This window comes from Variovorax sp. FG153 (assembly GCF_057809595.1).
The window spans coordinates 54,530-109,253 of sequence record NZ_JBMDKG010000014.1 but is presented as its reverse complement, the minus strand read 5'-3'; the positions used below and the strand labels follow the sequence as shown (position 1 = coordinate 109,253).

At 71.6% G+C, this 54,724-nt stretch carries 54 protein-coding genes and 1 tRNA gene (2 of these 55 cut by a window edge); 29 read left to right on the top strand and 26 right to left on the bottom strand.

Annotated features, from left to right (window positions below; genetic code table 11):
* From fdxH to ACODT0_RS17295, 9 genes are all read left to right on the top strand, one after another.
* Positions 1-811, top strand: partial view of a formate dehydrogenase subunit beta gene (gene fdxH / locus ACODT0_RS17335; RefSeq protein ID WP_489041805.1) — the 3' portion only. Its footprint begins 155 nt before the window's first position; 811 of the gene's 966 nt are visible here — the last part of the coding sequence; the start codon falls outside the window, past its left edge; it ends in the stop codon at positions 809-811.
* A complete protein-coding gene (locus tag ACODT0_RS17330) occupies positions 808-1,431 on the top strand; it encodes a formate dehydrogenase subunit gamma (RefSeq protein WP_261214860.1) in 624 nt (207 codons plus the stop codon). Before fdxH ends, ACODT0_RS17330 begins: the two co-directional genes overlap by 4 nt.
* Before the next feature lie 49 nt (positions 1,432-1,480).
* The gene (gene fdhE, locus ACODT0_RS17325) at positions 1,481-2,497 is read left to right on the top strand and encodes a formate dehydrogenase accessory protein FdhE (RefSeq protein WP_057592952.1); all 1,017 of its coding nucleotides are present in this window, start codon (positions 1,481-1,483) and stop codon (positions 2,495-2,497) included.
* Complete coding sequence (gene selA, locus ACODT0_RS17320) at positions 2,497-3,945, top strand: L-seryl-tRNA(Sec) selenium transferase (RefSeq protein WP_489041804.1); 1,449 nt, start codon at positions 2,497-2,499, stop codon at positions 3,943-3,945. The genes fdhE and selA overlap by 1 nt, the downstream gene beginning before the upstream one ends.
* A 31-nt stretch (positions 3,946-3,976) precedes the next feature.
* Complete coding sequence (locus ACODT0_RS17315; protein ID WP_057592950.1) at positions 3,977-5,092, top strand: acyl-CoA dehydrogenase family protein; 1,116 nt, start codon at positions 3,977-3,979, stop codon at positions 5,090-5,092.
* Between the two features lie 10 nt (positions 5,093-5,102).
* On the top strand, positions 5,103-5,963 hold the full coding sequence (locus ACODT0_RS17310; RefSeq protein WP_422096061.1) for a phosphate/phosphite/phosphonate ABC transporter substrate-binding protein: 861 nt from the start codon (positions 5,103-5,105) through the stop codon (positions 5,961-5,963).
* The gene (locus tag ACODT0_RS17305) at positions 5,929-7,134 is read left to right on the top strand and encodes a ferritin-like domain-containing protein (protein ID WP_489041803.1); all 1,206 of its coding nucleotides are present in this window, start codon (positions 5,929-5,931) and stop codon (positions 7,132-7,134) included. The genes ACODT0_RS17310 and ACODT0_RS17305 overlap by 35 nt, the downstream gene beginning before the upstream one ends.
* Before the next feature lie 10 nt (positions 7,135-7,144).
* A complete protein-coding gene (gene selB / locus ACODT0_RS17300) occupies positions 7,145-9,052 on the top strand; it encodes a selenocysteine-specific translation elongation factor (protein ID WP_489041802.1) in 1,908 nt (635 codons plus the stop codon).
* A gap of 14 nt (positions 9,053-9,066) precedes the next feature.
* Positions 9,067-9,159: transfer RNA gene (locus ACODT0_RS17295), tRNA-Sec, on the top strand.
* A gap of 150 nt (positions 9,160-9,309) precedes the next feature.
* On the opposite strand, the gene selD is transcribed toward ACODT0_RS17295, so the two are convergent.
* Positions 9,310-10,377, bottom strand: a complete 1,068-nt coding sequence (gene selD, locus ACODT0_RS17290; RefSeq protein WP_413762512.1) for a selenide, water dikinase SelD — start codon at positions 10,375-10,377, stop codon at positions 9,310-9,312.
* Positions 10,378-10,451: 74 nt separating this feature from the next.
* Here selD and ACODT0_RS17285 point away from each other — a divergent pair, with 74 nt between their 5' ends.
* The 5 genes from ACODT0_RS17285 to mnmH are packed head-to-tail and all read left to right on the top strand — an operon-like array spanning position 10,452 to position 14,870.
* Positions 10,452-11,309 carry a putative selenate ABC transporter substrate-binding protein gene (locus ACODT0_RS17285; protein ID WP_489041801.1) on the top strand — a complete coding sequence of 286 codons (858 nt, stop codon included), beginning with the start codon at positions 10,452-10,454 and terminating at the stop codon, positions 11,307-11,309.
* A gap of 22 nt (positions 11,310-11,331) precedes the next feature.
* Positions 11,332-12,144 (top strand): phosphonate ABC transporter ATP-binding protein, encoded by an 813-nt coding sequence (locus ACODT0_RS17280; RefSeq protein ID WP_057592944.1) that lies wholly within the window; start codon positions 11,332-11,334, stop codon positions 12,142-12,144.
* A complete protein-coding gene (locus ACODT0_RS17275) occupies positions 12,141-12,968 on the top strand; it encodes a PhnE/PtxC family ABC transporter permease (protein ID WP_489041800.1) in 828 nt (275 codons plus the stop codon). Before ACODT0_RS17280 ends, ACODT0_RS17275 begins: the two co-directional genes overlap by 4 nt.
* On the top strand, positions 12,965-13,759 hold the full coding sequence (phnE, locus tag ACODT0_RS17270) for a phosphonate ABC transporter, permease protein PhnE (RefSeq protein ID WP_261214882.1): 795 nt from the start codon (positions 12,965-12,967) through the stop codon (positions 13,757-13,759). The genes ACODT0_RS17275 and phnE overlap by 4 nt, the downstream gene beginning before the upstream one ends.
* A 40-nt stretch (positions 13,760-13,799) precedes the next feature.
* A complete protein-coding gene (gene mnmH / locus ACODT0_RS17265; RefSeq protein WP_489041799.1) occupies positions 13,800-14,870 on the top strand; it encodes a tRNA 2-selenouridine(34) synthase MnmH in 1,071 nt (356 codons plus the stop codon).
* On the opposite strand, the gene fdhD is transcribed toward mnmH, so the two are convergent.
* From fdhD to ACODT0_RS17245, 4 genes are all read right to left on the bottom strand, one after another.
* The gene (gene fdhD / locus ACODT0_RS17260) at positions 14,804-15,712 is read right to left on the bottom strand and encodes a formate dehydrogenase accessory sulfurtransferase FdhD (protein WP_489041798.1); all 909 of its coding nucleotides are present in this window, start codon (positions 15,710-15,712) and stop codon (positions 14,804-14,806) included. The two genes, mnmH and fdhD, sit on opposite strands and share 67 nt — an antisense overlap.
* Before the next feature lie 61 nt (positions 15,713-15,773).
* Entirely contained in the window at positions 15,774-16,070 is a 297-nt protein-coding gene (locus ACODT0_RS17255) for a hypothetical protein (RefSeq protein ID WP_296728852.1), read from the bottom strand.
* Positions 16,071-16,084: 14 nt separating this feature from the next.
* Positions 16,085-18,442: an FdhF/YdeP family oxidoreductase gene (locus ACODT0_RS17250; protein WP_489041833.1), complete on the bottom strand. Its 2,358-nt coding sequence runs from the start codon at positions 18,440-18,442 to the stop codon at positions 16,085-16,087.
* Positions 18,443-18,553: 111 nt separating this feature from the next.
* Positions 18,554-19,468 carry a LysR family transcriptional regulator gene (locus ACODT0_RS17245; protein WP_489041797.1) on the bottom strand — a complete coding sequence of 305 codons (915 nt, stop codon included), beginning with the start codon at positions 19,466-19,468 and terminating at the stop codon, positions 18,554-18,556.
* Positions 19,469-19,577: 109 nt separating this feature from the next.
* Between ACODT0_RS17245 and ACODT0_RS17240 the strand changes: the two genes are divergently transcribed.
* Positions 19,578-20,438, top strand: coding sequence for an NmrA family NAD(P)-binding protein (locus tag ACODT0_RS17240; protein ID WP_489041796.1), 861 nt, complete (start codon positions 19,578-19,580; stop codon positions 20,436-20,438).
* A 6-nt stretch (positions 20,439-20,444) separates the two neighbouring features.
* Here the strand turns inward: ACODT0_RS17240 and ACODT0_RS17235 are convergent, their stop codons facing one another.
* The 3 genes from ACODT0_RS17235 to modB are packed head-to-tail and all read right to left on the bottom strand — an operon-like array spanning position 20,445 to position 22,699.
* Positions 20,445-21,236 carry an ABC transporter ATP-binding protein gene (locus ACODT0_RS17235; protein ID WP_057592937.1) on the bottom strand — a complete coding sequence of 264 codons (792 nt, stop codon included), beginning with the start codon at positions 21,234-21,236 and terminating at the stop codon, positions 20,445-20,447.
* A complete protein-coding gene (gene modA / locus ACODT0_RS17230; RefSeq protein ID WP_057592936.1) occupies positions 21,233-21,997 on the bottom strand; it encodes a molybdate ABC transporter substrate-binding protein in 765 nt (254 codons plus the stop codon). The genes ACODT0_RS17235 and modA overlap by 4 nt, the downstream gene beginning before the upstream one ends.
* Positions 21,998-22,015: 18 nt before the next feature.
* Positions 22,016-22,699, bottom strand: coding sequence for a molybdate ABC transporter permease subunit (gene modB, locus ACODT0_RS17225; protein WP_057592935.1), 684 nt, complete (start codon positions 22,697-22,699; stop codon positions 22,016-22,018).
* A 192-nt stretch (positions 22,700-22,891) separates the two neighbouring features.
* On the opposite strand from modB, the gene ACODT0_RS17220 reads away from it, so the two are divergent.
* A complete protein-coding gene (locus ACODT0_RS17220; protein WP_261214899.1) occupies positions 22,892-23,188 on the top strand; it encodes a hypothetical protein in 297 nt (98 codons plus the stop codon).
* Positions 23,185-23,832, top strand: coding sequence for a nitroreductase family protein (locus ACODT0_RS17215; RefSeq protein WP_489041795.1), 648 nt, complete (start codon positions 23,185-23,187; stop codon positions 23,830-23,832). The genes ACODT0_RS17220 and ACODT0_RS17215 overlap by 4 nt, the downstream gene beginning before the upstream one ends.
* Here ACODT0_RS17215 and tsaA read toward each other — a convergent pair.
* Together tsaA and ACODT0_RS17205 are read right to left on the bottom strand one after the other, a co-directional pair.
* The gene (gene tsaA / locus ACODT0_RS17210; RefSeq protein WP_489041794.1) at positions 23,829-24,326 is read right to left on the bottom strand and encodes a tRNA (N6-threonylcarbamoyladenosine(37)-N6)-methyltransferase TrmO; all 498 of its coding nucleotides are present in this window, start codon (positions 24,324-24,326) and stop codon (positions 23,829-23,831) included. The two genes, ACODT0_RS17215 and tsaA, sit on opposite strands and share 4 nt — an antisense overlap.
* Complete coding sequence (locus tag ACODT0_RS17205) at positions 24,323-24,670, bottom strand: winged helix-turn-helix domain-containing protein (protein ID WP_479670703.1); 348 nt, start codon at positions 24,668-24,670, stop codon at positions 24,323-24,325. Before ACODT0_RS17205 ends, tsaA begins: the two co-directional genes overlap by 4 nt.
* Before the next feature lie 170 nt (positions 24,671-24,840).
* On the opposite strand from ACODT0_RS17205, the gene ACODT0_RS17200 reads away from it, so the two are divergent.
* Positions 24,841-25,416 carry a hypothetical protein gene (locus ACODT0_RS17200; protein ID WP_489041793.1) on the top strand — a complete coding sequence of 192 codons (576 nt, stop codon included), beginning with the start codon at positions 24,841-24,843 and terminating at the stop codon, positions 25,414-25,416.
* A 34-nt stretch (positions 25,417-25,450) separates the two neighbouring features.
* On the opposite strand, the gene ACODT0_RS17195 is transcribed toward ACODT0_RS17200, so the two are convergent.
* The 3 genes from ACODT0_RS17195 to apbC all read right to left on the bottom strand — a co-directional run bounded on the left by ACODT0_RS17195 (position 25,451) and on the right by apbC (position 29,540).
* The gene (locus ACODT0_RS17195; protein ID WP_489041792.1) at positions 25,451-27,142 is read right to left on the bottom strand and encodes an OFA family MFS transporter; all 1,692 of its coding nucleotides are present in this window, start codon (positions 27,140-27,142) and stop codon (positions 25,451-25,453) included.
* 148 nt (positions 27,143-27,290) lie between these two features.
* Positions 27,291-28,238, bottom strand: a complete 948-nt coding sequence (locus ACODT0_RS17190) for a LysR family transcriptional regulator (protein WP_489041791.1) — start codon at positions 28,236-28,238, stop codon at positions 27,291-27,293.
* 210 nt (positions 28,239-28,448) lie between these two features.
* On the bottom strand, positions 28,449-29,540 hold the full coding sequence (gene apbC, locus ACODT0_RS17185; protein ID WP_489041790.1) for an iron-sulfur cluster carrier protein ApbC: 1,092 nt from the start codon (positions 29,538-29,540) through the stop codon (positions 28,449-28,451).
* A gap of 76 nt (positions 29,541-29,616) precedes the next feature.
* Between apbC and ACODT0_RS17180 the strand changes: the two genes are divergently transcribed.
* On the top strand, positions 29,617-30,834 hold the full coding sequence (locus ACODT0_RS17180; protein ID WP_489041789.1) for a patatin-like phospholipase family protein: 1,218 nt from the start codon (positions 29,617-29,619) through the stop codon (positions 30,832-30,834).
* Between the two features lie 11 nt (positions 30,835-30,845).
* Here the strand turns inward: ACODT0_RS17180 and ACODT0_RS17175 are convergent, their stop codons facing one another.
* From ACODT0_RS17175 to ACODT0_RS17155, 5 genes are all read right to left on the bottom strand, one after another.
* Entirely contained in the window at positions 30,846-31,526 is a 681-nt protein-coding gene (locus tag ACODT0_RS17175; protein ID WP_261213931.1) for a YceH family protein, read from the bottom strand.
* Positions 31,527-31,557: 31 nt separating this feature from the next.
* Positions 31,558-32,286: a phosphodiester glycosidase family protein gene (locus ACODT0_RS17170; RefSeq protein WP_057597504.1), complete on the bottom strand. Its 729-nt coding sequence runs from the start codon at positions 32,284-32,286 to the stop codon at positions 31,558-31,560.
* Between the two features lie 27 nt (positions 32,287-32,313).
* On the bottom strand, positions 32,314-33,345 hold the full coding sequence (locus tag ACODT0_RS17165; RefSeq protein ID WP_413762497.1) for an isocitrate/isopropylmalate dehydrogenase family protein: 1,032 nt from the start codon (positions 33,343-33,345) through the stop codon (positions 32,314-32,316).
* Between the two features lie 112 nt (positions 33,346-33,457).
* Positions 33,458-33,823: a DUF4180 domain-containing protein gene (locus tag ACODT0_RS17160; protein WP_489041788.1), complete on the bottom strand. Its 366-nt coding sequence runs from the start codon at positions 33,821-33,823 to the stop codon at positions 33,458-33,460.
* Positions 33,820-34,458, bottom strand: coding sequence for an LbetaH domain-containing protein (locus ACODT0_RS17155; RefSeq protein ID WP_489041787.1), 639 nt, complete (start codon positions 34,456-34,458; stop codon positions 33,820-33,822). Before ACODT0_RS17155 ends, ACODT0_RS17160 begins: the two co-directional genes overlap by 4 nt.
* A 109-nt stretch (positions 34,459-34,567) precedes the next feature.
* On the opposite strand from ACODT0_RS17155, the gene metG reads away from it, so the two are divergent.
* Together metG and ACODT0_RS17145 are read left to right on the top strand one after the other, a co-directional pair.
* On the top strand, positions 34,568-36,664 hold the full coding sequence (gene metG, locus ACODT0_RS17150) for a methionine--tRNA ligase (protein ID WP_489041786.1): 2,097 nt from the start codon (positions 34,568-34,570) through the stop codon (positions 36,662-36,664).
* 29 nt (positions 36,665-36,693) lie between these two features.
* Positions 36,694-36,912, top strand: coding sequence for a hypothetical protein (locus tag ACODT0_RS17145; protein ID WP_281077628.1), 219 nt, complete (start codon positions 36,694-36,696; stop codon positions 36,910-36,912).
* Positions 36,913-36,935: 23 nt separating this feature from the next.
* On the opposite strand, the gene ACODT0_RS17140 is transcribed toward ACODT0_RS17145, so the two are convergent.
* The gene (locus tag ACODT0_RS17140; RefSeq protein ID WP_261213943.1) at positions 36,936-37,688 is read right to left on the bottom strand and encodes a response regulator transcription factor; all 753 of its coding nucleotides are present in this window, start codon (positions 37,686-37,688) and stop codon (positions 36,936-36,938) included.
* 139 nt (positions 37,689-37,827) lie between these two features.
* Between ACODT0_RS17140 and ACODT0_RS17135 the strand changes: the two genes are divergently transcribed.
* Positions 37,828-39,261 carry an amidase gene (locus ACODT0_RS17135; RefSeq protein ID WP_489041785.1) on the top strand — a complete coding sequence of 478 codons (1,434 nt, stop codon included), beginning with the start codon at positions 37,828-37,830 and terminating at the stop codon, positions 39,259-39,261.
* Positions 39,262-39,265: 4 nt separating this feature from the next.
* Here the strand turns inward: ACODT0_RS17135 and ACODT0_RS17130 are convergent, their stop codons facing one another.
* The 4 genes from ACODT0_RS17130 to ACODT0_RS17115 form a co-directional block, all read right to left on the bottom strand.
* Positions 39,266-42,808 (bottom strand): autotransporter outer membrane beta-barrel domain-containing protein, encoded by a 3,543-nt coding sequence (locus tag ACODT0_RS17130; protein ID WP_489041784.1) that lies wholly within the window; start codon positions 42,806-42,808, stop codon positions 39,266-39,268.
* 132 nt (positions 42,809-42,940) lie between these two features.
* Positions 42,941-44,770, bottom strand: coding sequence for a sensor histidine kinase (locus ACODT0_RS17125; protein ID WP_479670711.1), 1,830 nt, complete (start codon positions 44,768-44,770; stop codon positions 42,941-42,943).
* On the bottom strand, positions 44,770-45,483 hold the full coding sequence (locus ACODT0_RS17120) for a response regulator (RefSeq protein ID WP_057597655.1): 714 nt from the start codon (positions 45,481-45,483) through the stop codon (positions 44,770-44,772). The genes ACODT0_RS17125 and ACODT0_RS17120 overlap by 1 nt, the downstream gene beginning before the upstream one ends.
* Before the next feature lie 81 nt (positions 45,484-45,564).
* Positions 45,565-46,071 (bottom strand): outer membrane protein assembly factor BamE, encoded by a 507-nt coding sequence (locus tag ACODT0_RS17115; RefSeq protein ID WP_479670712.1) that lies wholly within the window; start codon positions 46,069-46,071, stop codon positions 45,565-45,567.
* Positions 46,072-46,112: 41 nt separating this feature from the next.
* Here ACODT0_RS17115 and ACODT0_RS17110 point away from each other — a divergent pair, with 41 nt between their 5' ends.
* From ACODT0_RS17110 to ACODT0_RS17080, 7 genes are all read left to right on the top strand, one after another.
* Complete coding sequence (locus tag ACODT0_RS17110; RefSeq protein ID WP_057597652.1) at positions 46,113-46,319, top strand: DUF3460 family protein; 207 nt, start codon at positions 46,113-46,115, stop codon at positions 46,317-46,319.
* A 75-nt stretch (positions 46,320-46,394) separates the two neighbouring features.
* Positions 46,395-47,237, top strand: a complete 843-nt coding sequence (locus ACODT0_RS17105) for a segregation and condensation protein A (RefSeq protein ID WP_261213953.1) — start codon at positions 46,395-46,397, stop codon at positions 47,235-47,237.
* 126 nt (positions 47,238-47,363) lie between these two features.
* Positions 47,364-48,944 (top strand): L-aspartate oxidase, encoded by a 1,581-nt coding sequence (gene nadB / locus ACODT0_RS17100; RefSeq protein WP_489041783.1) that lies wholly within the window; start codon positions 47,364-47,366, stop codon positions 48,942-48,944.
* A 69-nt stretch (positions 48,945-49,013) separates the two neighbouring features.
* Positions 49,014-49,907, top strand: a complete 894-nt coding sequence (gene panB / locus ACODT0_RS17095; RefSeq protein WP_489041782.1) for a 3-methyl-2-oxobutanoate hydroxymethyltransferase — start codon at positions 49,014-49,016, stop codon at positions 49,905-49,907.
* A 44-nt stretch (positions 49,908-49,951) separates the two neighbouring features.
* Entirely contained in the window at positions 49,952-50,803 is an 852-nt protein-coding gene (panC, locus tag ACODT0_RS17090) for a pantoate--beta-alanine ligase (protein WP_057592029.1), read from the top strand.
* Positions 50,800-51,438: a 7-carboxy-7-deazaguanine synthase gene (gene queE, locus ACODT0_RS17085; RefSeq protein WP_489041781.1), complete on the top strand. Its 639-nt coding sequence runs from the start codon at positions 50,800-50,802 to the stop codon at positions 51,436-51,438. The genes panC and queE overlap by 4 nt, the downstream gene beginning before the upstream one ends.
* 36 nt (positions 51,439-51,474) lie before the next feature.
* A complete protein-coding gene (locus ACODT0_RS17080) occupies positions 51,475-51,837 on the top strand; it encodes a 6-pyruvoyl trahydropterin synthase family protein (RefSeq protein WP_489041780.1) in 363 nt (120 codons plus the stop codon).
* Here the strand turns inward: ACODT0_RS17080 and ACODT0_RS17075 are convergent.
* From ACODT0_RS17075 to ocd, 3 genes are all read right to left on the bottom strand, one after another.
* Complete coding sequence (locus ACODT0_RS17075; protein ID WP_489041779.1) at positions 51,768-53,321, bottom strand: amino acid permease; 1,554 nt, start codon at positions 53,319-53,321, stop codon at positions 51,768-51,770. The two genes, ACODT0_RS17080 and ACODT0_RS17075, sit on opposite strands and share 70 nt — an antisense overlap.
* Positions 53,322-53,411: 90 nt before the next feature.
* Complete coding sequence (gene rocF, locus ACODT0_RS17070) at positions 53,412-54,344, bottom strand: arginase (RefSeq protein WP_489041778.1); 933 nt, start codon at positions 54,342-54,344, stop codon at positions 53,412-53,414.
* A gap of 62 nt (positions 54,345-54,406) precedes the next feature.
* Positions 54,407-54,724, bottom strand: partial view of an ornithine cyclodeaminase gene (gene ocd / locus ACODT0_RS17065; protein ID WP_489041777.1) — the 3' portion only. It continues 789 nt past the right edge of the window; the window shows 318 of its 1,107 coding nt (coding positions 790-1,107); its start codon lies beyond the right edge, outside the window; it ends in the stop codon at positions 54,407-54,409.

Here is a 54,724-nt window from a genome sequence, read left to right as displayed (position 1 = left end):
GTGGAACGACCTGCGCGACGAGGTCGGCACCACGCACGGCACCTACGACAACCCGGTCGACCTCACGCCGGCCTCCTGGACGGTGATGAAGTTCTCCGAGGTCGAGCCCGAGGCCGGCAAGCTCGAGTGGCTGATCCGCAAGGACGGCTGCATGCACTGCGACGACCCGGGCTGCCTGAAGTCGTGCCCCTCGCCGGGCGCGATCGTCAAGTACGCCAACGGCATCGTCGACTTCATCAGCGAGCATTGCGTGGGCTGCGGCAACTGCGTCACCGGCTGCCCCTTCGACGTGCCGCGCATCAGCAAGGTCGACAACAAGGCCTACAAGTGCTCGCTGTGCTCCGACCGCGTGGGCGTGGGCCTCGAACCCGCCTGCGTGAAGGCCTGCCCCACGGGCGCGCTGCACTTCGGCACCAAGGAGGACATGCACGAGTACGCGTCGGAGCGCATCGTCGACCTCAAGGAGCGCGGCTTCTCGAACGCCGGCGTCTACGACCCGGCCGGCGTGGGCGGCACGCACGTCATGTACGTGCTGCAGCATGCCGACCGGCCCGGCCTCTACGCCAACCTGCCGAAGGATCCGCAGATCAGCCCGCTGGTCTCGCTGTGGAAGGGCGTGGCCAAGCCGCTCGCCATGGTGGCGATGATCGGCGCCGTGGTCGGCAGCTTCTTCCACTACATGAAGACCGGCCCGATCGAGCCCAAGGAAGACCATCCGGACGCCGACCTCGACGGCAAGCCCGACGAGGTGGTGGTGATCGAGGAACCGCCGGCATCGGCCCGAGTAGAGACCCGAGGAGAGACGCGATGACCCGCTACTACCTTCGCCGCTACCGCGATGCCACGCGCATGAACCACTGGTTCGTGGCGATCATGTTCTTCGCGGCCGCGCTCTCGGGGCTGGCCTTCTTCCACCCGGCGCTGTTCTTCCTCACCAACCTGTTCGGCGGCGGGCCGTGGACGCGCATCCTGCATCCCTTCCTCGGCGTGCTGATGGTGCTGGGCTTCGCGTTCCTGTTCTTCACCATGTGGCGCGAGAACATCCTCGACCGCGGCGACCGCGAGTGGATCGCCAACGCGCCGAAGATGCTCAAGGGCGACAAGTCGAGCATGCCGCCGGTGGGCAAGTACAACGCGGGCCAGAAGCTGGTGTTCTGGGCCTTCGGCATCAGCCTGCTCCTGCTGCTGGTCACGGGCTTCATGTTCTGGAGCCCGTGGTTCGTCCACTTCTTCCCGATCCTCGTGCGGCGCATCGCGGTGGTGGTGCACGCGGCCTCGGCCGTGGTGCTGATCCTCTCGGTGATCACGCACATCTATGCCGCGATCTGGGTCAAGGGCACCCTGCGCGCGATGACGCGCGGCACCGTCACCGAAGGCTGGGCCAAGCTCAACCATCCGCTGTGGCATCGCAAGATGACGCGCGGCGAATGAGCATCCACCCTGCATTGCGATCCGGGCGATTCGCTGTAGAGTCGTCCGGATGAGCAGCAGCCCACCGATCCGCACCACGCGCGTCCTCGAGCCCGAGCAGATCGCCATGCAGGCGGGGCGGCAGATGCCCTTCCTGCGGCTGCCGGTGCGCGCCGCGGCCTTCTCCGACCGCCAGCTGCGGCTGCGCCAGCTCGCGGCCTCGCACCCGATGCGCGAGTACCTGATCTTCATCGCCGACCTCGCGCAGGCCCAGCACCAGGTGCTGCAGGACCACGCGCCGGTCGCGCTGCCCGAGGCCGAGGCGCTCGAGGCCGCGTCGCGCGCGCTCAAGCCGCCGCTGCCGGCCTTCGGCTGGCCGCGCGATCCGGTCTGGCGCGCCGAGCTGCGCCGCCTGCTCGGCCTGTTCCGCGCGCGGCTGTCCGAAGGCCCGGCGCGCGACACGCTCGATCGCGTGGTCGCGGCCGACGACGACTGGCTCGAGCAGCAGGCCGACCGGCTGTCGCGCCGCATCATGTTCGGCCTCGACCTCGCGGCCGCGCCGCTGATCGCGGCCGGCCTGCAGGTCTACTGGACACAGCTCGTGCTGCAGGTGGCGCAACGGCATGGCGAGAACATCTTCGGCCGCACCGACCCCGGCAACCTCTGCCCCTGCTGCGGCAGCGCGCCCACCGCGAGCATCACGCGCATCGGCGCCGACGAGGCGGGCTTCCGCTACCTGCACTGCGCGCTGTGCGGCACCGAGTGGCACTACGTGCGCATCAAGTGCACACACTGCGAGAGCACCAAGGGCATCCACTTCGAATCGCTGACGCCCGAGCCCGGCATTGCACTGCCCGCCACCGGCGCGCGCGAGGGCGCGGTCAAGGCCGAGTGCTGCGACACCTGCGGCCACTACCTCAAGCAGATCGCGATGGAAAAAGACCCTGAAGTCGAACCGGTGGCCGACGACCTCGCGAGCGTCACGCTCGACCTGCTGGTGTCGGAGAACGGTCACCAGCGCAGCGGCCACAACCTGATGCTGCTGTTCGGCGACCCTGAAATCCCCGACGACGGCGGAGGCGGCTGATGGCAGCGCCCGAAGAGTCCGTGGTCCACGGCTCGACGGCAAGGCCCCAGGATCTGCCTTCTGTCGATCGACTGCTGCGCGCTCCCGCCGCGCAAGCCCTCGTGGCCGAGCATGGCCACACGCTGGTGGCTGGCGAGGCTCGCGCCTTGCTCGATGCCTTGCGCGCACGCGCCCTGGCCGGCCAGTTGCCCGCCGCCGAGGTGCAGGCCGGCGCGCTCGACACCACGCTCGCGCGGCGCATCGCGCAACGCCTCGCGCCGCGCATGCGCAGCGTGCTCAACCTCACCGGCACCGTCATCCACACCAACCTGGGCCGCGCGCTGCTGGCCGATGCGGCGCTGCAGCGGCTGCTCGAGGTCATGACCTCGCCCAACAACCTCGAGTACGACCTCGCCACCGGCAGCCGCGGCGACCGCGATTCGCTGGTGGAGGACCTGCTGCGCACCATCACCGGCGCCGAGGCCGCGACCGTGGTCAACAACAACGCGGCCGCGGTGCTGCTGACCATCGCGGCGCTGGCGCGCGAGCGCGAGGTGATCGTCTCGCGCGGCGAGCTGGTCGAGATCGGCGGCGCCTTCCGCATGCCCGACGTAATGGCCAGCGCGGGCGCGCAGATGGTCGAGGTCGGCACCACCAACCGCACCCATCCGCAGGACTACGAGCGCGCCATCAACGCGCGCACCGCGCTCGTGATGAAGGTCCACACGAGCAATTACGCGGTGCAGGGCTTCACCGCCGCGGTCGACGAGGCCACGCTGGCCGGCATCGCCCATGCGCGCGGCGTGCCGCTGGCCACCGACCTCGGCAGCGGCTCGTTGATCGATCTCGCGCACTACGGCCTGCCGCGCGAGCCGCTGCCGCAGGAGATGCTCGCGGCCGGCTGCGACGTGGTCACCTTCTCGGGCGACAAGCTGTTGGGCGGCCCGCAGGCCGGGCTCATCGTCGGCAGCAAGGAGGCCGTGGGCCGCATCCGCAAGTTCCCGATGAAGCGCGCGCTGCGCATGAGCAAGCTGCCGCTGGCCGCGCTCGAGGCCACGCTGTCGCTCTACCTGCGGCCCGAGCGCCTCGCCAGGGACCTGCCGACGCTGCGGCTGCTCACGCGCCCGGCCGATGCGATCCGCGAGCTGGCGCAGGCGCTGCTGCCCGCCGTGCGCGAGGCCGTGGCGCCGCGCTTCACGGTCGAGGTGGTGCCGCTGCTCGGGCAGATCGGCTCGGGCTCGCTGCCCGTCGAACGCCTGCCCTCGGCCGGCCTCGCGCTGGCGCCGGCCGGGACCGCGAAGAAAGGCCTCGGCACCGCGCTCGATGCGCTCGCCACCGCGCTGCGCGGCCTGCCCTTGCCGGTGATCGGCCGCATCGCCGAGGACCGGCTGCTGCTCGACCTGCGCTGCCTCGAAGACAGCGCCCCCTTCTCGGCCCAGCTCGCTTTGCTGCGCGAGCGGCTCCAGTGATTTACCTCAACCCCGACCTCAGGAGAATGCGATGAACCCGCTCGACGCGCTCGCCGATATCGACAAGGAAGTCCTCCAGCCGCTGGCCCCCCGCACCGATGCCGAGGCACGGTTCCCGCGCGAGGCGATCGCGGCGCTAGGCAAGGCCGGCCTGCTCGGCCTGGTCTCGGCCACCGCGGTGGGCGGCCAGGGCCTGGGCCTGAAGGAGGCCGCGCAGGTGGTCGCGCAGCTCGCGCAGACCTGCCCCTCCACCGCGATGGTGGTCTGCATGCACTACTGCGCCACCGCGGTGCTCGAGCAGCAGGGCCCCGAGGCCGTGCGCAAGGCCGTCGCAGAGGGCCGGCACCTGAGCACGCTGGCCTTCTCCGAGGCCGACTCGCGCAGCCATTTCTGGGCCCCCACCGGCACCGCGCGCGCCGACGGCGACGGCGTGCTGCTCGATGCGCGCAAGAGCTGGGTCACCTCGGCCTTCGAGGCCGACAGCTATGTGTGGTCGAGCAAGCCGCTCGCGGCCGAGGGCGCGAGCACGCTGTGGCTGGTCGGCGCCAGGGCCGAGGGGCTGAGCCAGCCCGGACGCTTTGACGGCCTGGGCCTGCGCGGCAACGCCTCCACGCCGATCGCGGCGAAGGGCGTGCGCGTCGCCGCGAGCGATCGCCTCGGCGAGGACGGCAAGGGCTTCGACACCATGATGGGCGTGGTGCTGCCCTGGTTCTCGGTGCTCAGCGCCGCCTGCTCCGTGGGCCTGATGAACGGCGCCCTGGCGCGCGCCATCGGCCACGTGAGCCAGACGAAGCACGTGCACCTCGACAGCTCGCTGGCCGACCTGCCCACCATCCGCGCCTACCTCGCGCGCGCCCGCATCCAGGCCGACATGGCGCAGGCCCTGCTCGACGACACCATCGCCGCCATCGGCGCGGGCCGTGCCGACACCATGCTGCGCGTGCTCGAGGTCAAGGCCGCCGCGGCCGAGTCCGCGCTGACGGTGACCGACACCGCGATGCGCGTGTGCGGCGGCGCGGCCTTCCGCAAGGAGGCGGGCATCGAACGGCTGTTCCGCGATGCGCGCGCCTCGAGCGTGATGGCGCCGACCTCCGACGTGCTCTACGACTTCATCGGCAAGGCCATCACCGGCCTGCCGCTGTTCTGAGGAGGCGCCCGTGTCCGAACCGACGCTGATCATGGGCGCCGTGGCCTACGCGCCCAAGGTCGTCACCATCTGGGAAGGCTTCAAGGCCTTCTTCGCGCAGCACGGCCTGGCCTTCGACTACGTGCTTTATTCGAACTACGAGCGCCAGGTCGAGGCGCAGTTCGACGGCAGCATCCACCTGGCCTGGAACTCGCCGCTGGCCTGGGTGCGCGCCGATCGCATCGCGCGCGCGCGCGGCCGGCAGGTGCACGCCGTGGCCATGCGCGACACCGACTGCGACCTGCGCTCGGCCATCGTGGTGCGCGCCGACAGCCCGGTGCAGTCGCTCGACCAGCTGCGCGGCAAGACCATCGGCTTCGGCGCGGCCGATTCGCCGCAGGCCACGCTGATTCCGCTCGACCACCTGCGCGGCGCGGGCCTGGTGCAATCGCGCGACTTCCAGGCTCGCCTGTTCGACGTGCTCGGCGGCAAGCATGGCGACCACATCGGCGGCGAACGCGACGCGGCCGTGGCGCTGCGCGCCGGCGAGATCGACGCCTGCTGCCTGATCGACGGCAACCTGCTGGCCTTCGGCCTCGACGGCACCCTGCCCGCGGGCAGCACGCGCGTGCTGGCGCGCACCGGCGCCTACGACCACTGCAACTTCACCACCAGTCCCGATGCGCCCGCCGCGCTCATCGAGCGCTTCGTGTCGCTGCTGATGGCGATGCGCTGGGACGACCCGCAGGTGCGCCCGCTGCTCGAGCTCGAGGGCCTGCGCGAATGGCGCGCGGGCCGCACCAGCGGCTATGCGCTGCTCGAGCGCGCGGTCGACGACGAGCGTTTCTACGACGGCGATGGCCGCATCACCGCCACCGGCTATCGATATTGAGTCGCTGGGCCTCGACCAGGGCGCCCTGCTGCTCATCCGCCGCGCGCTGGCCGAGCGGCCCGTGGGCGGCGAGCTGCACGTGCGCGGCACGGCGCCGGCCTGGGAGCTGCACCTGGAGGCCTGGTGCCGCGGCCAGGGCCATCCGCTGCGCTTCGAGCAGGACGACCAGGGCATGACGCTCGCCCGCATCACGCGCGGCCCGCATGCCGAGGGCCGCTGGCGCGGCGCGCAGCCCACCGGCCATGCACGCGGCGACACCGAGGCCGAGGCTCTGCCGAGCTGGGGACTGGCCGCGCGCGGCGCGACGGTCGAGGCCGGCAGCCCCGATTTCTTCTTCTCGCTGCACCAGCGCCACGAGCTCTGGGCCGCCACCGCGGGCGAGCTCTACGCGCAGGCCGCGGCGGCCCAGTGGGACCCGGCCACCGCCATCGACTGGGCGGCGCCGTTCGAACTGCCGCCGGCCATCGAGGCCGCGGTGGTGCAGGTGATGACCTACCTGATCGAGAACGAGAACGCCGCGCTGCTGGTGCCCGCGCGCCACCTGGGCCAGATCCATCCGCACTTCCGCGAGGTGTTGCAGCTGCTGGCGCTGCAGTGCGCCGACGAGGCGCGGCACATCGAGGTCTTCACGCGGCGCGCCACGCTGCGCGGCCACGAGCCCGCGCTGTCGACGGCCGGCGGCCAGGCCTCGTTGCGCACGCTGTTCGAGGCGCCCGACTTCTCGATCGCCACCTTCCTGCTGGCCGTGCTCGGCGAGGGCAGCTTCGTCAACCTGCTCAACTTCCTGCAGGCGCATGCGCCCGACCCGGTGACGCGGCAGATCGCGCGGCTCGCCGCGCGCGACGAGGCGCGCCACGTGGCCTTCGGCATGGCGCACCTCGAGTACCGGCTGTCGGTGCAGCCCGAGTTCCAGGCCCGGCTGCGCAATGCGATCGAGTTGCGCTACGACGCGCTGGCGGCCACCGCGGGCCTCAACGAGGAGGTGTTCGACGCGCTGGTGCTGCTGGCCGCGGGCGCGCTGTCGCCGGCCGCCATCGCACACGGCCACGCGGCCGTGCAGCAGCTGCAGCGCGACATGGCGGCGGGCCGGCGCGCGCGCCTCGCGCGGCTGGGCTTCGCGCGCGAAGAGGCCGAGCGGCTGTCCGAACTGCACACGCGCAATTTCATGTGATGCTCGCGCCATGATCATCGGAACCGCAGGCCACATCGACCACGGCAAGACCTCGCTGGTGCGCGCGCTGACCGGCGTCGACACCGACCGGCTGCCCGAGGAGAAACGCCGCGGCATCTCGATCGAGCTCGGCTATGCCTACCTGCACGCGCCCGAGGGCGTGTCGCTGGGCTTCGTCGACGTGCCGGGCCACGAGCGCCTGCTGCACACCATGCTGGCCGGTGCCACCGGCATCGAGCATGCGCTGCTGGTGGTGGCGGCCGACGACGGCGTGATGCCGCAGACGCGCGAGCACCTCGCGGTGGTGGCGCTGCTCGGCGTGCGCGGCGCCACGGTGGCGATCACCAAGATCGACCGCATCGACCCCGCGCAGCGCGCGGCGCGGCTGGCCGAGGTGGGTGCCGAGGTCGAGGCCCTGCTGGCGCCGACGCCGCTCGCGGGCGCACCGCTGTTCGCGGTCTCGGCCGTCACGGGCGAGGGCATCGAGGCGCTGCGCGCGCGGCTCGTGGCCGTGGCGCGCGACGAGCGCGCGCGCGAGCCCGGCCTGGCCTTCCGCCTCGCGGTCGACCGCGCCTTCACGCTCGCGGGCGTCGGCACGGTGGTGACCGGCACCGCCTTCAGCGGCGAGGTGCGCGTGGGCGACGAGCTGCGCATCGCGCCCGGCGACCGCGCGGTACGCGTGCGCGGCATCCATGCGCAGAACCGGCAGGCCGAGCACGCGCAGGCGGGCCAGCGCTGCGCGCTCGCGCTCGCGGGCGTGGCCAGGGACGAGGTGCATCGCGGCGAGTGGATCTGCACGCCCTCGATCGCGCTGGCCACCGACCGCATCGACATCGAACTGAGCCTGTGGCCCGGCGAGGCCAAGGCGCTGCGCTCGGGCACCACGGTGCATGCGCACCTGGGCGCGAGCGACACCATGGCCTCGCTCGCGCTGCTCGACCGCGAGCTGCTGCAGCCCGGCGAAACCGCGCTCGCGCAACTGGTGCTGCGCGAGAAGATCGCCGCCTGGCACGGCGACCGCGGCGTACTGCGCGATGCCTCGGCCACGCGCACCATGGCCGGCGCGCGTGTGCTCGATCCCTTCGCGCCGGTGCGCTACCGGCGCACGCCCGAGCGGCTGGACACGCTCGCGGCCTGGCGCCTCGCAGCGCGCGACGAGCGCATCGCGGCCCTGCTGCGCCATGCACCGCTGGGCCTCGACACCGCGCAGGTGGCGCGCGCCCTCTCGCTGGCCGACGAGGCCGCGCTGCCGCTGCCCGGCGATGCGCAGCGCGTCGCCGGCACCGCCATCGCGCGCGCGCAACTCGAAGCGCTCGAGGCCCGGATCGTGGCGCGGCTCGACGACTTCCACAGCGACGCGCCCGACGAGGTCGGCCCCGACGCGCGCCGCCTCAAGCGCCTGGCCGGCCCGCGCACCGGCGACGCGCTGTGGCGGCATGCGGTCGAGTCGCTGGTGGCGCGCGGCGCGCTGGTGCGCAGCGGCACCTGGCTGCACCGCCCCGACCATGCGGCGCGGCTCGGCGAGGCCGAGCAGAAGCTCGCGCAGAAGCTGCTGCCGAAACTGGCCGACGGCGGCTTCGATCCGCCCTGGGTGCGCGACCTCGCCAAGGACTGCGGCGCGAGCGAGGCCGTGGTGCGGCAGACGCTCGCGAGCCTCGCGCGGCGCGGCGAGGCCTTCCAGGTGGTCAAGGACTTGTACTATCCGCAGGCGACGGTCGAACGCCTGGCGGCGATCGCGCGCGATTGCCTGCGGGGGCCCGAGGGCCTGCAGGCCGCGAGTTTCCGGGACGCGACCGGGCTGGGCCGCAAGCGCGCGATCCAGCTGCTGGAGTTCTTCGACCGGGTCGGCTTCACGCGGCGCGTGAAGGACACGCACCTGCTGCGGCCCGACACGGTGCTGTTCGAGGCACGGCCTTGAAGGGCCGTGCGCATGGGAGGGGATCGTCCCTGGTGGGGCGGCCGGGCTTCAAACCCGGTGGGTGGCGCCAGTCGTCGCTTGGAAGGTTCGACTCCTTCCCCCTTCCGCCTTTTGGCGGGCATTCGCCTGCTGCGCGATTCGATCTTGCACCTGCGATGCTCGACGTACCTGAGTACGTCTGCGCTTCTCGGCGCAACCTCGAACCGCTCGCTACGGCGACTGCCCACCAAAAGCTTGGACGATGGGCAACTGTATGGTCAGGGGACGACGCGCAGCGATGGGCCGTTCGCTTCCACGCGGCCGATGACGGCGGCGCGGTCGAAGCCCTCGTCGCCGAACACCTTCAGCACGGCATCGACGGCCTCCGGCGCGCAGCTCACGAGCAGGCCGCCCGAGGTCTGCGGATCGCTGAGCAGCGCCTGCGCGGTCGGCGGCAGGCCGGCGGCGAGTTCGACCTCGGCGCCGTAGCCGGCCCAGTTGCGGCCCGAGGCACCGGTGACGAAGCCCTCGGCGGCCATGGCCTCGACGCGGTCGAGCAGCGGCACCTTCGACCATTCGACGACGGCCGAGAGCTTCGCGCCGCGCGCGAGCTCGAGCGCATGGCCCGCGAGGCCGAAGCCGGTGACGTCGGTCAGCGCATGCACGCCCTCGAGCGCCGAGAGCGCGATGCCGGGCGTGTTGAGCTTCGTCGTGTTCTCGATCAGCTGGCGGTAGCCGGTCTCGGACAGCTGCTCCTTCTTGAGCGCGGCCGACAGCACGCCGACGCCCAGCGGCTTGCCCAGCACCAGCACGTCGCCCGCCTTCGCGTCGGCATTGCGCCGCACGCGCTTCGGATGCACCAGGCCCATGGCGACGAGCCCGTAGATCGGCTCGACCGAATCGATGGTGTGGCCGCCCGCGATCGGGATGCCGGCGGCGCGGCACACGTCCTGCCCGCCGCGCACGATCTCGGCGATGACCTCCACCGGCAGCTGGTTGATCGGCATCGCGAGGATGGCCAGCGCCATGATCGGCCGCCCGCCCATGGCGTAGACGTCGCTGATGGCATTGGTGGCGGCGATGCGGCCGAACTCGTAGGGGTCGTCCACGATCGGCATGAAGAAATCGGTGGTGGCGATCAGCGCCTGCTCGTCGTTGAGCCTATAGACGGCCGCGTCGTCGGCGGTCTCGATGCCCACCATGAGCTCGGGCGGGATCAGGCCGCCGCCATGGTTCTTCAGGATCTGCGAGAGCACGCCCGGCGCGATCTTGCAGCCGCAGCCGCCGCCGTGCGAAAAACTCGTGAGGCGCAGCGGCGCGAGCGGATTCATGAGAGTCGGGTTCATGGGCCGATTATCGAATCGGGCCCGCTTTCTACAATCCCGACCTTTCCAAAACCGCAAGCCGCCAAGGCGCATCCATGAAAAAGACACTCACACGACTGGCCCTTGCCCTGGCCTTCTCCGCCGCCAGCCTCGGCGCCTTCGCCCAGGGCGTGCTGCGCGTCTCGGCCATTCCCGACGAGGCGCCGACCGAACTGCAGCGCAAATTCACGCCGCTGGGCGACTACCTCAAGAAGGAAACCGGCATGGACGTGCAGTTCACGCCCGTGACCGACTACGCCGCCGTGGTCGAGGGCCTGGCCACCCACAAGATCGACCTCGCCTGGCTCGGCGGCTTCACCTTCGTGCAGGCGCGCATCCGCACCAACGGCGGCGCCGTACCGATCGTGCAGCGCGCCGAGGACGAGGTCTTCACCAGCAAGTTCATCGTGCCGCTGGACAGCGGCGCGAAGACGCTCGCGGACCTCAAGGGCAAGACCTTCGCGTTCGGCGCGCCCTCCTCCACCTCGGGCAGCCTGATGCCGCGCTACTTCCTGCTGCAGGCCGGCATCAACCCCGAGAAGGACTTCAAGACGGTCGCGTTCTCGGGCGCGCACGATGCCACCGTGGCCTTCGTGGCCGCCTCGCGCGCCGAGGCCGGCGTGCTCAACGCCTCGGTGTGGGACAAGCTGGTGGAGGCCAAGAACCCCAACGCCGTCAAGGTGCGCGTGCTGGCCACCACGCCGACCTACTACGACTACAACTGGACCGTGCGTCCGGGCCTCGACCCGGCGCTCACGAAGAAGCTCACCGACGCCTTCCTCAAGCTCGATCCGGCCAACCCGGCGCACAAGGAGATCATGGCGCTGCAGCGCGCGAGCAAGTTCATCCCGACCAAGTCGTCGAACTACGACGGCATCGAGACGGCGGGCAAGTCGGCCGGCCTGATCAAGTAAGCACAAGCTAGAGAAAGCGCGCATGGGTTTCTCGCTCGACGGCGTGGGCGTGGTGCACCCCAACGGCCAGCGCGCGCTGGCCGGGGTGAAGCTCGCGGCGCGCGACGGCGAACGCCTCGCGGTCATCGGGCCCTCGGGCGCGGGCAAGACCACGCTGCTACGCGTGCTCGGGGCCGCGCTGCGACCCGGCGAAGGCGAGGTGCGAACGCTCGACGCGCGGCCCTGGCAGTTGCCGGCCGGTGCGCTCAAGAAATTGCGCGCGCGCATCGCCACCGTGCACCAGGCGCCGCCGATCGCGCCGCGGCTGCGCGTGGTCACGGCCGTGCTCGCGGGCCGGCTGGGCCAGTGGTCGAGCTGGCGCGCGCTGGCCTCGCTGTTCCATCCTTCCGACATGGCCGGCGCGCACGAGGTGCTGGCGCGCCTGTCGCTCGAGGACCGCCTGTTCGAGCGCTGCGACCGGCTCTCGGGCGGGCAGCTGCAGCGCGTGGGCATCGCGCGCGCGCTCTACCAGCGGCCGGCGCTGCTGCTGGCCGACGAGCCGGTCTCCGCGCTCGACCCCACGCTGGCCGATGCCGCCGTGGGCCAGCTGGTCGCGCAGAGCGAAAGCACGGGCGCCACGCTGGTCGCCTCGCTGCATGCGGTGGACCTGGCGCTGCGCTGGTTTCCGCGCGTGGTCGGCATGCGCAACGGCCAGCTGATGTTCGACCTGCCGACCGCCGAGCTCACGCCCGCGCTGCTCGACGCGCTCTATGCCAGCGAGGGCGGCGTGGCACTTCAGCGCGCGCCGCAACCCGTGGCGGCCGAGGCGGCCTTCCAGCGGCCGGGCTGCGCTTGATTGCGAGCGCCGTCCACCGCGATCCGCAGGCGCGGCGCCGGCTCGGCTTCGGGCTCGCCGCGCTGGTCGTCGCCTGGCCGATGCTGACGCTGGCCGAGTTCAAGCCGTGGGCGCTGTTCGGCAGCGGCAACCTCGCGGTCATCGGCGGCTTCCTCGCGGGCTTCCTTCCGCCCGACGGCTCGCCCGCCTTTCTCGCGCTGCTCGCCAAGGCCACGCTCGAGACGCTGGCCATGGCCACGGCCGGCACCGCGCTCGCGCTGCTGATCGGCGCGCCGCTGGCCTTCGTGACCACGCGCGCACTGTCGATCTCGCGCATCGGCCCCGGGCCGGGCCGCGTGCGCGCGGGCATCGTGCGGCAGGCGGCGCGCTGGCTGCTGATGGTGCTGCGCGCGATCCCCGAGATCGTCTGGGCGCTGCTGTTCGTGCGCGCGCTGGGCCTCGGTCCCGCGGCCGGCGTGCTGGCGCTGGCCATCACCTACGGCGGCATGCTCGGCAAGGTCTACGCCGAGATCCTCGAATCGACCGACACCCGCCCCGCGCGCGCGCTGCTCGAGGCCGGCAGCGGCCGGCTCGCGGCCCTGTGCTATGGCCTCTTGCCGCACACGGCGCAGGAGCTGGCCTCCTACACCGTGTACCGCTGGGAGTGCGCGGTGCGCGCCTCGGTGGTGATGGGCTTCGTCGGCGCGGGCGGGCTGGGCCAGCTGATGGACCAGTCGATGAAGATGCTCAACGGCGGCGAGGCCAGCAGCATCCTGCTGGTGTTCCTGCTGCTGGTGCTGCTGGCGGACGCGATGAGCAACGCGCTGCGCAGGCTGCTGGCATGAACCTGCCGCCACGTCCTCCGCCCTGCGTGCGCTGCCGGATCGCGCTGCTGCTGATCGCGGCGGCGGTGGTCGCGAGCTTCGTCTACCTCGGCATCGATTACCGCGCGCTGGGCTCGGCCGAGTCGCTCGCCCTCATGGGCAAGTTCATCGCCGAGTTCTTCCCGCCCGACCTCTCGGGCGGCTTCCTCGCCAAGGTCGGCCATGGCGCGCTGCAGACGCTCGCGGTGTCGGCGCTCGGCACGGTGCTCGCGGCGCTGGCGGGCGCCCTGCTCGCGCTGCCCGCATCGGGCCGCGCCGGCTGGCTGCCGCGCCACACCGCGCGCTTCGTCCTCAACCTGCTGCGCAGCGTGCCCGAGCTGGTCTGGGCCGCGCTGATGGTGCTGGCCGCGGGCATCGGGCCCTTCGCAGGCGCGCTCGCGCTGGCGCTGCACACCACGGGCGTGCTGGGCCGCCTGTTCGCCGAGGCGCTCGAGAACGCGCCGCGCGAGCCCGAGCACGCGCTGACGCTCGCGGGCGCCGGCCCGGTCGCGGCCTTCAGCTACGCCAGCCTGCCGATCGTGCTGCCGCAGTGGGTGGCCTACACGCTCTACCGCTGGGAGATGAACATCCGCATGGCCGCGGTGCTGGGTTTCGTGGGCGGCGGCGGGCTCGGGCAGCTGCTGTACTTCCACCTCTCGATCTTCCAGCAGCAGCAGGCGATGACGGTGCTGCTCGCGATGTTCGCGCTGGTCACGCTGGTGGACTTCGCGAGCGCTCGCCTGCGCCGGGGACTCGGTCCCGCCTACGCCTGAATCCGTCGGAGGCGACAATCGGGGGCATGAGGTTCCCGCCATGAGTCACCGCCAGCCCGTGCGGGTCGTCGATCGCCACGCCTTCGACACGATCATCGACGCCCGTTCGCCGGCCGAGTTCGCGCTCGACCGCATTCCCGGCGCCATCAACTGCCCCGTGCTCGACGACGAGGAGCGCCACATCGTCGGCACCGTCTACGTGCAGACCGGCGCCTTCGAGGCGCGGCGCATCGGCGGCGCGATGGTCGCGGCCAACATCGCGCGGCACCTGCGCGACACGCTGGCCGACCGGCCCGAGAAGTGGAAGCCGCTGGTCTACTGCTGGCGCGGCGGCATGCGCAGCGGCTCGATGGTGACCTGGCTGCGGCTGGTGGGCTGGGACGCCCAGCAGCTCGCGGGCGGCTACAAGAGCTTCCGGCGCCACGTGATCTCGCAGCTCGATGCGCTGACGCCGCTGCTCGACCTGCGCGTGGTCTGCGGCGCCACCGGCAGCGCCAAGACCCGCGTGCTGCATGCGCTGGCCGCGCGCGGCGAGCAGGTGCTCGACCTCGAGGACTTCGCGCACCACAAGGGCTCGCTGCTGGGTTCGCTGCCGGGCGTGGCGCAACCCTCGCAGAAGCATTTCGAGACCCGCATCGCGACGGTGCTCGAAGGCATCGACCTGCGGCGCCCGCTGTACGTCGAGGGCGAGAGCATCCGCATCGGCCGGCTCTCGCTGCCGCTGTCGCTGGTGGCGAAGATGCGCGCCGCGCCCTGCATCGAGGTGGTGGCCACGCCCGAGGCGCGGCTGGCCTACCTGCTGCGCGACTACGCCTACCTCGGCGACGACCGCGCGGCGCTGGCCGGCCAGCTCGGCCTGCTCAAGGAACTGCAGGGCAAGGAAACGGTGGCGCGCTGGCAGCAGTGGGCGCACGAGGCGCAGCTGCCGCTGCTCTTCGCCGAGCTGATGGCGCTGCACTACGACCCGCACTACGAGAAGTCGCAGGAGCGCCACTTCAAGACCTGGGGCAGCCGGCGCCGCGTGGCCGCGGTCGACCTCGGCGATCAGGGCATCGAGGCGCTGGCCGACGCGGTGCGCGCGCTCGAGGGCGACGCCAGCCCGTCGGCATAGAGCACGCCGCGCGGCGCGCGGCACAGCCCCCACAGCCGCAGTCCGCTGAGCTCGGCCATGCGCACGCCCATCGCGGTGGGCGCCGAGATGGTGGCCATGGCCGCGATGCCCAGCCGCGCGCACTTGCGCACCAGCTCGTGGCTGCCGCGGCTCGACAGCACCACGAAGCCCGGCTCGCCGAGGCGCCCGGTGCGCGCGAGCCGGCCCAGCAGCTTGTCGAGCGCGTTGTGGCGGCCGACGTCCTCGAGCACCTCGACCAGCTCGCCCTCGAGCGTGGCCCAGCCCGCGGCATGGATCGCGCCGGCACTCGCATTGAGCAGTTGGCGCGCGGGCAGCGCCGCGAAGGCGCGCAGCACGGTGGGCAGGTCGATGCGCGCGAGCCAGTCGTGCGCGGGCAGGCGTTCGGACGCGAGGTCGAGCGCGGCGAAGCTCTCGACGCCGCAGACGCCGCAGCCGGTGCGGCCCGCGAGGCTGCGCCGCCGGCCCTTGAGCCGCTCGAAGGCGCGCGTGGAGATCTCGAGCCGCACCTCCACGCCGGGCATGCCCTCGGGCAGGCCGGCATCGTGCGCATCGACCGCCTCGACCTCGATGCCGCGGCAGTCGTCGGCGCGGTCGAGGATGCCCTCGCTGAGCGCGAAGCCCAGCGCGAAGTCCTCGAGCTCCTGCGGCGTGGCCATCATCACGGCATGCGAGAGGCCGTTGAACACCAGCGCCACCGGCACCTCGGCCGCGAGCGTGTCCTCGCGCGCGATGCCGGCGGGTGGCGCGCCGGCCTCGCCGTAGACGCGCACGCCGAGGCGCGAGATCGAGGGCAGCGGTGCGAGTTCGGTGTCGGTGGACATGGCGCTGAGGCGAAGGAGTGAGCGCCTATTGTGGGCCTGCCCGCCGCGGCGGGCCAGGCGTTCAGGCGGCGGGCGCGTCGCTGACGAGGGATTCGGCCAGCGCGCGGCCGGCGTCGCTCAGGCGCGCCAGCCAGCGCTCGCCGTCGCGCTCGACCGCGACCCAGCCCGGCCCCGGCACGCCGCCGATGGCCGCGTCGCCCATCAGCGCGAGCTGGCGCATCAGCACGCTCGCGCCCTGGCCCAGCCGCTTGCCCAGGCGCGGCAGCGAGACGCTCTCCAGGCCCTCGGCATTGAATTCAGCCAGCGCGAGCAGGATCGCGGCGGGCAGCGGCAAGGCGTCGTTCGCTTCGTCGGACATGGCGCGCACGCAGCTCAGGCCGCGACTTCCTCGCCCGTGACCGAAGCCGGACCTTCCTCGGCCTGCGCAACGTGCGCCACCAGCATCACGGGAATCGACTTCGAGGTCGGCGTGCCCGCGTTCTCGGCCACCGAGGACAGCGGCACCAGCGGATTGGTCTCGGGGTAGTAGGCCGCGAGGTTGCCGCGCGGGATGTCGTAGGCCACCAGCTTGAAGCGGTCGGCGCGCCGTTCCTGGCCGTCGTCCCACACCGTGAGGATGTCGACCCAGTCGCCGTCCTTGAAGCCCAGCGCGCGGATGTCCTCGGCATGGATGAACACCACGCGGCGCTGGCCGAACACGCCGCGGTAGCGGTCGTCCATGCCGTAGATGGTGGTGTTGTACTGGTCGTGCGAACGCGTGGTCAGCAGGGTGAAGACCTTCGCGTCGCCCTTGCGGCCGTGGCGCGCGCGGGCGCGGTGCACCGGCGTGTCGGTCGGCACGGCGTGGGTGAAGAAAACGGCCTTGTGCTGCGGCGTGTTCCACACCCGCTCGCTCGCGGTGTTGCGCAGGCGAAAGCCGCCGGGCACTGCCACGCGCGTGTTGAAGCCCGCGAAGTCGTCGAACACGGCCTCGATCTTGTCGCGGATGCGCGCGTAGTCCTCGATCATCCAGAACCACGGCGTGCGGCTGCGCGCACCGAGCGTGGCGGCCGCGAGGCGCGCGACGATGGCGGGCTCCGACAGCAGCTGCGCCGAGGCCGGCGGGTTGATGCCCATCGAGATGTGCACCATGCTCATCGAGTCCTCCACCGTCACGCCCTGCGCGCCGGCGGCCTGCATGTCGATCTCGGTGCGGCCCAGGCAGGGCAGGATCAGCGCCTCGCGCCCGTGCACCACGTGGCTGCGGTTGAGCTTGGTCGCGACGTGCACCGTCAGGTCGCACTGGCGCAGGCCCTTCCAGGTCTGGTAGGTGTCGGGCGTGGCGGCCGCGAAGTTGCCGCCGAGGGCGAAGAACACGCGGCCGCGGCCGTCGAGCATGGCCTGGATCGCCTCCACGGTGTCGAAGCCGTTCTCGCGCGGCGGCTCGAAGCCGAACACCTGCTGCAGCCGGTCGAGCAGCGCGGCCGGCGGCTTCTCCCAGATGCCCATGGTGCGGTCGCCCTGCACGTTGCTGTGGCCGCGCACCGGGCAGGCGCCCGCGCCCTCGCGGCCCATGTGGCCGCACAGCATCAGCAGGTTGACGATCATCTGGATCGTGGCCACCGAATGCTGGTGCTGCGTGATGCCCATGCCCCAGCAGGCGATGACGCGTTTGGCGCCCAGGTAGACCTCGGCCGCGGCGCGGATGTCGGCCTCGGCCAGGCCCGATTCCTGTTCGAGCAGCTCCCACGACTCGGCGCGCAGGTCGGCGGCCAGCGCCTCGAAGCCGGTGGTGTGGATGGCGATGAACTCGCGGTCGAGCAGCGAGGCGCCGCTGGCGGCGATGCTCTGGTCGTCGCGCTCGATGACGTGCTTCATCATGCCCTTGAGGGCCGCGAAGTCGCCGCCCACGCGCAGCTGGTAGTAGTGGGTGCTGATCGGCGTCGAGCCCAGCGTGGCCATCTCGATCTTGCTCTGCGGATCCTGGAAGCGCTCGAGGCCGCGTTCGCGCAGCGGGTTGAAGCTCACGATGCGCGCGCCGCGCTTCGCGGCCGCGCGCAGTTCGCCGAGCATGCGCGGATGGTTGGTGCCGGGGTTCTGGCCGAAGATGAAGATCGCGTCGGCCTTGTCGAAGTCGTCGAGCGTGACCGTGCCCTTGCCCACGCCGATCTGCGGCCGCATGCCGCTGCCGCTGGGCTCGTGGCACATGTTCGAGCAGTCGGGGAAGTTGTTGGTGCCGTACTCGCGCACGAACAGCTGGTAGAGGAAGGCGGCCTCGTTGCTGGCGCGGCCCGAGGTGTAGAAGATGGCCTGGTTGGGATCGGGCAGCGCGTTGAGATGGCGCGCGATCAGCTCGAAGGCCGCGTCCCATTCGATCGGACGGTATCTGTCGCTCGCGCGGTCGTAGACCATCGGGTGCGTGAGCCGACCCTGGTCCTCGAGCCAGAAGTCGCTCTGCTGCATCAGCTCGGCCACCGTGTGCTTCGCGAACAGCTCGGGCCCGGCGCGGCGCGCGGTGGCCTCGGCCGCCACGGCCTTCACGCCGTTCTCGCAGAACTCGAAGGTCGAGGCATGGTTGCGGTCGGGCCAGGCGCAGCCCGGGCAGTCGAAGCCGTCGGGCTGGTTGGCCGACAGCAGGGTCTTCGCACCCTTGAGGGGAATGTCCTGCCGCAGCAGCGTGTTCTTCACGCTGCGCAACGCGCCCCAACCGCCCGCGGGGCCCTTGTAGAACTCGATCTTCTGTTCGCCGATATCGCCAATGCTCATGCGACCGAGTGTTCGCCGCGCGCGCCGGGAGCGTCAAATTGAATCGGGACATGCTCCGATTCAAAACGGAAATGACGGGGCCCGCGCCGCGCCGGCTCAGCCCGCGGCGCGCGGCGCCAGCAGCTCCTCGACGAAGCCGATGAAGGCGCGCACCTTGGCGGCCGGCAGGTGGCGCGAGGGATAGAGCACGTGCAGCGAGAAGCGCTCGTCGGGCCAGTCGGGAAAGAGGTCGACCAGCTGCCCGGCGTCGAGCAGTTCCTGGATGCCCAGCGCCTTGATCTGCGCGATGCCCGCGCCCGCGATGCAGGCGCCAAGGATCGTGCCGGGATCGGTCAGCAGCAGCCGGCCCGCGGTCGGCACCTCGATCGACTTGCGGCCGCGGCGGAACTCCCAGGCGAAGGGCTGGCCGGTCAGCGGATCGCGCACCTGGATGCAGACATGTCGGACGAGCTCGGCCGGCTTCGCGGGCCGGCCGTGGCGCGCGAGGTAGCCGGGTGCGGCCACGGTTGCGACGCGGGTCTCGATCAGCTTGCGCGCCACCAGAGAGGAGGCCGGCGGCGTGCCGAAGCGCAGGGCGATGTCGAAGCCCTCGCCCACGAGGTCGCCGAGCTGGTCGCGCGCGATGAGCTCGAGCGAGAGCTGCGGATGCCGCTCGACGAAGCGGTGGATGTGCGGCGCCAGCAGCAGCCGCGAGGTGAAGGCGTCGACGTTGACGCGCAGCCGGCCCTGCACCGCGCCCGCGGAACCGCTGGCGCGCGTCACCGCGTCCTCGATGCCGAGCACCAGCGGATTGATGCTGGCGTAGAGCTCGCGGCCCTCGTCGGTCAGGCCCAGCGAGCGCGTGGTGCGGTCGAGCAGCCGCACGCCGATGCGCGCCTCGAGCCGCGCGATGGCCCGGCTCACGCCCGAGGGCGTGACGCCCAGCGCATCGGCCGCCTTGGCGAAGCTGCCGCTGTCGACGACGGCGGCGAGCACGCTGACGTTGGAAAGCAGTCGTCCGTCGAGAGCCATGGATTCATCCGTGATTTGGAGTCACGAATGATATGAGCTGCCCGGCATTTACTCAAAGGCCTGCGATTCCTAGCATCCACCCCGTCGCATTCGTTCAAGGAGAAATCACATGCATGCCATCACTGGAATCACGGGCAAGGTCGGCGGCGCCGCCGCGCGCGCCCTGCTCGCTTCGGGCCAGAAGGTCCGCGCCGTCGTGCGCGATGCCGACAAGGCCCGGCCCTGGGCCGCGCTCGGTTGCGAGGTCGCCGTCGCCGAGATGGAAGACGCCGACGCGCTGGCGCGCGCCTTCGCCGGCTGCACCGGCGTGTTCGTGCTGCCGCCGCCATGCTTCGATCCGCTGCCGGGCTTTCCCGAGGCACGCGCGTCCATCGCGGCCGTGCGCCAGGCGCTCGAGGCGGCGCGGCCCGCGCGCGTGGTCTGCCTCTCGACCGTGGGCGCGCAGGCCACGCAGCCGAACCTGCTGAGCCAGCGCTCGCTGATGGAAGAAGCGCTGTCGCCCCTGCCGCTGCCGCTCGCGCTGCTGCGGCCGGCCTGGTTCCTCGACAACCTGGCCTGGGACGTGGCACCGGCACGAGAACGCGGCGTGCTGCCCGGCTTCCTGCAGCCGCTCGATCGGCCGGTGCCGATGGTCTCGACGCTCGACGTGGGCCGCGTGGCCGCCGAGCTGCTGCAGGAGGACTGGCAGGGCCGGCGCGTGGTCGAGCTCGAGGGGCCGGCGCGCGTGACGCAGCACGAGATCGCCGCCACCTTCGCGCGCGTGCTCGACCGGCCGGTGCAGGCCGAGGCCGTGCCGCGCCAGACCTGGGGCGCGCTGTTCCGCGAACAGGGCATGCGCGACCCGGTGCCGCGCATCCAGATGCTCGACGGCTTCAACGAAGGCTGGATCGCGTTCGAGGGCGACGATGCCTCGGTGCGCAAGGGGCGCGTGACGCTCGAGGACGTGGTGCGCCAGCTCGTGGCCGGCTGAGCCCGCTCAGGCGCCCGGCGCGTCCTGCATCAGCAGCCCGCGCAGCTTGCTGCGCAGCGGCGTGTCCTCGACGGCCGGCACGCCGGCCGCCTCGCGCAGCGAGATCTCGCGGCTCTCGGCGGTGTGCAGGTCGATCTCGCGCACCACCTGGCCGTCCTTGTAGACGAAGGCCACGTCGGCCAGCGCGAGCACGTCCTCGATGTCGTGCGTGATCATCAGCACCGGAATGCCCCAGGCGCGGCGCACCTCGGCGAGCTCCTCGCGCAGCTCGGCGCGCAGCATCGGGTTGAGCGCGGCGAAGGGCTCGTCGAGCAGCAGCACCTGCGGCCGGCAGGCCAGCGCGCGCGCGAGCGCCACGCGCTGCTGCTGGCCGCCCGAGAGCTTCTGCGGCCGGCTGTCGGCCAGCGCGGCCAGGCCGAAGCGATCGAGCAGCGACTGCACGTTGTCGGCCTCCTCGCTCGGCAGGCGCCGGCGGCGCCAGGAGGTCAGGCCGAAGGCCACGTTCTCGCGCACCGTGAGGTGCGGGAACAGTGCGTAGTTCTGGAACAGGTAGCCCACGCGCCGCTCGGAGGCCGGCACGTCGATGCCGCCGGCGGCGTCGTAGAGCGTGCGGCCGTCGAGCCGCACATGGCCGCCCGCGGGGCGCAGCAGGCCGGCGATGGCCTGCAGGGTCAACGACTTGCCGGCACCCGAGGGACCGTAGAGCGCGGCGAAGGGAACGTCGGTCGAGAAGCGCGCGGCCAGGTCGAAGCGGCGGCTGCCGTCGGTGACCGTGAGCTTCAGATCGACATCAATCATGGTTTGCCGAAACCATAGCGCGTGAGCACCTCCTGCGCCGCGTCGGTCGAGAGGAAATCGATGAAGTCCTTGGCGGCGGCCTTCTGCTTGCTCTCGGCCACCACGGCGATCGGGTAGGTCACGGGGCTGTTGCCGCTGGGCGAGAGCACGATCTTGACCTTGTCGCCCATCACGGCCGCGTCGGTGCGGTAGACGAAGCCGGCCTCGACCTCGCCGCGGCCCACGTAGTCGAGCACCTGGCGCACGCTGTCGGCCTGCACGAACTTGGGCTCGAGCGTGGTCCAGAGGTTGGCGGCGTCGAGCACCTGCTTGGTGTAGCGGCCGACCGGCACGGTGGCGGTCTTGCCCACGGCGATCTTCTTCACGGCCGGGCCGGCGAGGTCCTGCAGGCTCTTGACGCCCACGCCGTCCTTCGACGGCTCGATCAGCACCAGGCTGTTGCTGACGAAGTTCTTGCGCGTGTCGGTGTCGATGTGCTTCTGCTCGACGCCGCGGTTCATGGTCTCCTGGTCCGCGCTCGCGAACACGTCGACCGGCGCGCCCTGGCCGATCTGCTGCAGCAGCACGCCCGAGGCGGCGAAGTTGAAGCGCACCGTGGTGCCGGCCTTGGCGGCCTCGAACTTGGGACCGATCTCCTTGAAGGCATCGGTCAGGCTGGCCGCGGCCGACACGGTGATCTGCTGCGCGGCGGCGCCCAGCGGGATCGCGAGGGCGAGGACGGAAGCGAGGGCGAGGGACGACAAGGCGCGGATGGAACGCATGCGAAGCTCCTGGATGAATCAGCGAAGGGAAAAGAAACGGTTGGACAGCACCAGCACGGTGATCGACAGCAGCGAGGTCACGATCACCAGCAGCAGCGCGAGCTCGTCGTGGCCGGCCTGCACGGCGTCGTAGATCGCCATCGACAGGGTCTGGGTCTGTTGCGGGATCGAGCCGGCCACCATCAGCGAGGCGCCGAACTCGCCCATGGCGCGCGCGAACGCCAGCAGCGTGCCGGCCAGGATGCCGGGCCAGGCCAGCGGCAGGGTGACGCGCAGGAACACCGAGAAGCGCGACTGCCGCAGGGTGCTGGCCGCGGCCTCGAGCGAGCGGTCGACGCCCGCGAAGGCGGCGCTGGCCGACTTGAGCACCAGCGGCAGCGCGACCACGGCCGAGGCCACCACGGCGCCATGCCAGCTGAAGATGATGGTGTAGTCGAAGTGCTCGCGCATCCAGGCGCCGAGCGGGCTGCGCCGGCCCGCCACCACCAGGATGCCGTAGCCGATGACGGTGGGCGGCAGCACCAGCGGCAGCATGAACACCGCCTCGAGCACGCTGTGGCCCCAGAAGCGCTTGCGCGCGAACAGCCAGCCCAGCGCCAGCCCGACGACCAGCGCCAGCAGCGTCGCCACGGTGGCGACCTGGATCGACAGCACCAGCGGATGCCAGTCGGTCTGCGTGATGAGCGATTGCGTCGTGTTCATGAAGATACGGCGTAATTGTTGCATGACGCGCCGGCACGGCTCGGCGATGGAACACGGGTTCCAGGTTTTATTAGGGTAAATCCAGTGTGCGCCGGAAGCGCGACGGATGCATATCCCGGGCCTCCTCCATATACTGGCAGATACAGCGTCGAGGACTCTTCACCCCCAGGGCCGCGGCGCGAGATCCACCCCATGTCCCACGAGGACCAGGACCGACCGCCGACCATGCGCTCCTCCGCCCACGACACCGTTGTCCGCTCGATCTCCGGCCGGCCCGAGCTGCGCCAGGTGACGCAGGTCCAGGAATGGCGCGTCGAGCGCACGCTCGAGGGCGACGGCGGCGTGGTGCTGTCGATCGTGGCACCGGGCGGCGAGAGCCAGTCCTTCCTGGTCGGCCAGGCCGACGCGCACGACATCGGCGAGGTGCTGCGCCGCAAGGCCGCCTGGGTCGAGCGGCTCGAACACGGGGATCCGCAGCGCCGGCCATGAGGTGGCGCCACATGACGGGTGCCGAGCGCATCCTCGAGGTGCTGCTGACGCGGCGTTCGGTCTCGCCGCGCCGGCTGCGGCCGCCCGGCCCCAATCCCGAGGAACTCGACGGCCTGCTGCAGGCCGGCCTGCGCGCGCCCGACCATGGCGCGCTGCATCCCTGGCGCGTGATTGAGTTCAGGCCCGCGAGCCGCGAGGCGCTGGCCGATTGCTTCGAGCAGGAGAAGCTGCGCCGCGATCCGCTCGCGAGCCCCGCCGACCTGGGCCGCGCGCGCGAGCATGCGACCCAGCCGCCGCTGCTGCTGGCCTTCGTGGTGTCGCCGCGCGCGCGCAGCCAGGTGCCCGCGCGCGAGCAGTGGCTCAGCGCCGGCGCGGCGCTCGGCAACATCCTGAGCGCGGCGCACCAGCTCGGCTACGGCGCGATCGTGCTCAGTGGCGAGCGCTGCTTCGACGAGACGCTGGCACGACAGCTCGGCGTGCAGCCCGGCGAGGAGCTGGTCGGCTTCATCAGCGTGGGCACGATCGCGGAGGCACCGCCGCAACCGCGCGAGACGCTGTCGCAGAACGTGTGGTCGTGCTGGCAGGGCGAGGCGCCGTGGGTGGCGTCGCCCGGCGCGCTGCCGCCGCCGCCGGAAGCCGGCTAGCGCATCCGGTCGTCGGAGCGGGTCTCGGGCAAGCGCTCGAGCCGCGCGCCGAACCAGCCCACGCGCTCGGTCTCGCGCACGTCGAAGCGCGGAACGTAGGGCTTGATGTCGAGCACCGGGGTGCCGTCCATCATGTCGTTGCCGCTGAAGTGCAGGATGCGGCCCTCCACCGCCGTGAGCCGCACGATCGACAGCCCGAGCCGGTTGGGCCGCGCGGGCGCGCGGGTGGCGAAGACGCCGTGCGAGCTGTCGTCGAGGAAGGGCACGACCTCGAGCTTCTCGTTCTCGCAGGCATGCAGCCGCGTGATCAGGATCAGGTAGTCGAAGCCCTCGATGTCGCGCAGCCCCGGCGCGAATTCGGGATGGACCTCGACACGGCCCGTCTCCTCGGGCGCGCCCGCGGTCTGGATCGGCATGCCGGTGGCCTCGGTGAAACGGCTGCGCACCACGCCCACGGGGCGCAGCACGATCTCGTCGCGCGCCGGCGCGTTCATGGCGCGAGCAGCCGCGTGAGGGCGCGGATGTCGGCGGCCGTGGCCAGCCGCGCGGCATTCTCGATCGCGCGGTAGTGCTTGACGATCTCCTCGCCCACCGGCGTGAGCGCCGTGCCGCCGCCGTGCGAACCGCCGGCGGCGGTGTTCACCGCGGGCGAACTCAGCGCATGGTTCATCTCGTCGATCAGCATCCAGGCACGGCGATACGACATGCCCAGCAGCCGGGCCGCGCCCGAGATCGAGCCGGTCTCGGCCACGGCCTCGAGCACGGCGATCTTGCCGGGGCCGATGGCGATGACTTCGTCGCGGTAGACGCGCAGGCGGAACTGGACTTTGGATTTCATGGCGGACGGAAAAAGCGCGGGCGTGGGCGAGAAGGGTAAACGATGCGGCGGCCGGCCCGGCCGCCGGATTACCCGATGGCGCCGGCTCGCCCGTCGAAGTCGTCATGTCAGAATGAACACAGCGCCAGGGCCGGGCCACGCCGGCCCGCCATCGGATGAGGAATCGAACCATGCGCCCCCTGTCCCTCGAAGCCCCCGGCAGCACCGCGCGCCGGCTGCTCGGCATCGCCGCGATCGTCGCCCTGCTCGCGGGCTGCGCCGGCACGCCCCCCACCGCGCCGGCCGCTGCCACGGGCCACGGCCCCTCGGCCAGCGGCGAGGCCTCGCCGGCCTTCACGGTCTCGGGGGCGGTACTGAAGCGCGCCCGCTTCGATCTCGCCGAGCTGCGTGCCATGCCCGCGGCCACGCTCACGGTCGGTGCCGACACCTACACGGGCGTGAGCCTGTGGTCGCTGCTCAACGATCCCGCGGTCGGGCTGCAGGCCGATGCGCGCGTGCGCAACCCGCTGCTGTCGATGTACGTGGTGGCGATCGGCAGCGACGGCTATCGCGCGGTGGTGTCGCTGGGGGAAATCTCGCCGGAGTTCGGCAACAGGACGGCGCTCCTGGCCTATGCGCGCAACGGCACGCCGCTGGGCCGCAACGGCGCGGCGCGCCTGGTGGTGGCCGGCGACCAGAAGCCGGGCCGTTCGGTGGCGCGGCTGGCCGCGATCGAGGTGTTCGCGGCGCAGCCTTCGGCGCGCTGAGGATGAAGCCGGGACCGCGGGCCCCGGCGGGAGGTCAATGGAAGAACTTGGCCGCGCTGATCAGCGTCTTGTAGACGCCCCAGGCCAGCGGAATGCCCACCGCGGCCCAGGCCAGCACCACGACCACGGGGCTCACGGTGTCGGCACGGCCCGAGCCCTCGCCCACTTCGGAGGCCGCGGCCTTCTCGTGCGCGAGCTTCTTCTCGATGGCGAGTTCGGCATCGCTCATGAAGTGCTTGTCGGCCACCGGACGCACCAGCAGGTTGGCGATGAAGCCGATCGCCAGCATGCCCACGAGGATGTACATGGTCTGGTTGTAGACCTGCTCGCGCGGCAGGCCCAGGCCGAGCTGGTACTCGCGCATGTAGTTCACGACCACCGGGCCGAGGATGCCGGCCGTGGCCCAGGCCGTCAGCAGGCGGCCGTGGATGGCGCCCACGAACTGGGTGCCGAACAGGTCAGCCAGGTAGGCCGGCACCGTGGAGAAGCCGCCGCCGTACATCGAGACGATGACGCAGCAGGCGCCCACGAACAAGAGCTTGCTGCCCGCGCCGGCCGACGAGGGAATGCTCGCGTAGAGCACCGCGCCGAGCACGAAGAACACGGTGTAGGTGAGCTTGCGGCCGAGCTTGTCGGACAGGCTGGCCCAGACGAAGCGCCCGCCGATGTTGAACAGCGACAGCAGCGCGGTGAAGCCGCCGGCCACGACCGCGATGGCCGCGAGCTGGGTCTTGTCGAGTTCGCCGAACTTGCCCGGCAGGTCGATCAGCGCGCCGCCGAACACTTCCTGCAGCATCGGCGAGGAGATGCCGATCACGCCGATGCCGGCGCTCACGTTCATGCACAGCACCAGCCACACGAGCCAGAACTGCGGAATGCCCCAGACCTTCTTCACGTGCACGTGGCGCTGCGTGATCATGGCGTTGCCGGCCTGCGCGGGCGGTGGCGTCCAGCCGGCCGGCTTCCAGCCCGTGGGCGGCACGCGGTAGCCGAGCGCGCCGGCCATCATGAAGACGAAGTAGCCGATCGCCATCACGACGAAGGTCTGCATCACGCCGACGTCGTGCGCATCCGAGAAGCGCTTCATGAGGTCGACCGCGAGCGGCGAGCCGATCATCGCGCCGCCGCCGAAGCCCATGATGGCCATGCCGGTGGCCATGCCGCGGCGGTCGGGAAACCACTTGATCAGCGTGCTGACCGGCGAGATATAGCCCAGGCCGAGCCCGATGCCGCCGATGACGCCCGAGCCGAGGATCATGAGCCAGAACTGGTGCAGGTGGATGCCCAGCGCCGACAGCAGCATGCCGCCGCACCAGCACACGGCCGACACCACGCCGGCCTTGCGCGGACCCGCGCGTTCGAGCCAGCCGCCCCACAGGGCCGCCGAGCAGCCGAGGAAGACGAAGAACAGGGTGTACATCCAGCCCAGCGTGGCGACGCGCCAATCGCAGTGGGTGGCGAACAGCTCGGCGAAGAAGCTCATCTCGCGCGCGCAGGCCTGGGCGCCGGTGCCGGCGGTGGCGAGCGCCTTCGACAGCGGCAGCCAGAACACCGAGAAGCCATAGGCCATGCCGATGCACAGGTGGATGGCCAGCGCTGCAGGCGGTACCAGCCAACGGTTGTAGCCGGGGCCGGCGATGATGCGTTCCTTGTCGAGGAAGCCGGGCGCGGCGCCCGAGCCTTGGATGCGATCTCCCTCGAGAACGCCTGCAGTTGAACCTGCCATATCACTCCTAAATTGCCGGATCTGGAAAAACGGACTGTTGAAAATTTCCGGCGGCGGAGTGTGGGCGGCACGGCCATGCGCCGTCAAATTCGATCGGCGCATGGGCCGATTCAAGAACTAAATGGCGACCGCCATCCGCCCGTCCTCGCTATTCGCCCAGCGTGCCGCTGTGCAGCGCGGCCTGGGCGAGCCACTCGGGCGTCTGCAGGAAGGCCAGCGCGGCCTCGAGGGCGCGCGAGGCGCGCACGCCGTCCTGGGTCATGAAGCCGATGGGGGTGCGAATCTCGGGCGCCACCAGCGGCAGGGCCTCGAGCTCGCGGTAGCTGCGCACGGCCGCCACCATGGCGCCGGGCAGCACGCTGCTGACCTTGCCCGCGGTGACGGCGAGCACGAGCGCGAGCACGGAGTTGGTCTCGATGGCCGGCGCCACGACGGTGCCGACGGCCTCGCGCAGCGCCTGGTCGACGATGGCGCGGTTGTGCATGTCGGGCGTGAGCAGGCACAGCGGCAGCTTCGCGGCCTCGGCCCAGGCCAGGGGCTTGCCGATGCGCAGCTGGTCGTCGGAGGGCACGGCGGCGCGGCGCAGCAGGAAGTAATGTTCGATGCTCTGCGGCCAGGCGGTGAGCTTGATGCCGGGCATGTGCATGCGCTCGGTGTAGCCGAGCGCAAGATCGACCGAGAGGCTCTCGAGGCCGGTCTCGAGTTCCTGCGAACTCATGGAGATGACGCCGGGCACGATGCCCGGATGGCGCTGGTGCAGCATGGCCGCGAAGCGCGAGAGCATGGGTATCGCCGTGGGCACGGCCGCCATGCGCAGGCTGCCGCGCGGTTCTCCGGCCTCGCTGCGCAATTCCTGCAGCAGCACTTCGTTGTCGCGCAGCATGCGTTGCGCGGTGGCGAGCACGCGTTCTCCCTCGTGCGTGAGGCCGACGTAGACGCGGGCGCGCTTGACGATGACGACGCCGAATTCGGACTCGAGCGCGCGCAGGGCGTTCGACAGCGCAGGCTGGGTGATGTGGCAGGCGGCGGCGGCGCGGCCGAAATGCTTGTGTTCGCTGAGGGCTACGAGGTAGCGCATGGAGGCGAGTAGGTTCATCCCGCTGTCCTTGCTTCGAGGCGCTGTTCTTCGGGGCGCGGCGGTGGTGCGAGCGGTTCAACCACGATTGCGTCCCGGCTCACGTCGATGGGGTACTCCCCGCAGCGAAATAAAGGAGGAGCCCGAAGGGCGGGGGACATTCGCGGAGGGGAGTACCCCTTCGGCGTGAGCCCACCCCCGCCCACAACTGATCGCCCCCCGAATCCCATCCTAGGTACTCTTGCTGACCGTGATGGTCGGAAACTTGCCCGAGAAATCCTTGGCCTTCTCGGCAATGCCCACCGCCACCTGCAATGCCACGGCACGGTAGAGCCCCGCGATCTCGCCCTCGGGATCGGCCACCACCGTGGGCTTGCCGCTGTCGGCCTGCAGCCGGATGTCGATCGACAGGGGCAGCGCGCCCAGGTAGGCCATGCCGTCCTGTTCGGCCAGCTTCCTGCCGCCATCGGCGCCGAAGATGTGCTCGACATGGCCGCAGTTCGAGCACACGTGCACCGCCATGTTCTCGACCAGGCCGAGGATCGGCACGCCGACCTTCTCGAACATCTTGATGCCCTTCTTCGCGTCGAGCAGCGCGATGTCCTGCGGCGTGGTCACGATCACCGCGCCGGTCATCGGCACGCGCTGGCTCAGCGTGAGCTGGATGTCGCCGGTGCCCGGGGGCATGTCGACGATCAGGTAGTCGAGGTCCTTCCAGTTGGTCTGGCGCAGCAGCTGCTCGAGCGCCTGCGTGGCCATCGGGCCGCGCCAGATCATGGCCTGGTCGGCGTCGACCAGGAAGCCGATCGACATCACCTGCACGCCGTGGTTCTCCAGCGGCTCCATGGTCTTGTTGTCGGTGCTCTCGGGGCGGCCCTCGATGCCCATCATCATCGGCTGGCTCGGGCCGTAGATGTCGGCGTCGAGCAGGCCCACGCGCGCGCCCTCGGCCGCCAGCGCCAGCGCCAGGTTGGCCGCGGTGGTGCTCTTGCCCACGCCGCCCTTGCCCGAGGCCACGGCCACGATGTTCTTCACGTTGGGCATCAGCTGCACGCCGCGCTGCACCGCATGGCTGATGACCCTGGTCGTGATGTTGACCGACACGTTGTCCACGCCCGGCACCGTCTTGGCCGCGGCCACCAGGGCCTTGCGCAGCGCCGCGTGCTGGCTCTTCGCGGGATAGCCGAGCTCGATGTCGAAGGACACGTCGCCCTCCGAGACCTGCAGGTTCTTGAGCGCGCGGGTGGACACGAAGTCCTTGCCGGTGTTGGGGTCTGCGACGCTCTTGAGCGCGTTCGAGACTGCCTCGGGGGTGATGGCCATTGATCTAACTCCTGGAAGGCGGGTAGTCTAGTGCGCCCCACCCGGGGCGACCTCCAACGCCTCGAATAACCGAAAAATGCCAGAGACAAGCCCCCCGACGACCGGCCTGCTGCTCACCGGCGGCGGCGCCCGCGCCGCCTACCAGGTGGGGGTGCTGCAAGCCATCGCCGAGATCCGGCGCGTGGCCGGCGCCGCGGGTGGCGGCAACCCCTTCCCGGTCATCACCGGCACCTCGGCCGGCGCCATCAACGCGGCCGTGCTGGCCTGCGGCGCCGACGACTTCGACGCCGTGGTGGCCCACATCGCGCAGTTCTGGGGCGAGTTTCGCGCCGGCCAGGTCTATCGCGCCGATTCGCTCTCGGTCATCGGCAGCGGCGCGCGCTGGCGCATGCTGCTGGGCCTGGGGCGCTTCGCGGCCAACTGGATGCGCGTGAAGCCGCGCTCCCTGCTCGACAACACGCCGCTGTCGGAGATGCTCGAGCGCATGGTGCCGCTGGACCGCCTGCCCAAGCTGATGCAGCAGGGCCACCTGCGGGCGCTGGCGGTCACGGCCTCGAGCTACAGCTCGGGCGAGCACGTGACCTTCTTCGAATCGGGCACGCCGATGGCGCCCTGGGTGCGCTCGCAGCGGCTGTCGGTGGGCTGCCGCATCTCGCACGCCCACCTGCTGGCCTCGGCCGCGATCCCCTTCGTGTTCCCGGCCACGGCGCTGCCGATGGAAGGCCACACCGAGTACTTCGGCGATGGCTCGATGCGCCAGTCGGCCCCGATCGCCGCGGCCATCCACCTGGGCGCGCAGCGCATCGTGGTGATCGGCGCGGGTCGCATGCACGAGCCGCGCGAGGCGCCCGCGCCCAACACCCACAGCGGCTACCCGACCATGGCGCAGATCGCGGGCCATGCGCTGTCGAGCATCTTCCTCGACGCGCTGGCGGTCGACATCGAGCGCCTGCGCCGCATCAACCACACGCTGGGCCTGATCCCCGAGGAGGCGCGCGCCGAGAGCGCGCTGCGCCCGATCGACCTGCTGGTGATCTCGCCCTCGGAACGCCTCGACGTGATCGCCGCGCGCCACGTCGAGGCCCTGCCCGGCGCCGTGCGCCACCTGCTCGGCGGCTCGCAGGTCGCGGCCGACGTCAAGGGCGGCGCGCTCGCGAGCTACCTGCTGTTCGAGTCGGGCTACACACGCGAGCTGATGGCGCTCGGGCATGCCGATGCGATGCGGCAGCGCGAGGAGGTGTTGCGCTTCTTCGGTTGGGAGGAAGCGAAGCAGCCGGAATCGACGGAGGCCTGAGCGCCGGCCGTTCAGCCGGCGTCGGAAATCCCGAGCTCCGAGCACACCCGCCCGAGCAGCGCCTTGAGCTGCGCCACCTCGGCCTCGAGCCGCGCCACGTTGGCCTTGAGCGCCGCCACCTCGCCCAGCGAGACATCGTGCGCGGCGCGCGGCGCCTCGTAGCCGCCCGCGGGCGCGGCCTCCTCGGCCGGCGTGCCGCTCAGCAGGTGCGCCCAGCGGCTCTCGCGCGCGCCGGGCAGGCGTGCGAGCTTCACCACCAGCGCGCCGGCCGAGCGCTCGGACAGCTCGTCGAGGAAGCCCTCGACCGAGGAGATGTCGGCGAAGTTGTGCATGCGGTCGCAGGCGATGCGCAGCTCGCCCGCGGTCTGCGGGCCGCGCAGCATCAGCACCGTGAGCAGGATCACCGACTGCGAGGGAATGCGCAGCACGCGGTCGATGTTGTGCTCGTAGCGCCAGGCGCGGCCGCCGCTGGTCTCGGCCACCAGGCTGTAGCCCTTGAGGCTGTCGATCGCAGCCTGCACCTGCGACTCGCTGAGCTCGAGCACCGGGTTGCGACTGGTCTTCTGGTTGCAGCCCGACACCAGCGCGTTGAGCGTCAGCGGATAGCTGTCGGGCACGGTGCGCTGCTTTTCGGCCAGCACGCCGAGGACGCGGGTTTCGACAAGGGACAGGACGGGCAGCGCAGTGGTCATGGCTCGGCGGGAAAACGAAGGGGAACGGGATTCAGGGCGAAACGACCGCGAGTATGGGCCCGAGCTCGCGCACGAAGTCGCTGCGCCCGAGCGCGGTCGAATGCAGGGCCGAGACGGTGCCGTCGAGATAGAGCGCGTCGCGGCAGTGCAGCACGTCGCGGAAATAGAGCGCGAACTCGTGGAAGTTCACGGGCGTCTCGCTGAGCACGAAGATCGCCGTGTGGCCCGACACGCCGACGCCGTTGCGGATCTTGCGCGAGGGCGAGTCGACGATGAACGAGCGATGCACCGCGCCATGGCGCAGCAGCAGCGGGCCCGACTGGGTGGCGATCGACAGGCCGCGCAGCCGCGGCGCGAGCGCCGGGTATTCCGACGACTCGATCACGCGCGGCCCCTCGTCCGAGACCAGGAACACGCCGTTGGGCCGGAGGAAGAAATTGCCGGTGCCGGCCTCTAGGTTGAGCGGCGACTCCTCGCGGCCCTCGCGCACCAGGAGGCCCACGGGCGCGAAGTCGGCGTGGTACATGCCGGCATTCACCGCGAAGTCGAGCCGGCGCCCGCGCTCGGCCAGCCAGGCCTGCAGCCGGTCGAAGCGCTTGAAGGCGGTGCCGCTGTCGTCGTTGAGGAACAGCGAGAGCCGGTCCTTGCGCAGGTCGACGCGCACCACCGTGTAGCGCGCCGGCTCGGCGCGCGCCGACGCGGCCAGGCCCAGCACGAGCCCCGCCACCAGCATCGACAGCCACAGCAGGCGCCTGGGCATCGGGATCGTCGGCCGGCGCGCCGCGCCTCAGGCGTTCTGGATGCGCGCCACCAGCGCCTTCGTGAAGGCCCCGGTGCCGGCGCTGCCGCCCAGGTCGCCGGTGCGCACCTGGTCGATGTTGAGCGTGTCGTCGATGGCCTGGCGCAGGCGCGTGGCGAGCTCGGGCAGCTTGCAGTGATCGAGCATCAGCGCGGCCGCAAGCATCAGCGCGATCGGGTTCGCGATGCCCTTGCCCGCGATGTCGGGCGCCGAGCCGTGCACCGCCTCGAAGATCGCGGCGTTGGTGCCGATGTTGGCGCCGGGCGCCATGCCCAGGCCGCCGACCAGGCCCGCCACCAGGTCCGACAGGATGTCGCCGAACAGGTTGGTGGTGACCAGCATGTCGAACTGCCAGGGGTTGAGCACCAGCTTCATCGCGCAGGCGTCGATGATGACCGTGTCGAGCTCGAACTGGCCCTTGTACTTCTTCTCGTAGAGGTCGAGGCCGGTCTCGAGGAAGATGCCCGTGAGCGCCTTCATGATGTTGGCCTTGTGCACGATCGTGACCTTCTTGCGGCCGGTGGCCACGGCGGTCTGGAACGCGTACTCGAGGATGCGGCGGCTGCCCTGGCGCGTGTTGATGCCGGTGGCCATGGCCACGGCGTGCGGGTCGCCGTCGATCGGCACGTAGTGCTCGTGGCCGATGTACAGGCCCTCGAGGTTCTCGCGCACCACCATCAGGTCGATCTTGTCGAAGCGCCCGCCCGGGATGATGGTGCGCGCCGGGCGCAGGTTGGCGTAGAGCTCGAACTCCTCGCGCAGCCGCACGTTCGACGAGCGGTAGCCGCCGCCCGAGGGCGTCTCGAGCGGGCCCTTGAGCGCGAGCCGGGTGCGACGGATGCTGTCGAGCGTGGCCGCGGGCAGCGGATCGCCCGAGGCCTTGACGCCGCCCAGGCCGGCGATCTGGCGGTCCCATTCGAAGGGCGCCTTCAGCGCGTCGAGCGCGGCCAGCGTGGCGTCGACGATCTCGGGGCCGATGCCGTCGCCGGGGATCAGGGTTGCGGGAATGGGGGTGGTCATGAAGGGCGCCCTTGGTCGAGGAATGGGGAGTCGCGGCCGCCGGGGCGCGCGGAGGCCGAAGAATAACGCCGGGCCCATGGCACCGCCTTGACGAGGCCCGGCGCCGCGAGGGTCATTCGCGGGCCAGCCAGGCCAGCGCCTCCTCGCGGCTGTCGAGGAAGCGGCAGTAGCGGCCCTGGCGGGCCTCGCGCAGGTATTCGGCGAAGCGCTCGCCATGCTCGGCCGCGGGCGACACCACCACGGCCGCGCGCAGGCGGTAGGTCTGCAGCTTCTCGAGGAATTCGCCCGCGAAGCGGGTGCGCAGCGCGAAGAAGGCCGGCGGCAGCACGGCCTCGTCGAGCAGCACGCGGTCGGTGTCGTGCTCGAAGCAGGCGCCGACCACGTCGGTGGCCTCGCGGGCGTCGGTCAGCGGATGGGTCCATTCGACGATGCGCGCCGGGCCGTGGACGAGCAGCAGGTGGCGGGCGGACGCGTTCATGGCGCGATCTCCTGGTCGAGCAGCGACGCCCGCGCCACCACCCGCCCCGGCGCCAGCAGCGCGCCCGGCGCGATCACCGCGTTGGCGCCGATGCGCGCGCCGTCGCCGACCAGGGCGCCGAACTTCTCGCAACCGGTGGGCCGCAGCGCACCGTCCGCGCCGCGCAGCAGGATCTCCTTGGCGGCGCGCTCGTTGCGGTGGTTGCAGACGATGCTGCCGGCCTCCAGGTTGACGCCCGCGCCCAGCACCGAATCGCCGACGAAGTTGAAGTGCGCGAGCGCGGTGCCCGCGAACACGAAGGAGGACTTGAGCTCGGCGCCCGGCCCGATGCTGCAGCGTGCATCGAGCCAGTTGCCGCCGCGCAGGTAGGCGCCCGCGGCGATGAAGCAGCCCGGCCCCACGATCAGCGGGCCCTTGAGCACCGCGCCGGGCTCGACGGTGGCGCTGCGGTGCACGGCCACGTCGCCGTCGATGGCGTAGTCGGCGGCCGGCAGCGCCGCCAGCAGCCGGCGCACGATGGCCGGCGCCTGCGGCGGCAGCGCCCAGGGCGCCAGCGCGGCCCAGGGCGCGAGCGGCGAGGCGGCCAGGGTGGCGACGTGGGCCTGGAGAAGATCGGAATCGGCGGGGTGCGGCATGGGGTCGATGCTGCCATCGAACCCGCCGGAACGCGGCGCCACCTAAAATGCCCGGTTCTCCCGCTGCGTCGCTTCCGACGCTCCCGCAACTCCGAAAGCGCCTCCCCCGATGTCCGCCCCGCGCAAGCTCTTCGTCACCACCGCCCTGCCGTACGCCAACGGCAAGTTCCACATCGGCCACATGATGGAGTACATCCAGGCCGACATCTGGGTGCGGAACCAGCGAATGAACGGTGCCGACGTCAACTTCGTCTGCGCCGACGACGCGCACGGCGCGGCGATCACCATCGCGGCCGACAAGGCCGGCGTGACGCCGCAGGCCTTCGTGGCCGAGATCGCCGCGGGCCGCAAGCAGTACCTCGACGGCTACCACATCGCCTTCGACAACTGGCACTCGACCGACGGCCCCGAGAACCACCAGCTGGCGCAGGACATCTACCGCGACCTGCGCGCCAACGGCCTGATCAGCACCAAGAGCGTCGAACAGTTCTACGACCCCGAGAAGGGCATGTTCCTGGCCGACCGCTTCATCAAGGGCGAGTGCCCGAACTGCCACTCGAAGGACCAGTACGGCGACAACTGCGAGGTCTGCGGCGCGGTCTACGCGCCCACCGAGCTGATCAATCCCTACTCGGCGCTGTCGGGTGCCAAGCCCGAGCTGCGCAGCTCCGAGCACTTCTTCTTCAAGCTGTCGGACCCGCGCTGCGAGGCCTACCTCAAGGAATGGACCGCCGCGCCCGGCCACGTGCAGCCCGAGGTGCAGAACAAGATCCGCGAGTGGCTCTACAAGGACGACGAGGGCAAGGGCGGCCTCGGCGACTGGGACATCAGCCGCGACGCACCCTACTTCGGCATCGAGATCCCCGATGCGCCGGGCAAGTACTTCTACGTCTGGCTCGACGCGCCCGTGGGCTACCTGGCCTCGCTGAAGAACCTGCTCGACAAGCGCTGCATCGAACTCGGTGGCGACGGCATCTCGTACACCGAGTACATGGCCGACCCCGAGCTCGAGCAGGTGCACTTCATCGGCAAGGACATCATCACCTTCCATACGCTGTTCTGGCCCGCGATGCTGCACTTCAGCGGCCGCAAGGCGCCCGACGCGGTCTACGTGCACGGCCACCTGACGGTCAGCGGCGAGAAGATGAGCAAGAGCCGCGGCACCGGCATCGACCCGCTCAGGTACCTGTCGCTCGGCCTCAATGCCGAATGGCTGCGCTACTACATCGCGGCCAAGCTCAACGGCCGCAACGAGGACATCGACTTCAACCCCGAGGACTTCGTCGCGCGCGTCAACAGCGACCTGGTGGGCAAGTACATCAACATCGCGAGCCGCGCGGCCGGCTTCATCGGCAAGCGCTTCGGCGCCAAGCTGGGCGAGGTGTCGGCCGATGGCGACGCGCTGCTGTTCGCGCTGCGCGAGGCGGCCGGCCAGGTCCATGCGCTCTACGACGGCCGCGACTACGCACGCGCGCTGCGCGAGGTGATGGCGCTGGCCGACAAGGTCAACGAATACGTCGACCAGAACAAGCCCTGGGAACTGGCCAAGAAGGAAGGCGCCGAGGCGCGGCTGCACGACGTGTGCACGGTTTGCATCGAGGCCTTCCGCCTGCTCACGCTGTACCTCAAGCCGGTGCTGCCGGCGCTGGCCGCGAACGTCGAGGCCTTCCTGAAGATCGCGCCGCTCGAGTGGGCCGATGCCGCGCAGGCGCTGCCGGCGGGCCATGCGATCGGCGAGTACAAGCACCTGATGCAGCGTGCCGACGCCAAGGTGGTCGACCAGTTGTTCGACGCGCCCGAGCCGGTGGCGGCCCCCGCCGCCGAACCCGCGGCGGATGCGCTGCCCGGCGGCGAGGCCATCGCGCCCACCATCGGCATCGACGACTTCGTGAAGATCGACCTGCGCATCGCGAAGATCGTGGCCTGCGAGAAGGTCGAGGGCTCGACCAAGCTGCTGCGTCTCACGCTCGACGCCGGCGAAGGCAAGACGCGCAACGTGTTCAGCGGCATCGCCTCGGCCTACCAGCCCGAGCAGCTCGTGGGCAAGCTCACGGTGCTGGTCGCGAACCTCGCGCCGCGCAAGATGAAGTTCGGCATCAGCGAAGGCATGGTGCTCGCCGCCAGCCACGCCGACGAGAAGGCCCAGCCGGGCATCCACGTGCTCGAGCCCTGGCCCGGCGCCACGCCCGGCATGCGCGTGCGCTGAATCCCGCGTTCTCCCGAAGAGGTCCCGCCATGACGACACCGCTGCCGATGTTCTTTCGCGCCACCCTCGCGGCGGCGCTGCTGGCCATGCTCGGTGGCTGCGCGGTGGTCTCGGTGGCGAGCACCGCGGTCAGCGTGACCGCGGGCGCCGTGGGCCTCGCGGCCGACGCGGCAATCGGCACCGCGCGCATCACCGGCAAGGCGGTGGGCGCGGCGGCCGATGCGGTGATTCCCGACGGCGACAAGTAAGCGAGCAGGCGCGGCGTTCGGGCCTATGCGGCCTGCGCGCCCACCAGCCGCGCCATCTGCACCTTGCTCGTGACACCCAGCTTGGCATAGACCTGCCGCAGGTGATGGCGCACCGTGGCCGGCGAGCTGCCGAGCGTGCGCGCCACCATCTTGTAGCTCTGCCCCTGCGCGAACAGCCGCGCCACCTCGGCCTCGCGGCGGCTCAGCAGCGTGAGGGCAGCCGGCGCCGGCACCGGCGCCTCGTGCAATCCCAGCCCCTGCACCAGCACCAGGTGCGGCATCAGCAGCTCGACCAGCGCCTGCGCGCGCGCCCCGAGGCCGGCCGCCTCGCGGCTGTAGAGCGACAGGTGCATCCACCACGGCGAACCGGGCGCGGGCACGATCACACTGAGCGCCTGGCCGATGCCGTGGTCGGCCGCGAAGGCGCGCATCGAGGCCACGGGCGGCAGCTCGTGCGCGGCCAGCGCAACGCCATGGCCGGGCTGCGCCATGGCCGCCGGCACCACGGGATCGATGTGCCGCACGCGGCACCAGTCGTTCACGAAACCGGGCGCCAGGCCGCGCGTGTGGCCGCCCTGCGGCCGCAGGGTGCCGGCCTCGAACAGCGAGCGGCCGAACCAGGCGCCGTCGAAGGCGATGTGGCGCGCCAGCCAGTCGAGCAGCGCGCCCGCGCCCAGCCGCTCGGGCTCGGCCGCCAGCGGATAGAGGCCGAGCAGCATCGCACCGAGCTGCTCGGCGGGAACGCCCGACACCGACGGAAAAGCCTGCTGCGCCATGCGGCGCGATCTTAGGCGTGCCCCGTGCGCCTGGGGCACGGAGATTCCCGCATCGTTCATCTGAACGACTGCCGCGATTGCCGAGCCCCACCTACGCTGCGGGCGGCCTTTCACTCCAACGAAGACACAGGACCCCGCCATGCATCTCGCCGACTACAGCCGCCTCGACGCCACCGCGCTCGCCGACGCCATCCGCCGCAAGGAGACCACCGCCGCCGAGGCGCAGCGCTGCGCGCGCGAGGCCGCGGCCGCACTGAATCCGCAACTCAACGCCATCATCGAGCTGTTCGACGCGCCGCTCGCGCACGAGGCGCAGGGTCCGTTCGGCGGCGTGCCCTTCCTCATCAAGGACCTGGTGCTGCAGGCCGAGGGCGTGCGCTGCCAGGCCGGCAGCCGGCTGTTCGGCCCGGGCCTGCCCGCGCCGGCCGACAGCGCGCTGATGGCGCGCTTCCGCCGCGCGGGCTTCGCCACGCTGGGGCGCACGCACACGCCCGAGTTCGGCTTCAACGCCACCACCGAGAGCGCCTTCGGCGGCGCCACGCGCAACCCCTGGAACCCGGCGCACAGCACGGGCGGCTCCAGCGGCGGCTCGGCCGCGGCGGTGGCCGCGGGCATCGTGCCGGTCGCGCATGCCAACGACGGCGGCGGCTCGATCCGCATCCCGGCCGCGGCCTGCGGCCTGGTCGGGCTCAAGCCCAGCCGCGGCCGCGTCAGCGCGGGCCCGGGCTACGGCCTGCCGCTGATGGGGCTGGGCATCGAGGGCGTGGTGTGCCGCACGGTGCGCGATGCCGCCGGCGCGCTCGACGCGATGCACGGCCCCGAGCTCGGCGATCCCTTCCTGATGGCGCCGCCCGCGCAGCCCTATGCGCAGGCCATCGGCGCGCCGCCGCGCCGGCTGCGCATCGCGGTCACGACGCAGTTCCCGGGCACGCAGCCGGCCGCGCGCGCCTGCGTCGAGGCGGTCGAGGCCACGGCGGCGGTGCTCGCCGACCTGGGCCACGTCGTGGAATGGGACACGCCCGCCTATGCGCACGAGGCCTTCCTCGCGGCCACGCGCACCTTCTGGTCCTCGTTCCTCGCGGCCGGCGTGGCGGGGGTGGCGCAGGCGCTGCAGATCACCGTCGACCAGGCGCTGGCCCAGGTGCAGGCCTGCACGCGCGCCACCGCCGAGCACGGGCTGCGGCTGAGCGCGCTCGACCTGGAACTGGCGCTGATGCAGATGAACGCGGTGTCGCGCGAGGTCGCGCCCTTCTTCGCGCGGCACGACATCCTGCTCTCGCCCACGATGCGCACCCCACCGGTGGCGCTGGGCGTGCTCGACCAGGACGATGCCGCGCGCGACGCGCAGGGTTTCTTCGACCACCTGTTCGACTACGCCGCCTGCACCCCGCTGGCCAACCTCACGGGCCAGCCCGCGATCTCGCTGCCGCTGGCGATGGCCGGCGACCTGCCGATCGGGGTGCAGGGCATGGCGCCGATGGGCGACGAGGCCACGCTGCTGCAACTCGCGGCGCAGCTCGAGCAGGCGATGCCCTGGAGCGCGCGGCGGCCGGCGCTGCACGCGGCGGCCTGAGTCCTCACCAGCGCACGTTGATCCCCGCGCTCGCCTGCACCGAGGCGCGCGAGCGCAGGTTGCCGCCGAGCGCGAAGCGGCGGCCCAGTTCGCCGTAGACGCTGACCGCGGGCCCGAGGCGCCACGAGAAGCCGCCCGCGAGCTCGGCCGAGGTGCCGCTCGCGCCGCTCGCGATGTCGGTGGAGGCGGCCGGCCCCGCGAAGCGCGCGATGTCGTGGCCGGCCGAGGCCTTGTAGACGTTGAGCCGGCCATAGGGCTCGACCACGCCATCGCCCGCGGCGATGCGGCCTTTCAGGCGCAGGCCGGCGCGCAGCAGCCAGCCGTTGGCGCTGTCCTGCGACACCACCGCGGCGGGGATCAGCGCCTCGTCGATCGAGCGGCTCTGGTGGATCAGCTGCAGCTGCGGCTCGAGCGCCCAGCCGGCGCCGAGCTCGAAGGGCTGGCCGATCTCCACCGAGGCCACGGTGCTGCGGCCCTTGCCCTCGACCGGCAGCGCGGCCAGCGGACGGGCCGTGTAGTCGTGGCGGCCGAACTGCAGCACCGCGTCGGCATAGAAGCCCGCGGCATTCGCATAGGTGGCGTAGCCGCCGAGGTAGCGGCTGCGCAGGTCGGTGCGGCCGATGGCGCCCCACAGGCCGCTCGCGAAGCCCTGCACGTCGGCCTTGCCCTCGAGCTGGCCCACGTAGACGCCGGCGCGCCAACCGGCGCCGGCCCAGAGGTCGGTGCCGGCCTGGAAGCCGCCCAGGTGCATCTCGCTGCGCGGGTCGACCGCGCCGCGCTGCGCCAGCGTCGGGTCGGCCACGATGACCCGGCCCCAGGCGCGGCGCATGGGCGGGCCGTCGCCGGCGGCCGGCAGCGCGCCGCTGCGCTGGTGCAGGTTCGACAGCATCGTGAGGTCGCTCTCGCGCAGTTGCGCGGGCAGCGCGGCGAGCATCGGCACCTGCACGCGGTAGGCCGGGCGCTCGACCGGCACGGGGGCCGGCGGCAGCGTCGGCGGGGGCGCGGGCGGCGGCTCGGCGCTGCCGCCGCCGGACGAAGGCGGCGCGGGGGGCGGAGGGGGTGGCGGCGGGGGCGGCGTCACCCCCACGCTCGAGCGCAGGTACCAGTTCTCGCCGAGCCCCTGCGCATCGGCCGCGTGCAGCCGGTATTCGAAGGCGCCCGCGTCCACGTGGCCGCCCACGAGCGCGAAGGCGTCGCGCGTGGTCTGCGCGGTGGTGGTGGCGCCATTGATCGCGCTCACGACCTCGATGCCGTCGCCGGTGGTCAGCGCGCCCAGGCCGCCGAGGTTGACGATCTGCACCTGGGTGCGGCCCGTGACGCTGGCGGCGGCATTGGCGCGCAGGCCGGTCGCGGTGGCGCTCACGGTGCCGGCCTTCAGGGCGAGGGTCTCCTCGCGGACGCCGCCGTCGATCACCAGCCGGTCGCTGAGGCTGCCGCTGTCGCCGAGCCGCGTGCCCAGGCGCAGGGTGCCGTCCTGCCCCACATAGGGACCGCGCACGGTCAGCCGCGTGCCGGGCTCGGTGCCGACCAGCGAGACCGTGCCCGCCACCGTGAGGCCGGCCACGGTCTGGTCGTGGCCCGCGAGGTCGAGCGTGCCGCCGCGGCGCACGTCGTGGTGCGAGGCCTCGCTGAAGGTGTTGGCGCGGCCCGCGCGCAGCACGCCCTCGTCGACCGCGGTGACGCCGCCGTGGTCGTTGCGGCCCGCGAGCACCAGCGTGCCGGGGCCGGTCTTGAGGATGCCGCCCGGGCCCTCGATGCCCACGTTGAAGGTGGCGGTGACGCCCGCGTCGACGCGCACCGGCGCTTCGTCCAGCTGCGGCACCAGCCGCCCGGGCAGCGAGCCCTCGGCGTGCGAGCCCTCCTCGAGCCGGTAGCCGTCGCTGCGGAACTGCATGCCCTTGAAGTCGAACAGGCCGTCGATGGTGACCGCGCCCGCGCGGCCCTGGAAGATCGCCATGTTGCCGTTCCAGGCCTCCGCGTTGCGCCCCGCGATGTCGGTCCATTGCGGCTCGAGATAGCGCCAGTTGCCGTCGCCGCCCGCGACCACGCCGTCGCCGGCCGTGCCGCCGCCGTCCCAGAACTGGTTGGTGCCGACCGCGCCGCCGCTGACCTCCAGCTCCACCGTCGAGCCGCGCACATGCACCGCGTGCGTGAAGCCCGTGGGCATGGCGCCGAGCTCGAGGCCGTTGTCGGCGATGCTGCCGTCGACCCGCATCAGGGTCTGCACGCCGTTGCCGTAGCCCACGCGCTCGCTGACGTCGAGGCTGCCGTCGAGCGTGAGGTTGCCGGCCACGGTGACGAGGTCGCCGGCGCCCGGCACGCCCGGCGTGCCGAGGTCGTAGTGCAGCCGGCTGCCGGGATCGAGTGTCAGGTCGCCGAGCACGGCGAAGGTGCCCACGCCGCCGTCGCCGGGCGCCAGCGTGCCGCCCGCGCGCACCGTGGCCGCCTTCACCTGCCCGAGGCCGCCCAGGGTGGCGCCACTCGCCACCTCGACCGTGCTGCGCGGCAGCGCGCCGTTGACCAGCAGCGTGCCGCCGAGCACGCGCGTGCGGCCGTCGGTGTCGTGCGCGCCGCCGAGCGCCAGGGTGCCGGCGTTCTCCTTGTCGATCGCGATGCTGCCGCCGATGGCGCCGTCGTAGGCCACGCGGCCCGGGCCGCGGTCGAACACCACGCGGCCGAAGCCCGAGAGGTTGCCGGTGATGGAGCCCGCGTTCGCGCCGTCGCCCACGCGCAGCGTGCTGCCCAGCACGATGTCGCCGCCCTGGGTGTTGTCGCCGGTCAGCGTGACCGGGCTCGAGACCTCGAGCCGGCCCGGGCCGGAGATCGCCGCGCCCAGCACCAGCGGCGCCGTGCCGGCGCGCGAGATGGCCAGCGTCGAACCGGGCGTGGCGAGCACGATGCGCTCGGCCACCAGCGCATCGACCGGGGTCTCGCCGATCACCAGCACATGGCCGTCGGCCGTGCCCGCCTGGCCGAGCTGCAGCGTGCCCGCGCTCACGCGCGCGCCCTCGTCGAGCTGCATCAGCCCGGTGCCGCTGCGGCCGATCTGCAGCTCGCCGGCGACGTTGAGCGTGCTGCCCGCGCCGCTCAGCGACACCGTGTTCTCGGTACCGCCGCCGCCCTGCGAGACGAAGCGCGCGGCATTCACGATGCCGCCGCCGCCGATGCGCAGCAGGGTCTGCACGTCGCGGCCGTCGCTGCTGCCGAGGTTGAACAGGCCCGTGTCGAGCCGGCCCGCGCCCTCCACCACCATCAGCGTGCCGTTGGAGGCATCGACCGAGGCCGCGCTGGCCGCGCCCGAGACGATGCCGACGACGGTGCCCGGCACGAGGTTCACGGTCACGGCCGTGCCGGCGCCGGGCACGCCCGCGCTCCAGTTGGCGGCGTTGAACCAGTCGGCGCGCGCCATGTCGGCATAGGGCGGCGCGGAGGTCCACGCGCTCTGCGCGACGGCGCGCGGCAAGGCGGACGCGCACACCAGGCCGGCGACGGCGGCGGCGATCAGGGTCGGCGTGAAGACGGCACGCGGCCGGGAAGCAGGTGTCATGGCGAGGAGGCGCAAAGGGGTGGAACGACCCGTGCGCGCGGGGGCCTGGCGGGCCTGTGCGATGCGCAGCGGGGGCTGCGTTCGAATCTAGGAAAACGGGGCGCGCGGCGCGCCCCATAAAGATGGCGGTTCCTACGCGAGCGGCAACCGCAGCACCACGCGCGTGCCGGGCTCGGCCTTCTCGATGCGCAGCTCGACGCCAGCCTGCGCCGCGCGCTGGCGCATCGAGCGCAGGCCGTTGCCGCGCGCCTCGCCGAGGCCGCAGCCGTCGTCGCGCAGCACGATCTCGATGGCATCGCCACCGACCGTCGTGCTGACCGCCGCGCTGACCGCGAGCACGCGTGCGCGCGCATGCTGCAGCACGTTCGAGATCGCCTCCAGCAGCATGTACTGCAGGTGCCGCGTGGCCTCGTCGGAATCGCAGCGCCAGCGCGGCAGGTTCGCCACCGACCAGTCGAGCGCGAGCCCCGCGGCCTCGATGCGCGGCTGCAGCCGGAAGCGCATGCTCGCGAGCAGCGCGTTGGCGTCGCCGGCCGGCAGGTTGATGGCATCGATCGACAGCCGCAGCTGGTCGAGCGATTCGCGCAGGGTCTGCATCACCTCCGACTTGGTGGCCACGCCGCGCTCGAGCTGCAGCATGGCGGTGATCAGGTGCGCGCCGGCGCCGTCGTGCATGTCGCGCAGGATGCGGGCGCGCTCGGCCGCCACCGCGCTCGCATGCTCGAGCCGGCGCAGCTCGGCATGCTTGTCGGCCAGCTCGGATTCGCGCAGGCGGATGCGGTCCTCGAGCGACAGATGGAGCTGGCGCAGTTCCTCGCGCGTGCGCTGGAAGCGGATGCCCACGATGGCGAGGATCGCGAGGCTCACCAGCACGGCCGCGAACTTGGTCCAGCCGGCCTCGTCGAAGCGCTCGACCAGGAGCCGCGCGATCACGCTGTCGCGCACCAGCGCGACCCAGCCCGCGACCAGGATCAGCAGCATCCAGGCGCGCTCGCCGGCCCGCTGGCGCCAGGTCTCCCAGCCCAGCCGCAGCGACAGCGCGAGCCAGCCGGCCACCAGCAGCAGGATCCAGCCGAGCACCCAGTTCTGCGTCTGCTGCAGCGTGCCGAGCGCCAGCGCCACCGGGCCCAGGCCCAGCACGCCCCAGACCAGCCATTGCTCGCGCCGCGGCCGGCCGTGCCAGACCTCCCGGATCACGAGGTAGGTGGCGATGTGGCCGAGCCAGAACACCGCGAGCACCACCTTGAACCAGCTCGGCCAGGCGAGCAGGCCCTCCTCCCACCAGGTGGCGGCGATGCGCAGGCTCCACAGCGCCTCGCACAGCGCGGCCCAGCCGTAGACGGCCTCGCGCTGCTGCGCCCACAGCATCAGGCAGAACACCGCCACCAGTAGGCTGAACAGCGTGATCACGCGCGGCAGGGTGACATGGCGCCATTCGAGCGCGTCCCACTGCGGCTGCAGCAGGCGCTCGGCGCCCAGGCGCACCGGCGCGATGCCGGCGCGGCGCGAGGGATCGGCGCGCACGGCGATCTCGAGCAGGTTCTCGCCGTCGCGCAGCAGCGAGGGCGGCACGCGCAGCCACAGCGGGCGGCGGTTCGACCAGCCGTCGTTGATCTGCTCGAGCTTGCCGGCGGCCGCGATCACCTGGCCGTTGAGCTTCACGCGGTAGGCGTTGCCGATGCGGCTGACGAGCAGCGCCTGCGGCTCGTCGGCATGGCCCGCGGGCGCGGCGAAGCGGATGCGCACCTGGGCCCAGCCGACGGCGCGCGGCCAGTGGGCGTCCCAGTGCAGCGGCAGCGTGACCTCGGCCGGCGGCGGCGAAGGGCGGCCGACGAAGCGCAGCTGCAGTTCGCCGCGGTCGAGGGCGAGCACCTCGTTGGCGGCCCCCGCCGTGGCGGGCATCAGCAGCACAGCCACCAGCACGAGCACCGGCACGAGAGCGGCGAGCAGCAGGCGGCGCATCAGCCCAGCATGCGCCCCAGCAGCCCCATGCGGCTGGCCTCGAACACGGCCTCGCCGCGCGAATGCACCGCGAGCTTGCTGTAGAGGTTCTTGATGTGGCCCTGCACCGTGTGCTTGGTCACGCCCTGCAGGCGCGCGATTTCGCCGTACGAGTAGCCGCGCGAGATCAGCTCCAGCACCTCGGTCTCGCGCGGGGTCAGCATCATGGCGGCGGCCGGGTCGGGCGCGGCCGCGGGCCGGGCGTCGGCGCCGCCGCGCACGTGCAGCAGCAGCTTGCGCGCGATCATCGGCGAGATCGGCGAGGCGCCGTGCTTGATGTCGACGATCACCTGCGCGATGTCGGCCGGCGAGGAGTCCTTCTGGATGTAGCCCACCGCGCCCGCGCGCACGCAGTCGAGCACCGTGTCCTCGTCGCCGAAGACCGAGACCACCAGCACCTCGCAGGCCGGCTGGCTGCGCACCACCTGGCGCAGCAGCTCGAGCGCATGGCCGTCGGGCAGCGCGAGGTCGGTCAGCAGGATGTCGGCCTGGTGGCTGTCGAACCAGGCCACGGCCTCGGCCATCAGGCCCAGCGAGGCGACCAGCTCGAGCTCGGGATGGGCCGCGATGCAGGCCTCGAAGAAGTGCCGGACCTCGGCATCGTCCTCGAGCAATGCGACGCGCCAGCGCAGCGCGGGGAAGGAAGCGGCGGGGATGGCGGCGGCGTCGGGCATGGCGGTGGCGCCGAGCTTAGTCGGCGCCCCGCGCTTCGCGCCCCCCATTTTCATGGGGTGACCGGGGCGCGTTTCCCGGCCTCAGGGCGCCTCGGTGCCCCGGTCGGGCGAGGAGCCGCTGCGCACCACGCGCTGGTCGTCGTTGAGCACCGCGGTGAACACCATCGGCGAGTTGGGCGGCTGCAGCCAGCGCCATTCCCATTCGTACTCGCGGCGCAGCGGATAGGGCGTGACCTTGGCGGGCTTGCCGAGCATCTTGCGCAGGTCCTCCATCGCCATGCCGTTGGTCACGCGCGCGAAGTTCTCGGGCGTGAGCACCTGGCGCAGCGCGCTCATCTTTCCGTCGGCACCGATGGTGATCATGTAGTTCTTCTGGCCCTGGGGCTGGCGGTTGTATTCGAGCACCCGGCCGCCGGGCGCGTCCCAGACGTTCTCGGGTTCGCCGAAGCGCGCGCGCACGTCGGCCTCGGTCGACACGCCCTCCTCGAGCTGCTCGATGCGCTGCGAATCGCAGCCCGCGACGAGGGCCGCCACCACCGCCAGCCACACGGCCGCCACCCCGATCCGCCAGACTCGTACCTGCCCCATGCCGTCCCCCGGTAAAATTCGCGCCCACAAAGGTTCAGTCTATGTCCATCTTCCGCCGCCCCCACTACACCTCCGAGATCACCAGCTTCATCGACGAGATGAAAACCAAGAAGCCGACGCTCGAGGCGGAACAGCGCGCGGGCCGCGCCCTGCTCTGGGACAAGCACCTCGACCGCGGCCTGCTCGAGGAATACGCGGAAGCCCGCGTACCGCAGCAGCCCTACGTCTACCAGACCCAGGCCAAGTAAGAACATGATGCCGATGCGGCATCCGTCGCCCGCCAATGCTGGGCACGGCGCTACTTTTTCGATAGCGCCTGCCCGATGAGCGGACCGCGCGACGAGGACAGCGACACGCTGGTCGTGGCCATGCCCGAGGTGGTCGACCAGGTCGCGCTCGCCCGGCTCTACGGCGAGCCGCTGTTCGCGATGCCGAAGGACCTGTACATCCCGCCCGAGGCGCTGCAGGTCTTCCTCGAGGCCTTCGAGGGCCCGCTGGACCTGCTGCTGTACCTGATCCGCAAGCAGAACTTCAACATCCTCGACATCCCGATGGCCGCGCTGACGCGGCAATACCTGAGCTACGTCGACGAGATCCGCCAGACCAACCTCGAGCTCGCGGCGGAATACCTGCTGATGGCCGCGATGCTGATCGAGATCAAGTCGCGCATGCTGCTGCCGCCCAAGAAGGCGGCCGAGGGCGAGGAAGCCGAGGACCCGCGCGCCGAGCTCGTGCGCCGGCTGCTCGAGTACGAGCAGACCAAGCTGCAGGCCGCCTCGCTCAACGCGATGCCGACCTACGGGCGCGACTTCTGGCGCGCCCAGGTCTACATCGAGCAGTCGCTCAAGCCGCGCTTCCCCGAGGTGGCGGTGGTCGACCTGCGCGATGCCTGGGCCGACATCATGAAGCGCGCCAAGCTCGTGCAGCACCACAAGATCTCGCGCGAGGAGCTCAGCGTGCGCGAGCACATGAGCATCGTGCTGCGCCACCTGCAGGGCCAGCGCTTCGTGGAGTTCGAGAAGCTGTTCGACGTCTCGCGCGGCGCGCCGGTGATGGTCGTGACCTTCATCGCGATGCTCGAGCTGGCCAAGGAAACGCTGATCGAGATCACGCAGGCCGAGGCCTTCGCGCCGATCTACGTGCGGCTGGCCTACTCCCCAGCCTGAGTCCCATGCGGCCCACCTCCTTCGCGCGCCGCCCGGCGGCGCGGCAACTTCCTCTCACCCTGCCGTCGGGCCGGACCGGTGCGCTGCCGCACCACCGATCCTGACCCTCGTCCCTTCCCGCGCGCCATGGCCTCCTCCCTCGATTTCGACGTCCTCATCGTCGGCAGCGGCCTCGCCGGGCTCTCTGCGGCCCTGCTGCTGGCGCCCACGCACCGCGTGGCGGTGCTGACCAAGCGCGCGCTGGCCGACGGCTCGAGCGCCTGGGCCCAGGGCGGCATCGCGGCGGTGCTGGCCGCGGGCGACAGCTTCGATGCCCATGTCGACGACACGCTGGTGGCCGGCGCCGGCCTGTGCGATGCGGCCGCCACGCGCTTCGTGGTCGAGCACGCGCCCGAGGCCATCGGCTGGCTGCGCGAGCTCGGCGTGCCCTTCTCCGAGGAGGACGGCGACCTGCACCTCACGCGCGAGGGCGGCCACAGCCAGCGCCGCATCGTGCACGTGACCGACGCCACCGGCGCGGCCGTGCAGCAGGTGCTGATCGAGCGCGTGCGCCGCACGCCCAACGTGACGCTGTTCGAGCACCACACGCTGGTCGACCTGGTCGCCGGCGAGCGGCTCGGTGCGCCCGAGGCGGGCTGCGCGGGCCTCTACGCGCTCGACGACGCCAGCGGCGAGGTGCTGGCCTTCCGCGCGCCGCACACCATCCTGGCCACGGGCGGCGCGGGCAAGGTCTACCTCTACACCACCAACCCCGACACCGCCACCGGCGACGGCATCGCGGCCGCCTGGCGCGCGGGCTGCCGGGTGTCGAACATGGAGTTCATCCAGTTCCACCCGACCTGCCTCTACCACCCGCATGCCAAGTCCTTCCTGATCAGCGAGGCGGTGCGCGGCGAAGGCGGGCTGCTCAAGTTGCCCGACGGGACCCGCTTCATGCCGCGGCACGACGGGCGCGCCGAACTCGCGCCGCGCGACGTGGTGGCGCGCGCGATCGACTTCGAGATGAAGAAGCATGGCCTGGACTGCGTGCACCTCGACATCTCGCACCAGAGCCCGGATTTCCTGCGCGCGCATTTCCCGAACATCCTCGCGCGCTGCGCCGAACTCGGCATCGACATCACGCGCGAGCCTATTCCCGTGGTGCCGGCGGCCCACTACACCTGCGGCGGCGTGGTCACCGACCTGGCAGGCCGCACCGACCTGCCGGGCCTCTACGCGATCGGCGAGACCGCCTGCACCGGGCTGCACGGCGCGAACCGGCTGGCCAGCAATTCGCTGGTGGAGTGCATGGTGTTCGCGCGCGCGGCGGCCGCGGCCATCGGCGCCGCGCCGGCGCGCGAAGCGGTGGCGCTGCCGGCCTGGGATGCGAGCCAGGTGACCGATGCCGACGAGGCGGTGGTGATCTCGCACAACTGGGACGAGCTGCGCCGCTTCATGTGGGACTACGTGGGCATAGTGCGCACCAACAAGCGCCTGGAGCGCGCCAGCCACCGCATCGCGCTGCTGCAGGCCGAGATCCACGAGTTCTACGCCAATTTCCACGTCACGCGCGACCTGCTCGAACTGCGCAACCTGGTGCAGGTGGCCGAGCTGATCGTGCGTTCCGCGCAGGCCCGCCACGAGAGCCGGGGCCTGCATTTCAGCCGCGACTATCCTTCGCTCGCCGAGCCCACCGCGCCCACGGTGCTGGTACCGGCCGACCGATAGACCCACCCGTTCCCGCCTTCTTCAACCCAGGATGCCCGGCCACCGACGCCCGCAGGGAGAAACCCAACCATGTCCAACGCCTCCACCCCGAACGAAGCCACCACTGCCACGCCCTACGGCACGCTGCCGCCGGCCTCGCAGCCCGCCACGCGCAAGCCGCTCGGCCTGCCGCGGCTGGCCGAGCTGCATGCGCGCGGCGAGAAGATCGCGATGCTCACGGCCTACGACGCCACCTTCGCGGCCGTGGCCGATGCCGCGGGCGTCGAATGCCTCCTGGTCGGCGATTCGCTCGGCATGGTCTGCCAGGGCCTGTCGAGCACGGTCGGCGTCACGCTCGAGACCATGCGCCACCACACCGACAGCGTCTCGCGCGGGCTGCGGCGCGTGCAGGGCACGGCCTGGCTGATCGCCGACCTGCCCTTCGGCAGCTACCAGGAGTCGCGCGAACAGGCGCTGCGCAGCGCCACCGTGCTGATGCAGGCCGGCGCCCACATGGTGAAGCTCGAGGGCGGCGGCTGGACCACCGAGACCGTGCGCTTCCTGGTCGAGCGCGGCATCCCGGTGTGCGCGCACCTGGGCCTGACGCCGCAGACCGTGCATGCGCTCGGCGGCTACCGCGTGCAGGGCAAGGGCGACGCCGCCGCGGCCCGGCTGCGCGAGGAAGCCCAGGCGCTGCAGGACGCGGGCGCCGCGATGCTGGTGCTCGAGATGGTGCCGGCCGCGCTGGCCACCGCGCTCACGGCCGAACTCACGCGCTGCGCCACCATCGGCATCGGTGCCGGCCGCGGCACCGCGGGCCAGGTGCTCGTGCTGCACGACATGCTGGGCCTGAACCTGGGCCGCATGCCGAAGTTCGTGCGCAACTTCATGGACGGCGCCGGCGGCATTCCGCAGGCGCTCGCGGCCTATGTGCGCGCCGTCAAGGACGGCAGCTTTCCCGACGACCGGCTGCACGCCTGGTAAGCCCCCCCTCTTCTTTTTTCCATCGTTCCAAGGAGGACCGCCTCATGTTCATCGCCCGCACCATCCCCGAGCTGCGCGACCACCTGGCGCGCTTCGAGCGCCCTGCCTTCGTGCCGACCATGGGCAACCTGCACGACGGCCACATCGCGCTGGTCACGCAAGCGAAGCCGCTGGGCGACGCCACCGTCGCGAGCATCTTCGTGAACCGGCTGCAGTTCCTGCCGCATGAAGATTTCGACACCTATCCGCGCACCTGGGACAGCGACTGCGCCAAGCTGGAAGCCGCCGGCTGCGACGTGCTGTTCGCGCCCGACGAGAAGGCGCTCTATCCCGAGCCCCAGACCTGCAAGGTGCATCCCGACCCGGCGCTGGCCGACATCCTCGAGGGCCACTTCCGGCCCGGCTTCTTCGTCGGCGTGTGCACCGTGGTGATGAAGCTGTTCAGCTGCGTGCAGCCGCGCGTGGCGGTGTTCGGCAAGAAGGACTACCAGCAGCTGATGATGATCCGCCACCTGGTGCGGCAGTTCGCGCTGGCTATCGAGATCGTGGGCGGCGAGACGCGCCGCGCCGACGACGGCCTCGCGCTCTCCTCGCGCAACGGCTACCTGAGCGAAGGCGAGCGCGCCGAGGCGGTGCAGCTCTCGCGCGCGCTCAAGGAGATCGCCGAGGCCGTGCGCGGCGGCGGCGAGCTCGCGGCGATCGAGGCGCGCGCGATGCAGGCACTGGCCCAGCGCGGCTGGCAGCCCGACTACCTGACGGTGCGCCGCCGCCTCGACCTGCAGCCGCCGGCCGCGCTCGACGGCACCGAGCCGCTGGTGGCGCTCGCGGCCGCGCGCCTGGGCAGCACGCGGCTGATCGACAACCTCGAGATCGAGCCCTGGGCGGCGACGCGATGAGCTATAGCGTCAAGGAGATCTTTTACACGCTGCAGGGCGAGGGCGGCCAGGCCGGCATGCCGGCCGTGTTCTGCCGCTTCGCGGGCTGCAACCTCTGGAGCGGCCGCGAGGCCGACCGCGCCAGCGCGGTCTGCCGTTTCTGCGACACCGATTTCGTCGGCACCGATGGCACGCTGGGCGGCAAGTTCAAGGAGGCCGATGCGCTGGCCGACACCATTGCCGCGCAGTGGCCCGCCGACGATGCCGGCCACCGCCTCGTGGTGCTGACCGGCGGCGAGCCGCTGCTGCAGGTCGACGCCGCGCTGATCGATGCGCTGCATGCGCGCGGCTTCCGCATCGCCGTCGAGAGCAACGGCACTGTGGCCGCGCCCGAGGGCATCGACTGGCTCTGCATCAGCCCCAAGGCCGGCGCGCCCTGGGTGCAGCGGCGCGGCCAGGAACTCAAGCTGGTGTGGCCGCAGGAGGGCATCGACCTCGACGCGATGGCGCGCAGCGGCGAGTTCGCGCACCGCTTCCTGCAGCCCATGGACGGCCCGCGGCAGGCCGCCCACACCGCGCTGTGCATCGACGCCTGCCTGCGCCAGCCGCTGTGGCGCCTCAGCGTGCAGACCCACAAGTTCACCGGCATCCGCTGATGCGCTGATGCCCGCTTTCCTGTTGCTCCGTTTCCCATGCGATTCACGATCAGCCAACGCTTCTTCTTCGACGCCGCCCACACCCTGAAACGCGAGATCGAGGCCGAAGGCAGCCGCCGCATCCACGGCCACACCTACCACGCCGAGGTCTGGCTCGCGGGCGAGCGCGATCCCGCGACCGGCATGGTGATCGACCTGGGCCTGCTGCGGCGGCGGCTCGAGGACGTGCGCGATCGGCTCGACCACCGGCTGCTCGACGAGGTGCCGGGGCTGCATCCGCCGACGCTGGAGAACCTGTGCCTGTTCATCGCCGAGGCGCTGGGCGAGCTTCAGGCTTCGCTGGCGCGCGTGCGGGTGTGGCGGGAGGCGCTCGGCGATTCCTGCACGCTGGAGTTCTGAACCGCCGGCAAGTCTTCGTCCACGACGAAACGCATCTCGCGCCAGCGCACGAAGCGCGACTTCTTCACCAGCCTGTAGCCGAGCCAGGTCAGCAGGAACAGCGGGATGCCGATGTAGGTGGCGATCGCCCCGCCCCAGTCGATCCGTCCCTGCGTGAAGGCCTGGTAGTTCTGCCCGAGCGTGATGAGAAGGCACAGCACGAAGGCGATCACCGGCCCGAAGGGAAACAGCCCCGCGCGATAGGGCAGCCGCGCGAGGTCGTGCCCCTGCAGCACGTAGCCGCGGCGAAACCGGTAGTGGCACACGGCGATGCTGAGCCAGACGATGAACTCGGTCATGCCCGCCGTGTTGAGCAGCCAGATGTAGACCACCTGCGGGCTGAAGATCGCGCTGAACAGGCACAGGCAGGCCAGCGCGGTGGTGCACATCAGCGCATTGAAGGGCACGCCCGCGCGCGTGAGCCGGGCCAGCGCGCGCGGCGCCTTGCCCTCGACCGCGAGGTTGAACAGCATGCGCGTGGCGGCGTACATGCCGGAGTTGCCGGCCGACAGCACCGACGTGAGGATCACGGCATTCATCACCGTGGCCGCCGACAGCAGCCCCGCGCGCTGGAACACCAGCGTGAACGGGCTCACCGCGATGTCGCTGACCTCGCTGCGCAGCAGGTGCGGATCGGTGTAGGGGATCAGGAAGCCGATCACCACGATGGCCAGCACGTAGAACAGCAGGATGCGCCAGAACACCTGCCGCACCGCGCGCGGCACATTGCGCTTCGGATCCTCCGATTCGCCCGCCGCCACGCCCACGAGCTCGGTGCCCTGGAACGAGTAGGCCACGATCATCGCCACGCCGATCAGGGTGGCGAAGCTGCCGGCGAACGGTGCGTCGCCCGTGTGCCAGTTGGAGAAGCCGACGTTCTCCGCGCCACGGACGATGCCCAGCAGCATGGCGACGCCGGTCACGATGAAGCCGATCACGGCCACCACCTTGATGAGCGCGAACCAGTACTCGCTCTCGCCGAAGCCCCGGGCCGAGAAGGCATTGAGCCCGACCATCAGCAGCAGGAACAGCAGGCTCCACACGATGCCGGGCATGCCGGGCCACCAGTAGGCCATGACCAGTTGCACCGCCACCAGGTCGACCGCGACCACGATCGCCCAGCTGAACCAGAAATTCCAGCCGAGCGCGAAGCCGAAGCCCTCCTCCACGTAGCGCGAGGCATAGGTCGAGAACGAGCCCGCCACCGGCATGAAGGCCGCGAGCTCGCCGAGGCTGGTCATGATGAAGTAGACCATCGCGCCGACGACCAGGTAGGTCAGCAGCGCGCCGCCGGGTCCGGCCTGCGCGATGGCCGAGCCCGAGGCGACGAACAGGCCGGTGCCGATCGCGCCGCCGATGGCGATCATGGACAGATGGCGCGCCTTGAGCACGCGATGCAGGCCGGCGGGCTCGGCGCGGGGCGCCGGCGCGGAAGAAGAAGGCATGGGCAGTCTCTTTGTCTCGTTGGCGCACCGCCGGCCCGCGGGCCGCGGCGATGCCGTCTTGTTGTGATGCGCGAACCGGCGCGTTGCCGGCTAGCGTTGCCGCGCGGAAGGCACCAGGGTGCTCTTGCCGAACAGGCTTTCCGTCAGGTCGACGACCAGCTCGGCGGTCTGGTTGCGCAGGTCGAGCGCCGGGTTCAGCTCGACGATGTCGAGCGAGCCGAGGCGGCCGGTGTCCGCGATCATCTCCATGCACAGCTGGGCTTCGCGGTAGTTGGGACCGCCGCGCACCGTGGTGCCCGTGCCCGGCGCGATCTCGGGGTCGAGGAAGTCCACGTCGAAGCTCACATGCAGGTGCACCTCGTCGCCCGCCACGCCTTCGAGGGCCCGGCGCATGGTCTCGCGCATGCCGAGCTCGTCGATGGCGCGCATGTCGTAGACCTCGATGCCGAGCTCGCGGATCATGCGTTGCTCCGACGCGTCGACGCTGCGCAGGCCGACCTGGCACAGCGCATCGGGGCGGATGGCGGGCACCGTGTCCGACAGCGCCGAGAGGCTGGGCGGCCCGAGCCCGCAGAGGCTGGCCACCGGCATGCCGTGGATGTTGCCCGAGGGCGAGACCTCGGGCGTGTTGCAGTCCGAGTGCGCATCGAGCCAGAGGATGCGCAGGCGCCGGCCGCGCGCGCGGCAATGGCGGGCCACGGCGCTGATGGAGCCGATCGCCAGGTGGTGGTCGCCGCCGAGCAGGATCGGCAGGCGCTCCGCGCCCAGTTCGGCCGCCACGGCATCGTGCACGGCCTGGTTCCAGCGCACGCACTCGGCGAGGTTGCGCAGGCCGTCCACGCGCTCGCCCTGCGGATTGGGCGGGCCTGCGAGGTTGCCGATGTCCCGCACGTCGATGCCGAAGCGGCGCAGCGCCGGACTGAGCTGCGCGACTCGCAGCGCATCGGGGCCCATGGCGGCGCCGAGCCGGCTCGCGCCCGCGTCGGTCGGAGCACCGATCAGCGTGACGGCACACTTGCTCATCGAAGTACCTTCGTGCTTCGCACTGCGGTGCGAGCTTGCTTGGGAGCGGCCCGGCGCGGCGCTCATGCCGCCACCGCCGTGCGCGCGGCCACTGCCGACTCGGCCGCGGCCGGCGGCTGCAGCAGCGCGTAGAGGTTCTTCGGATCCGCCAGCTCGGGGATCAGCTCCAGCCGCTCGAGCACGCCGGCGGCGCCGGCCAGCGCGCGCATATAGCGCAGCGCCGAATAGTCCTCGAGCGCGAAGCCCACCGAGTCGAACACCGTGATCTGCGCGGCCGAGGTCCGCCCGGGTGCCTCGCCGCGCAGCACGCGCCAGAACTCGGTGACCTCGAAGTCCGCGGGCATCTGCTGCAGGTCGCCCTCGATGCGGGTCTGCGGCTC

Bases quoted from the DNA above. Each gene is read 5' to 3' on its own strand.
- ACODT0_RS17285 (WP_489041801.1), top strand. From the start codon at position 10,452: ATGAAAAAGACACTCACACGACTGGCCCTTGCCCTGGCCTTCTCCGCC.
- tsaA (WP_489041794.1), bottom strand. From the start codon at position 24,326: ATGAACGCGCCGGCGCGCGACGAGATCGTGCTGCGCCCCGTGGGCGTG.
- ACODT0_RS17110 (WP_057597652.1), top strand. From the start codon at position 46,113: ATGTCCATCTTCCGCCGCCCCCACTACACCTCCGAGATCACCAGCTTC.
- ACODT0_RS17220 (WP_261214899.1), top strand. From the start codon at position 22,892: ATGTCCCACGAGGACCAGGACCGACCGCCGACCATGCGCTCCTCCGCC.
- ACODT0_RS17165 (WP_413762497.1), bottom strand. From the start codon at position 33,345: ATGACCACCCCCATTCCCGCAACCCTGATCCCCGGCGACGGCATCGGC.
- ACODT0_RS17080 (WP_489041780.1), top strand. From the start codon at position 51,475: ATGCGATTCACGATCAGCCAACGCTTCTTCTTCGACGCCGCCCACACC.
- ACODT0_RS17105 (WP_261213953.1), top strand. From the start codon at position 46,395: ATGAGCGGACCGCGCGACGAGGACAGCGACACGCTGGTCGTGGCCATG.
- ACODT0_RS17240 (WP_489041796.1), top strand. From the start codon at position 19,578: ATGCATGCCATCACTGGAATCACGGGCAAGGTCGGCGGCGCCGCCGCG.
- metG (WP_489041786.1), top strand. From the start codon at position 34,568: ATGTCCGCCCCGCGCAAGCTCTTCGTCACCACCGCCCTGCCGTACGCC.
- ACODT0_RS17205 (WP_479670703.1), bottom strand. From the start codon at position 24,670: ATGAAATCCAAAGTCCAGTTCCGCCTGCGCGTCTACCGCGACGAAGTC.
- panB (WP_489041782.1), top strand. From the start codon at position 49,014: ATGTCCAACGCCTCCACCCCGAACGAAGCCACCACTGCCACGCCCTAC.
- ACODT0_RS17075 (WP_489041779.1), bottom strand. From the start codon at position 53,321: ATGCCTTCTTCTTCCGCGCCGGCGCCCCGCGCCGAGCCCGCCGGCCTG.
- ACODT0_RS17160 (WP_489041788.1), bottom strand. From the start codon at position 33,823: ATGAACGCGTCCGCCCGCCACCTGCTGCTCGTCCACGGCCCGGCGCGC.
- ACODT0_RS17245 (WP_489041797.1), bottom strand. From the start codon at position 19,468: ATGGCTCTCGACGGACGACTGCTTTCCAACGTCAGCGTGCTCGCCGCC.
- ACODT0_RS17155 (WP_489041787.1), bottom strand. From the start codon at position 34,458: ATGCCGCACCCCGCCGATTCCGATCTTCTCCAGGCCCACGTCGCCACC.
- mnmH (WP_489041799.1), top strand. From the start codon at position 13,800: ATGAGTCACCGCCAGCCCGTGCGGGTCGTCGATCGCCACGCCTTCGAC.
- ACODT0_RS17235 (WP_057592937.1), bottom strand. From the start codon at position 21,236: ATGATTGATGTCGATCTGAAGCTCACGGTCACCGACGGCAGCCGCCGC.
- nadB (WP_489041783.1), top strand. From the start codon at position 47,364: ATGGCCTCCTCCCTCGATTTCGACGTCCTCATCGTCGGCAGCGGCCTC.
- ACODT0_RS17215 (WP_489041795.1), top strand. From the start codon at position 23,185: ATGAGGTGGCGCCACATGACGGGTGCCGAGCGCATCCTCGAGGTGCTG.
- apbC (WP_489041790.1), bottom strand. From the start codon at position 29,540: ATGGCCATCACCCCCGAGGCAGTCTCGAACGCGCTCAAGAGCGTCGCA.
- ACODT0_RS17255 (WP_296728852.1), bottom strand. From the start codon at position 16,070: ATGTCCGACGAAGCGAACGACGCCTTGCCGCTGCCCGCCGCGATCCTG.
- ACODT0_RS17280 (WP_057592944.1), top strand. From the start codon at position 11,332: ATGGGTTTCTCGCTCGACGGCGTGGGCGTGGTGCACCCCAACGGCCAG.
- ACODT0_RS17175 (WP_261213931.1), bottom strand. From the start codon at position 31,526: ATGACCACTGCGCTGCCCGTCCTGTCCCTTGTCGAAACCCGCGTCCTC.
- selD (WP_413762512.1), bottom strand. From the start codon at position 10,377: ATGAACCCGACTCTCATGAATCCGCTCGCGCCGCTGCGCCTCACGAGT.
- queE (WP_489041781.1), top strand. From the start codon at position 50,800: ATGAGCTATAGCGTCAAGGAGATCTTTTACACGCTGCAGGGCGAGGGC.
- ACODT0_RS17120 (WP_057597655.1), bottom strand. From the start codon at position 45,483: ATGCCCGACGCCGCCGCCATCCCCGCCGCTTCCTTCCCCGCGCTGCGC.
- ACODT0_RS17135 (WP_489041785.1), top strand. From the start codon at position 37,828: ATGCATCTCGCCGACTACAGCCGCCTCGACGCCACCGCGCTCGCCGAC.
- modA (WP_057592936.1), bottom strand. From the start codon at position 21,997: ATGCGTTCCATCCGCGCCTTGTCGTCCCTCGCCCTCGCTTCCGTCCTC.
- ACODT0_RS17195 (WP_489041792.1), bottom strand. From the start codon at position 27,142: ATGGCAGGTTCAACTGCAGGCGTTCTCGAGGGAGATCGCATCCAAGGC.
- rocF (WP_489041778.1), bottom strand. From the start codon at position 54,344: ATGAGCAAGTGTGCCGTCACGCTGATCGGTGCTCCGACCGACGCGGGC.
- fdhD (WP_489041798.1), bottom strand. From the start codon at position 15,712: ATGTCCACCGACACCGAACTCGCACCGCTGCCCTCGATCTCGCGCCTC.
- ACODT0_RS17115 (WP_479670712.1), bottom strand. From the start codon at position 46,071: ATGGGGCAGGTACGAGTCTGGCGGATCGGGGTGGCGGCCGTGTGGCTG.
- ACODT0_RS17140 (WP_261213943.1), bottom strand. From the start codon at position 37,688: ATGGCGCAGCAGGCTTTTCCGTCGGTGTCGGGCGTTCCCGCCGAGCAG.
- selB (WP_489041802.1), top strand. From the start codon at position 7,145: ATGATCATCGGAACCGCAGGCCACATCGACCACGGCAAGACCTCGCTG.
- ACODT0_RS17145 (WP_281077628.1), top strand. From the start codon at position 36,694: ATGACGACACCGCTGCCGATGTTCTTTCGCGCCACCCTCGCGGCGGCG.
- ACODT0_RS17170 (WP_057597504.1), bottom strand. From the start codon at position 32,286: ATGCCCAGGCGCCTGCTGTGGCTGTCGATGCTGGTGGCGGGGCTCGTG.
- fdhE (WP_057592952.1), top strand. From the start codon at position 1,481: ATGAGCAGCAGCCCACCGATCCGCACCACGCGCGTCCTCGAGCCCGAG.
- ACODT0_RS17180 (WP_489041789.1), top strand. From the start codon at position 29,617: ATGCCAGAGACAAGCCCCCCGACGACCGGCCTGCTGCTCACCGGCGGC.
- ACODT0_RS17330 (WP_261214860.1), top strand. From the start codon at position 808: ATGACCCGCTACTACCTTCGCCGCTACCGCGATGCCACGCGCATGAAC.
- ACODT0_RS17130 (WP_489041784.1), bottom strand. From the start codon at position 42,808: ATGACACCTGCTTCCCGGCCGCGTGCCGTCTTCACGCCGACCCTGATC.
- ACODT0_RS17305 (WP_489041803.1), top strand. From the start codon at position 5,929: ATGGCCGCATCACCGCCACCGGCTATCGATATTGAGTCGCTGGGCCTC.
- panC (WP_057592029.1), top strand. From the start codon at position 49,952: ATGTTCATCGCCCGCACCATCCCCGAGCTGCGCGACCACCTGGCGCGC.
- ACODT0_RS17200 (WP_489041793.1), top strand. From the start codon at position 24,841: ATGCGCCCCCTGTCCCTCGAAGCCCCCGGCAGCACCGCGCGCCGGCTG.
- ACODT0_RS17125 (WP_479670711.1), bottom strand. From the start codon at position 44,770: ATGCGCCGCCTGCTGCTCGCCGCTCTCGTGCCGGTGCTCGTGCTGGTG.
- ACODT0_RS17190 (WP_489041791.1), bottom strand. From the start codon at position 28,238: ATGAACCTACTCGCCTCCATGCGCTACCTCGTAGCCCTCAGCGAACAC.
- selA (WP_489041804.1), top strand. From the start codon at position 2,497: ATGGCAGCGCCCGAAGAGTCCGTGGTCCACGGCTCGACGGCAAGGCCC.
- modB (WP_057592935.1), bottom strand. From the start codon at position 22,699: ATGAACACGACGCAATCGCTCATCACGCAGACCGACTGGCATCCGCTG.
- ACODT0_RS17315 (WP_057592950.1), top strand. From the start codon at position 3,977: ATGAACCCGCTCGACGCGCTCGCCGATATCGACAAGGAAGTCCTCCAG.
- phnE (WP_261214882.1), top strand. From the start codon at position 12,965: ATGAACCTGCCGCCACGTCCTCCGCCCTGCGTGCGCTGCCGGATCGCG.